55 protein-coding genes (2 of these 55 cut by a window edge) are annotated in these 56229 nt (G+C 71.5%); 24 read left to right on the top strand and 31 right to left on the bottom strand.

Translation table 11 applies throughout. From position 1 onward, the window contains the following. The 3 genes in view from DEJ09_RS04140 to DEJ09_RS04130 are tightly spaced (at most 20 nt apart) and all read right to left on the bottom strand, a layout consistent with a single transcriptional unit that may run on beyond the window. A protein-coding gene (locus DEJ09_RS04140) for a type II secretion system F family protein (protein WP_111087732.1) crosses the window boundary here: on the bottom strand, positions 1-582 show its start. The gene continues 651 nt to the left of window position 1, outside the view; the window shows 582 of its 1233 coding nt (coding positions 1-582); its start codon is at positions 580-582; the stop codon falls past the left edge of the window. Next, entirely contained in the window at positions 582-2186 is a 1605-nt protein-coding gene (locus DEJ09_RS04135; protein WP_309146927.1) for a type IV pilus twitching motility protein PilT, read from the bottom strand. Before DEJ09_RS04135 ends, DEJ09_RS04140 begins: the two co-directional genes overlap by 1 nt. A gap of 20 nt (positions 2187-2206) precedes the next feature. Then, positions 2207-3874 (bottom strand): GspE/PulE family protein, encoded by a 1668-nt coding sequence (locus DEJ09_RS04130; RefSeq protein ID WP_027466747.1) that lies wholly within the window; start codon positions 3872-3874, stop codon positions 2207-2209. A 401-nt stretch (positions 3875-4275) separates the two neighbouring features. Here DEJ09_RS04130 and DEJ09_RS04125 point away from each other — a divergent pair, with 401 nt between their 5' ends. Next, positions 4276-4671 (top strand): VOC family protein, encoded by a 396-nt coding sequence (locus tag DEJ09_RS04125; protein WP_071245506.1) that lies wholly within the window; start codon positions 4276-4278, stop codon positions 4669-4671. Positions 4672-4800: 129 nt separating this feature from the next. Here DEJ09_RS04125 and rpoC read toward each other — a convergent pair whose 3' ends face one another. The 6 genes from rpoC to DEJ09_RS04095 all read right to left on the bottom strand — a co-directional run bounded on the left by rpoC (position 4801) and on the right by DEJ09_RS04095 (position 16005). Further along, the gene (gene rpoC, locus DEJ09_RS04120) at positions 4801-8682 is read right to left on the bottom strand and encodes a DNA-directed RNA polymerase subunit beta' (RefSeq protein WP_110863230.1); all 3882 of its coding nucleotides are present in this window, start codon (positions 8680-8682) and stop codon (positions 4801-4803) included. A gap of 44 nt (positions 8683-8726) precedes the next feature. Next, complete coding sequence (gene rpoB, locus DEJ09_RS04115; RefSeq protein ID WP_071406174.1) at positions 8727-12215, bottom strand: DNA-directed RNA polymerase subunit beta; 3489 nt, start codon at positions 12213-12215, stop codon at positions 8727-8729. A gap of 385 nt (positions 12216-12600) precedes the next feature. Next, positions 12601-13254: a hypothetical protein gene (locus DEJ09_RS04110; RefSeq protein ID WP_111087731.1), complete on the bottom strand. Its 654-nt coding sequence runs from the start codon at positions 13252-13254 to the stop codon at positions 12601-12603. Between the two features lie 332 nt (positions 13255-13586). Further along, positions 13587-14276, bottom strand: a complete 690-nt coding sequence (locus DEJ09_RS04105) for a response regulator transcription factor (RefSeq protein WP_111087730.1) — start codon at positions 14274-14276, stop codon at positions 13587-13589. Further along, positions 14273-15487 (bottom strand): sensor histidine kinase, encoded by a 1215-nt coding sequence (locus tag DEJ09_RS04100; RefSeq protein WP_111087729.1) that lies wholly within the window; start codon positions 15485-15487, stop codon positions 14273-14275. The genes DEJ09_RS04105 and DEJ09_RS04100 overlap by 4 nt, the downstream gene beginning before the upstream one ends. Continuing rightward, the gene (locus DEJ09_RS04095) at positions 15484-16005 is read right to left on the bottom strand and encodes a hypothetical protein (RefSeq protein WP_111046454.1); all 522 of its coding nucleotides are present in this window, start codon (positions 16003-16005) and stop codon (positions 15484-15486) included. Before DEJ09_RS04095 ends, DEJ09_RS04100 begins: the two co-directional genes overlap by 4 nt. 130 nt (positions 16006-16135) lie before the next feature. Here DEJ09_RS04095 and DEJ09_RS04090 point away from each other — a divergent pair, with 130 nt between their 5' ends. The 6 genes from DEJ09_RS04090 (at position 16136) to DEJ09_RS04065 (ending at position 21511) form a co-directional block, all read left to right on the top strand. Next, complete coding sequence (locus tag DEJ09_RS04090) at positions 16136-16978, top strand: spermidine synthase (protein ID WP_110863235.1); 843 nt, start codon at positions 16136-16138, stop codon at positions 16976-16978. A gap of 106 nt (positions 16979-17084) precedes the next feature. Next, positions 17085-17855: a DUF308 domain-containing protein gene (locus DEJ09_RS04085; protein WP_146245665.1), complete on the top strand. Its 771-nt coding sequence runs from the start codon at positions 17085-17087 to the stop codon at positions 17853-17855. A gap of 142 nt (positions 17856-17997) precedes the next feature. Further along, positions 17998-18828, top strand: coding sequence for a hypothetical protein (locus DEJ09_RS04080; protein ID WP_071406181.1), 831 nt, complete (start codon positions 17998-18000; stop codon positions 18826-18828). Then, positions 18825-19316: a SprT-like domain-containing protein gene (locus DEJ09_RS04075; protein WP_111087728.1), complete on the top strand. Its 492-nt coding sequence runs from the start codon at positions 18825-18827 to the stop codon at positions 19314-19316. Before DEJ09_RS04080 ends, DEJ09_RS04075 begins: the two co-directional genes overlap by 4 nt. Positions 19317-19363: 47 nt before the next feature. Continuing rightward, on the top strand, positions 19364-20059 hold the full coding sequence (locus DEJ09_RS04070; protein WP_111087727.1) for a CGNR zinc finger domain-containing protein: 696 nt from the start codon (positions 19364-19366) through the stop codon (positions 20057-20059). 192 nt (positions 20060-20251) lie between these two features. After that, positions 20252-21511, top strand: a complete 1260-nt coding sequence (locus tag DEJ09_RS04065) for an Nramp family divalent metal transporter (RefSeq protein WP_111087726.1) — start codon at positions 20252-20254, stop codon at positions 21509-21511. Between the two features lie 30 nt (positions 21512-21541). Here the strand turns inward: DEJ09_RS04065 and DEJ09_RS04060 are convergent, their stop codons facing one another. Together DEJ09_RS04060 and DEJ09_RS04055 are read right to left on the bottom strand one after the other, a co-directional pair. Continuing rightward, positions 21542-21844: a DUF427 domain-containing protein gene (locus DEJ09_RS04060; protein ID WP_027466755.1), complete on the bottom strand. Its 303-nt coding sequence runs from the start codon at positions 21842-21844 to the stop codon at positions 21542-21544. Between the two features lie 42 nt (positions 21845-21886). Continuing rightward, a complete protein-coding gene (locus DEJ09_RS04055; protein WP_258373781.1) occupies positions 21887-22492 on the bottom strand; it encodes a 2-phosphosulfolactate phosphatase in 606 nt (201 codons plus the stop codon). A gap of 91 nt (positions 22493-22583) precedes the next feature. Here DEJ09_RS04055 and DEJ09_RS04050 point away from each other — a divergent pair, with 91 nt between their 5' ends. From DEJ09_RS04050 to DEJ09_RS04035, 4 genes are all read left to right on the top strand, one after another. Next, positions 22584-23222 carry a GNAT family N-acetyltransferase gene (locus tag DEJ09_RS04050; RefSeq protein ID WP_071406184.1) on the top strand — a complete coding sequence of 213 codons (639 nt, stop codon included), beginning with the start codon at positions 22584-22586 and terminating at the stop codon, positions 23220-23222. Between the two features lie 69 nt (positions 23223-23291). Further along, positions 23292-23774 (top strand): hypothetical protein, encoded by a 483-nt coding sequence (locus DEJ09_RS04045; RefSeq protein ID WP_111087725.1) that lies wholly within the window; start codon positions 23292-23294, stop codon positions 23772-23774. Positions 23775-23906: 132 nt separating this feature from the next. Next, positions 23907-24479, top strand: coding sequence for a DUF1684 domain-containing protein (locus DEJ09_RS04040; RefSeq protein ID WP_051597091.1), 573 nt, complete (start codon positions 23907-23909; stop codon positions 24477-24479). A gap of 10 nt (positions 24480-24489) precedes the next feature. Next, entirely contained in the window at positions 24490-24849 is a 360-nt protein-coding gene (locus DEJ09_RS04035; RefSeq protein ID WP_035809483.1) for a GntR family transcriptional regulator, read from the top strand. Between the two features lie 150 nt (positions 24850-24999). Here DEJ09_RS04035 and DEJ09_RS04030 read toward each other — a convergent pair whose 3' ends face one another. After that, entirely contained in the window at positions 25000-25827 is an 828-nt protein-coding gene (locus DEJ09_RS04030) for an endo alpha-1,4 polygalactosaminidase (protein WP_258366981.1), read from the bottom strand. Between the two features lie 294 nt (positions 25828-26121). On the opposite strand from DEJ09_RS04030, the gene DEJ09_RS04025 reads away from it, so the two are divergent. Further along, positions 26122-27732, top strand: a complete 1611-nt coding sequence (locus DEJ09_RS04025) for a DEAD/DEAH box helicase (RefSeq protein ID WP_111087724.1) — start codon at positions 26122-26124, stop codon at positions 27730-27732. 263 nt (positions 27733-27995) lie between these two features. Next, the gene (locus tag DEJ09_RS04020; protein ID WP_027466762.1) at positions 27996-28199 is read left to right on the top strand and encodes a CsbD family protein; all 204 of its coding nucleotides are present in this window, start codon (positions 27996-27998) and stop codon (positions 28197-28199) included. 88 nt (positions 28200-28287) lie between these two features. Here DEJ09_RS04020 and DEJ09_RS04015 read toward each other — a convergent pair whose 3' ends face one another. Beyond that, complete coding sequence (locus DEJ09_RS04015; RefSeq protein WP_071406188.1) at positions 28288-28830, bottom strand: NUDIX hydrolase family protein; 543 nt, start codon at positions 28828-28830, stop codon at positions 28288-28290. A 73-nt stretch (positions 28831-28903) separates the two neighbouring features. Between DEJ09_RS04015 and DEJ09_RS04010 the strand changes: the two genes are divergently transcribed. Then, positions 28904-29524, top strand: a complete 621-nt coding sequence (locus tag DEJ09_RS04010) for an alpha/beta hydrolase (RefSeq protein WP_111087723.1) — start codon at positions 28904-28906, stop codon at positions 29522-29524. Positions 29525-29595: 71 nt separating this feature from the next. On the opposite strand, the gene DEJ09_RS04005 is transcribed toward DEJ09_RS04010, so the two are convergent. Next, a complete protein-coding gene (locus tag DEJ09_RS04005) occupies positions 29596-30270 on the bottom strand; it encodes a PadR family transcriptional regulator (RefSeq protein ID WP_027466765.1) in 675 nt (224 codons plus the stop codon). A 160-nt stretch (positions 30271-30430) separates the two neighbouring features. Here DEJ09_RS04005 and DEJ09_RS04000 point away from each other — a divergent pair, with 160 nt between their 5' ends. Continuing rightward, positions 30431-35188 (top strand): DEAD/DEAH box helicase, encoded by a 4758-nt coding sequence (locus DEJ09_RS04000; protein WP_111087722.1) that lies wholly within the window; start codon positions 30431-30433, stop codon positions 35186-35188. Between the two features lie 50 nt (positions 35189-35238). Next, positions 35239-36018 carry an Fpg/Nei family DNA glycosylase gene (locus DEJ09_RS03995; protein WP_111087721.1) on the top strand — a complete coding sequence of 260 codons (780 nt, stop codon included), beginning with the start codon at positions 35239-35241 and terminating at the stop codon, positions 36016-36018. On the opposite strand, the gene DEJ09_RS03990 is transcribed toward DEJ09_RS03995, so the two are convergent. Further along, on the bottom strand, positions 36009-36929 hold the full coding sequence (locus DEJ09_RS03990) for a LysR family transcriptional regulator ArgP (RefSeq protein ID WP_111087720.1): 921 nt from the start codon (positions 36927-36929) through the stop codon (positions 36009-36011). The two genes, DEJ09_RS03995 and DEJ09_RS03990, sit on opposite strands and share 10 nt — an antisense overlap. Before the next feature lie 69 nt (positions 36930-36998). On the opposite strand from DEJ09_RS03990, the gene DEJ09_RS03985 reads away from it, so the two are divergent. After that, positions 36999-37718 carry a LysE/ArgO family amino acid transporter gene (locus tag DEJ09_RS03985; RefSeq protein ID WP_220034910.1) on the top strand — a complete coding sequence of 240 codons (720 nt, stop codon included), beginning with the start codon at positions 36999-37001 and terminating at the stop codon, positions 37716-37718. 96 nt (positions 37719-37814) lie between these two features. On the opposite strand, the gene DEJ09_RS03980 is transcribed toward DEJ09_RS03985, so the two are convergent. The 3 genes from DEJ09_RS03980 to DEJ09_RS03970 form a co-directional block, all read right to left on the bottom strand. Beyond that, positions 37815-39290 carry an APC family permease gene (locus DEJ09_RS03980; protein WP_110859459.1) on the bottom strand — a complete coding sequence of 492 codons (1476 nt, stop codon included), beginning with the start codon at positions 39288-39290 and terminating at the stop codon, positions 37815-37817. 176 nt (positions 39291-39466) lie between these two features. Next, on the bottom strand, positions 39467-40339 hold the full coding sequence (locus DEJ09_RS03975) for a hypothetical protein (protein WP_110859458.1): 873 nt from the start codon (positions 40337-40339) through the stop codon (positions 39467-39469). A gap of 18 nt (positions 40340-40357) precedes the next feature. Next, a complete protein-coding gene (locus DEJ09_RS03970) occupies positions 40358-41179 on the bottom strand; it encodes an alpha/beta fold hydrolase (RefSeq protein WP_111087718.1) in 822 nt (273 codons plus the stop codon). A 210-nt stretch (positions 41180-41389) separates the two neighbouring features. On the opposite strand from DEJ09_RS03970, the gene DEJ09_RS03965 reads away from it, so the two are divergent. Together DEJ09_RS03965 and DEJ09_RS03960 are read left to right on the top strand one after the other, a co-directional pair. Then, positions 41390-41956 carry a hypothetical protein gene (locus tag DEJ09_RS03965; RefSeq protein ID WP_111087717.1) on the top strand — a complete coding sequence of 189 codons (567 nt, stop codon included), beginning with the start codon at positions 41390-41392 and terminating at the stop codon, positions 41954-41956. A gap of 9 nt (positions 41957-41965) precedes the next feature. Beyond that, positions 41966-42559, top strand: coding sequence for a TetR/AcrR family transcriptional regulator (locus DEJ09_RS03960; protein WP_111087716.1), 594 nt, complete (start codon positions 41966-41968; stop codon positions 42557-42559). A 4-nt stretch (positions 42560-42563) separates the two neighbouring features. Here the strand turns inward: DEJ09_RS03960 and DEJ09_RS03955 are convergent, their stop codons facing one another. From DEJ09_RS03955 to DEJ09_RS03940, 4 genes are read right to left on the bottom strand one after another with little or no spacing between them, the layout of a single operon-like run. After that, a complete protein-coding gene (locus DEJ09_RS03955; RefSeq protein WP_071250103.1) occupies positions 42564-42824 on the bottom strand; it encodes a type II toxin-antitoxin system RelE/ParE family toxin in 261 nt (86 codons plus the stop codon). Next, the gene (locus DEJ09_RS03950; RefSeq protein ID WP_071250100.1) at positions 42821-43081 is read right to left on the bottom strand and encodes a type II toxin-antitoxin system prevent-host-death family antitoxin; all 261 of its coding nucleotides are present in this window, start codon (positions 43079-43081) and stop codon (positions 42821-42823) included. Before DEJ09_RS03950 ends, DEJ09_RS03955 begins: the two co-directional genes overlap by 4 nt. A 28-nt stretch (positions 43082-43109) precedes the next feature. Next, positions 43110-43622, bottom strand: coding sequence for a methylated-DNA--[protein]-cysteine S-methyltransferase (locus DEJ09_RS03945; protein WP_111028941.1), 513 nt, complete (start codon positions 43620-43622; stop codon positions 43110-43112). After that, a complete protein-coding gene (locus tag DEJ09_RS03940) occupies positions 43619-45211 on the bottom strand; it encodes an AlkA N-terminal domain-containing protein (protein ID WP_111087715.1) in 1593 nt (530 codons plus the stop codon). Before DEJ09_RS03940 ends, DEJ09_RS03945 begins: the two co-directional genes overlap by 4 nt. An 89-nt stretch (positions 45212-45300) precedes the next feature. Between DEJ09_RS03940 and DEJ09_RS03935 the strand changes: the two genes are divergently transcribed. Then, positions 45301-45900 carry a molybdenum cofactor biosysynthesis protein gene (locus tag DEJ09_RS03935; protein ID WP_258373779.1) on the top strand — a complete coding sequence of 200 codons (600 nt, stop codon included), beginning with the start codon at positions 45301-45303 and terminating at the stop codon, positions 45898-45900. 40 nt (positions 45901-45940) lie between these two features. Here DEJ09_RS03935 and DEJ09_RS03930 read toward each other — a convergent pair whose 3' ends face one another. The 5 genes from DEJ09_RS03930 to folE form a co-directional block, all read right to left on the bottom strand. Next, on the bottom strand, positions 45941-46483 hold the full coding sequence (locus tag DEJ09_RS03930; protein WP_071245566.1) for a type 1 glutamine amidotransferase domain-containing protein: 543 nt from the start codon (positions 46481-46483) through the stop codon (positions 45941-45943). A 451-nt stretch (positions 46484-46934) separates the two neighbouring features. After that, positions 46935-47588 carry an HAD-IA family hydrolase gene (locus DEJ09_RS03925; RefSeq protein WP_111087713.1) on the bottom strand — a complete coding sequence of 218 codons (654 nt, stop codon included), beginning with the start codon at positions 47586-47588 and terminating at the stop codon, positions 46935-46937. Between the two features lie 54 nt (positions 47589-47642). Further along, on the bottom strand, positions 47643-48392 hold the full coding sequence (locus DEJ09_RS03920) for a pyrimidine reductase family protein (RefSeq protein WP_258373778.1): 750 nt from the start codon (positions 48390-48392) through the stop codon (positions 47643-47645). After that, a complete protein-coding gene (gene folP, locus DEJ09_RS03915; protein ID WP_111087711.1) occupies positions 48389-49324 on the bottom strand; it encodes a dihydropteroate synthase in 936 nt (311 codons plus the stop codon). Before folP ends, DEJ09_RS03920 begins: the two co-directional genes overlap by 4 nt. Continuing rightward, entirely contained in the window at positions 49321-49932 is a 612-nt protein-coding gene (folE, locus tag DEJ09_RS03910; RefSeq protein WP_111087710.1) for a GTP cyclohydrolase I, read from the bottom strand. Before folE ends, folP begins: the two co-directional genes overlap by 4 nt. A gap of 157 nt (positions 49933-50089) precedes the next feature. On the opposite strand from folE, the gene DEJ09_RS03905 reads away from it, so the two are divergent. Beyond that, positions 50090-51565 (top strand): NCS2 family permease, encoded by a 1476-nt coding sequence (locus DEJ09_RS03905; protein ID WP_027466783.1) that lies wholly within the window; start codon positions 50090-50092, stop codon positions 51563-51565. Between the two features lie 155 nt (positions 51566-51720). Here the strand turns inward: DEJ09_RS03905 and DEJ09_RS03900 are convergent, their stop codons facing one another. Further along, entirely contained in the window at positions 51721-52173 is a 453-nt protein-coding gene (locus tag DEJ09_RS03900) for a hypothetical protein (RefSeq protein ID WP_017887957.1), read from the bottom strand. A gap of 191 nt (positions 52174-52364) precedes the next feature. Then, the gene (locus tag DEJ09_RS03895) at positions 52365-52829 is read right to left on the bottom strand and encodes a hypothetical protein (RefSeq protein ID WP_027466785.1); all 465 of its coding nucleotides are present in this window, start codon (positions 52827-52829) and stop codon (positions 52365-52367) included. A gap of 100 nt (positions 52830-52929) precedes the next feature. Here DEJ09_RS03895 and DEJ09_RS03890 point away from each other — a divergent pair, with 100 nt between their 5' ends. The 3 genes from DEJ09_RS03890 to DEJ09_RS03880 are packed head-to-tail and all read left to right on the top strand — an operon-like array spanning position 52930 to position 54121. Beyond that, positions 52930-53196, top strand: a complete 267-nt coding sequence (locus DEJ09_RS03890; RefSeq protein WP_035809269.1) for a hypothetical protein — start codon at positions 52930-52932, stop codon at positions 53194-53196. 26 nt (positions 53197-53222) lie between these two features. Then, positions 53223-53738 carry a DUF1697 domain-containing protein gene (locus DEJ09_RS03885; RefSeq protein WP_111087763.1) on the top strand — a complete coding sequence of 172 codons (516 nt, stop codon included), beginning with the start codon at positions 53223-53225 and terminating at the stop codon, positions 53736-53738. Beyond that, positions 53735-54121 (top strand): VOC family protein, encoded by a 387-nt coding sequence (locus DEJ09_RS03880; RefSeq protein ID WP_111087709.1) that lies wholly within the window; start codon positions 53735-53737, stop codon positions 54119-54121. Before DEJ09_RS03885 ends, DEJ09_RS03880 begins: the two co-directional genes overlap by 4 nt. A gap of 24 nt (positions 54122-54145) precedes the next feature. Here the strand turns inward: DEJ09_RS03880 and DEJ09_RS03875 are convergent, their stop codons facing one another. Then, complete coding sequence (locus tag DEJ09_RS03875) at positions 54146-54913, bottom strand: SDR family NAD(P)-dependent oxidoreductase (protein ID WP_111087708.1); 768 nt, start codon at positions 54911-54913, stop codon at positions 54146-54148. Between the two features lie 180 nt (positions 54914-55093). Continuing rightward, positions 55094-56229, bottom strand: partial view of a glycoside hydrolase family 65 protein gene (locus DEJ09_RS03870; protein ID WP_071406211.1) — the final stretch only. It continues 1375 nt past the right edge of the window; the window shows 1136 of its 2511 coding nt (coding positions 1376-2511); its start codon lies beyond the right edge, outside the window; it ends in the stop codon at positions 55094-55096.

Genomic DNA, 56229 nt, shown 5'->3' with positions numbered 1-56229 from the left:
GATGAAGATGAGCATGATGGCGACCGCCACCAGTGACATCACGAGCACGACCACCGGGTAGGTCATCGCCGACTTGATCGTCGAGCGGAGCTTGTGCTCCTTCTCGAAGTTCGTCGCGATGGAGTCCATGGCCTGGTCGAGGAACCCGCCGGTCTCCCCCGCACGGATCATGTTGATCATGATCGGCGGGAAGTCGACCGGGTACTTCGCGACGGCGTCGGAGAACGAGACGCCGCGCTCGACGTCGTCACGGACCTTGCCGAGGATGTCCTTGAGCTTCTTGTTCTCGGTCTGGTCGGACAGGATCGTCAGGGTCCGCAGGAGCGAGAGCCCCGAGGTGAGCATCGTCGAGGCCTGCCGCGACATGATCGCGAGGTCCTTGAGGCCGACGCCCTTCTCGAACCCGGGGATCTTGATCTCGGTCTGGAGCCCGGTGCCGGCCTTCGCCTCGGTGACGGCGATCGGTGAGACGCCCATGCCCCGGAGGCGCTGGACGACGGCCCCCTCGGACGCGGCGTCGAGGCGGCCCTTGACGAGCTTGCCGGCGCCGTCACGCCCGCGGTAGTCGAACGCGAGTGACATCAGTAGCCTCCGGAGAACTTGTCGCCGAAGTCGATGCCGCTGGCGGCGATCGCGGCGGCCGAGGAGTCGGACGGGGACTCGACGCGCTGGACGAGCCGGTCGAAGCCCTCTTCGTCGTGCACCTTCTCCATCGCGGCCTTGCGCGAGATGGTGCCGACGTTGACCAGTTCGGCGAGGTCCTGGTCCATGGTGTGCATGCCGAGGTCACGTCCGGCCTGCATGGCGGAGGTGATCTGGTAGGTCTTGCCCTCGCGGATGAGGTTGCCGATGGCCGGGGTGATCGTCATGATCTCGGTGGCGACGACGCGGCCGACGCCGTTGGCCTTCGGGACGAGGGTCTGGCAGACGACGCCCTGCAGGGTGGCCGCGAGCTGGGTGCGGATCTGCCCCTGCTGGTGCGGTGGGAAGACGTCGATGACGCGGTCGATCGTGCCCGGTGCGCTCTGCGTGTGCAGGGTGGCGAACACCAGGTGACCGGTCTCGGCGGCGGTGAGCGCGACGGAGATGGTCTCGAGGTCGCGGAGCTCACCGATCAGGATGACGTCGGGGTCCTGCCGCAGCACGTGCTTGAGCGCCGAGGCGAAGGAGTGGGTGTCGGCGCCGACCTCGCGCTGGTTGATGATCGACCGCTTGTGGTCGTGCATGAACTCGATCGGGTCCTCGACCGTGACGATGTGGTCGGCACGGCTCTCGTTGACCAGGTCGATGAGCGCCGCGAGGGTGGTCGACTTGCCCGAGCCGGTCGGGCCGGTGACGAGGACCAGGCCACGGGGCAGGCCGGCGAAGTCACCGACGTGCGCGGGGATGCCGAGCTGCTTGAGCGTCTTGATCCGGGTGGGGATGATGCGGAACGCGGCGCCCCAGTTGCCGCGCTGCTGGTAGTAGTTCACGCGGAAGCGGTACTCCGGCGACAGCGAGTACGCGAAGTCGAGCTCCTGGTCGTGGTCGAACTGCCCGGCCTGTTCGACGGACAGCAGCGTCCTGAGTGCCGCGATGACCTTGCCACGCGACCACGCGCCTCCGGGCACGGCCGGCCGGAGCGAGCCGTCGACGCGGACGGTGGGCGGGGCGTCGGCCGTGACGTGCAGGTCGGAGGCCCCCTGGTAGACGACCTGCGCAAGTGCGGTGATGAGGTCGGGGTCGGCGACCTCGCGTGCGTGCCGGGCGAAGTCGATGTCACCGGCCGACGCCGCGGCGAGGGCCGGGGTCGGGGTCGGAGCAGGCTCAGCCGGTGTGGCGTGGTGCGCGCCGCTGTAGGCGATGGCCGGCAGCTGCTGGGTCGCCGGCTCGGCGTACCCGTAGGTGGCGGTCGACGACGGCACCGCGGCGGGCGGCGTCGCCGGAGCGGTGGCGGACTGCGCCACGGGCGCAGCGACCGGACCACCCACGGGACCGGCAACGGGACTGGCCACGGCCGTGCCGGTGGGCGTGGGCCACACCGCCGAGTCGTCCGTCAGGTCGTAGACCTGCTCGGGCGGGGTAGCGGCTGCCGCGGCCAGACGCGCGGCACGGCGGGAGCCGACCTCGGCGCCCGGGGTGCCGGGGTGCCATCCGGCGACGGGCTCGTCGCCGGGCATGGTGATGTCGTACACGGAGTCGGTCATCTGCTCGTCCTGTTCCCCGGTCACGCGACGACGCGCAGGATCTCGTCGACGCTCGTCATGCCGAGCTTGACCTTCTCGAAGCCGTCCTGGCGGAGCGTGAGCATGCCCTGCTGCTGGGCGACGCGGCTGATCTCCGCGCTCGAGGCACGACCGACGGCGAGCCGCTCGATCTCCTCGGTCACGGTCATGACCTCGTGCAGGGCGATGCGGCCGCGGTACCCGGTGTTCGAGCAGACGGCGCAGCCGACCGGGGCGAAGAACGCGGGCATCTCGTCGCCGGGGGCCAGGAACCCGAGCGCCCGGAGCTGCTCGATCTCGTACACGGCGGGCGCCTTGCACCGGTCGCACAGCCGGCGGGCGAGTCGCTGGGCGACGACGGAGTCGAGGGCGGACCCGACCAGGAACGGCTCGATGTCCATCTCGGTCAGACGGGTCACGGCCGACGGGGCGTCGTTGGTGTGCAGGGTCGAGAGCACGAGGTGCCCGGTCAGCGACGCCTCGATCGCGATCTGGGCGGTCTCGTGGTCGCGGATCTCACCGAGCAGCACGACGTCGGGGTCGGAGCGGAGGATCGAGCGGAGCGCGGAGGCGAACGTCAGGCCGGCCTTCGGGTTGACCTGCACCTGGTTGATGCCGGCCATCCGGTACTCGACCGGGTCCTCCACCGTGATGACGTTGATCTCGGGCTTCGCCACGGCGTTGAGGGTCGTGTACAGCGTCGTCGACTTGCCCGAACCGGTGGGACCGGTGACCAGGATCATGCCGTACGGCTTCGAGTAGGACCGCTGGTACGCCTGGAAGTTCTGCTCGAGGAGGTTGAGGTCCTTGAGGGTCAGCGAGGTGTTCGTGTTGTCGAGGATCCGCATGACGACCTTCTCGCCCCACACGGTGGGCAGCGTCGCGACGCGGAGGTCGATCTGCCGGCCGCCGTGCCGCACGGACATGCGGCCGTCCTGCGGCTTGCGACGCTCGGCGATGTCGATGTCGCTCATGATCTTCAGGCGGCTGATCACGCCGTTCTGGATGTTCTTCGGCGCGGGCGCCATCTCGTGCAGCACGCCGTCGATGCGGTACCGGATCCGGACCTCGTGCTCGCCGGGCTCGATGTGGATGTCGGACGCGTGGTCCTGGATGGCCTGCGACACCAGCAGGTTCACGAACCGGACGATCGGGACGTCGTCGAGGGCACCGTCGGCGATGTCGACCTGTGCCTTCGAGGTCGTCGACGCTTCTTCCTCGAGCGACGACGTCAGGTCGTTCAGCTCGTCATCGGCGCGCAGGTACCGGTCGAGGGCAGCGACGAGGTCACGCTCCTCCACCTGCAGCGGCTTGATCGCGCGACCGGACGCCGTCCGGGCGTCGTCGATGGCGAGCACGTTCGTGGGGTTCACCATCGCGAGGATGAGCAGGTCGCCCTCGAACCCGACGCCGAGCACACCGTGGCGCCGGCACAGGGCCGCCGGCAGGATCGACACCGCGGTGCCGTCGACGGGGTAGTCGCTCAGCGGGACGGTGCGTGAGTTGTTCGACGCGGCCCGGGCGGTGATGAACTGGGCCTCGCTCACGACGCCCTGGTCGACCAGGCCACGGATGGCGCGCTCGTCGAGGTCCTCGTCACCCGTCATCGCATCGAGGTGCTCGATGGGCAGGGCGCCGTTCAGGATGAGGATCTCGGACAGGGTCGCCATGAGTCCCGTGCCTCCTTGGACTCGCGCACGGCGAGACGTCGTCGGGTGATGCGCCACCAGGGATGTGGCGCCCGACCACGCTACTTCTGGGGCCCTCGCCGACCGCAGTCCCAGAAAGAGGGGGCGGAGGGGGTCCGGCTGCACCCAGAACTGGGGTCCACGACCGGTTCGGCCCCGGTCCGGGGGACGCCTCGGCCGGTTCGCGGTGGCCATCGGAGGGTGCATGTCCGCCAGCCTCCCGGACCCCGCGCCGCTCCCGGAGCCATGGCGAGCAGTCCGTGGAGAACGTCGGCTTCACACGGGGCTGTGGAGGAACGACGCCGCCGTCCGACGCGGGCCGGACAGCGCGGCACCGCGGAATCCCTCTCGACGCGCGCCCCCACCCGGGCACATGATGAGTCATGGACATCACGAGCGTGACCGTGGGGTTGCCCGTCAGCGACATCGAGGCGTCCTGCCTCTGGTACGGCGCGGTCTTCGAGCGCACCGAGCCGGACCTCGAGCCCGAGGACGGCGTCGCCGAGTACGAGGTCGGCGGCATCTGGATCCAGCTCTACGTCGACGAACAGGCCGAGGAGAACCCGGTCAGCGTCCGATTCGGCGTCGACGACGTCGCCGCGCAGCACGCACGCATCGGCGCGCTCGGCATCGACATCGGCCCCGTCGAGTGCGTCGACGGAGCGGTCGACTGGTTCGACGTCCGCGACCCCGACGGCAACGTGCTGAGCCTGTTCTCGCTGGTCGACGAGACCGGACGCGGTTCCGGCCGCGACAACGGCGCGGGCCGCGCGCTCTAGCCGCGACCCCACGGCGGACGGGAGGCCCGTGGCGGCCCCGCACCGCGCCTCCAGGCCGTCACGGGGTGACGACACGACGAAGGCCCCGCCTCCTTGCGGAGACGGGGCCTTCGTGGGATCACATCAGGCTCAGTTGTACGTGCCCGGCGTGAAGTCGTCCGACGAGAAGCTGTCGAAGTCGACGAAGCTCAGGTCGGCGTCCGAGAACGACGAGTCGTCAGCGAAGATGCGGTTGGGGTACCGCTCCGCCTTCGCCTCTTCGGTCGCGTTCACGTCCACGTCACGGTACCGGCTGAGGCCCGTCCCGGCGGGGATGAGCTTACCGATGATGACGTTCTCCTTGAGGCCGACGAGGTGGTCCTGCTTGCCCTCCATGGCCGCCTGCGTGAGCACGCGGGTGGTCTCCTGGAAGGAAGCGGCGGACAGCCACGACTCGGTCGCGAGGGACGCCTTCGTGATGCCCATGACCTCCTGGCGAGCCGAGGCGGTCTTGCGACCCTCCTGCAGCGCCGCACGGTTCAGCGCGTTGTAGCGCGACCGGTCGACGAGCTCACCCGGAAGCAGGTCGGTGTCGCCGTGGTCGACGACGGTGACCTTGCGGAGCATCTGGCGGACGATGACCTCGATGTGCTTGTCGTGGATCGGCACACCCTGCGAGCCGTAGACGTCCTGCACACCGTTGACCAGGTGCTTCTGGACCTCTCGGACACCCTTGACCCGGAGGACTTCCTTCGGGTCGACGGTGCCGGCGATGAACTGCTCGCCGAGCTCGACGTGCTGGTTGTCCTCGATGAGGAGCGTCGCACGCTTGAGCACCGGGTAGATGAACGGCTCGTCGCCGTTGTCCGGCGTGAGGATGATCCGACGACCCTTGTCCGTGTCCTCGACCACGACGCGGCCGGGGGCCTCGGCGATCGGGGACGCGCCCTTGGGGGTACGCGCCTCGAAGAGCTCCGTGACACGCGGCAGACCCTGGGTGATGTCGTCGGCCGAGGCCGAACCACCCGTGTGGAAGGTACGCATCGTCAGCTGGGTACCGGGCTCACCGATGGACTGCGCGGCGATGATGCCGACTGCCTCACCGATGTCGACCAGGTTGCCGGTGGCGAGCGAACGGCCGTAGCACTTCGCGCAGACACCGACGGCCGACTCGCAGGTCAGGACCGAGCGCACCTTGATGCTCTCGACACCGGCTGCCAGCAGCTTCTCGAGGAGCACGTCACCGACGTCCTCGCGAGCCTCTGCCACGACCGTGCCCTGTGCGTCCACGGCCTCGGTGGCCAGGGTGCGGGAGTACACGGTGTTCTCGACGCGCGGGTCGCGGACGAGCTTGCCGTCGGCGTCCACGGTCGCGATCGGCAGCTCGAGGCCACGCGTCGTGCCGCAGTCGTCCTCGCGGATGATGACGTCCTGCGAGACGTCCACGAGACGACGGGTGAGGTACCCGGAGTCCGCGGTACGGAGCGCGGTGTCGGCAAGACCCTTACGAGCACCGTGGGTGGCGATGAAGTACTCCGCCACGGTCAGGCCCTCGCGGTACGAGTTGATGATCGGGCGGGCGATGATCTCGCCCTTCGGGTTGTTCACCAGACCACGCATACCGGCGATGTTTCGGACCTGGAGCCAGTTACCACGAGCACCGGACGACACCATGCGGTTGATGGTGTTGTCGACCGGGAAGTTGTCGCGCATCTCCTGCGCGATCTCGTTCGTGGCCTCGGTCCAGATCTTGATCAGGTCGGCGCGACGCTCGGAGTCGGTGATCAGACCCTTGTCGAACTCGCCCTGCACCTTGGCGGCCTGGATCTCGTAGCCCGCGATGATCTCCTTCTTGCGAGGAGGCGTCACGACGTCCGACAGGGCGACGGTCACACCGGAGCGGGTGCCCCAGTAGAAGCCGGCGTCCTTGATCCGGTCCAGCGCAGCGGCCGTCTCGGTCTTGGAGTAGCGCTCGGCGAGGTCGTTGACGATCGCGGAGAGCACGCCCTTGTCGGTGACCTTCTGGACGAACGGGTAGTTCGCCGGCAGGGTCTCGTTGAAGAGCGCACGGCCCAGGGTCGTCTCGAGCAGCACGGTGTCGCCCTGCTCGTAGCCCTCGGGAGCTTCACCCTCGGCGAAGTGGACACCCGTCATGCGGATCTTCGCCATCGCGTTGAGGTGCAGCGTGTGCTGGTCGTTGGCCAGGATCGCCTCGGCGACCGAGGAGAACGCACGGCCTTCACCGACGGCGCCCTCGCGGACGGTCGTCAGGTGGTGCAGACCGATGATCATGTCCTGTGCGGGCAGGGTCACCGGACGGCCGTCGGACGGCTTCAGGATGTTGTTCGAGGCGAGCATCAGGATGCGGGCCTCGGCCTGGGCCTCGACCGACAGCGGCAGGTGCACGGCCATCTGGTCACCGTCGAAGTCCGCGTTGAACGCAGCACACACGAGCGGGTGGAGCTGGATGGCCTTGCCCTCGACGAGCTGCGGCTCGAACGCCTGGATGCCCAGACGGTGCAGCGTCGGCGCACGGTTCAGCAGGACGGGGCGCTCGCGGATGATCTCCTCGAGCACGTCCCACACCTGCGGACGCGAACGCTCGACCATGCGCTTGGCCGACTTGATGTTCTGCGCGTGCGACAGGTCGATGAGGCGCTTGATCACGAACGGCTTGAAGAGCTCGAGCGCCATCTGCTTGGGCAGACCGCACTGGTGCAGCTTCAGCTGCGGGCCGACGATGATGACCGAACGGCCCGAGTAGTCGACACGCTTGCCGAGCAGGTTCTGGCGGAAACGACCCTGCTTGCCCTTGAGCATGTCGCTCAGGGACTTCAGGGCGCGGTTGCCGGTACCCGTGACCGGACGACCACGACGACCGTTGTCGAACAGCGCGTCAACGGCTTCCTGCAGCATGCGCTTCTCGTTGTTCACGATGATCTCGGGGGCACCGAGGTCGAGCAGGCGGCGGAGACGGTTGTTGCGGTTGATCACACGACGGTAGAGGTCGTTGAGGTCCGACGTGGCGAAACGGCCACCGTCGAGCTGCACCATCGGGCGCAGCTCCGGCGGGATGACCGGCACGACGCCGAGCACCATCGCGGCCGGCGAGTTGCCGGTGGCGAGGAAGGAGCTGACGACGCGCAGACGCTTGATCGCGCGGATCTTCTTCTGGCCCTTGCCCTCGGCGATCTGCAGACGCAGTGCCTCGGCCTCGGCGGCCAGGTCGAACGCCTCGAGCCGGAGCTTGATCGCCTCGGCGCCCATGTAGGCGTCGAAGTAGATCCCGAACCGGTCCTGGAGCTCGTGGAAGACGGCGTCCTCGGGCTTGAGGTCGCCCACCTTGAGGTTGCGGAAGTCCTCCCACACACGCTCGAGACGGGTGATGTCCTCGTCGAACGACTTGCGGACCTGGGACATCTCCTTCTCGGCGGTGTCCTTGGTGCGGCGCTTGACGTCGGCCTTCGCACCCTCTTCCTCAAGGGCTGCGAGGTCGTCCTCGAGCTTCTTGAGGCGGTCAGCGATGATCGAGTCGCGCTGGCCCTCGAGGGTCTTGATCTCGAGACGCATCTCGTTCTCGAGACCCGGCATGTCCGCGTGACGGCCCTCTTCATCGATGTCGATGATCATGTACGCCGCGAAGTAGATGACCTTCTCGAGGTCCTTCGGCGCCATGTCGAGGAGGTACCCGAGGCGCGACGGGACGCCCTTGAAGTACCAGATGTGCGTGACGGGGGCAGCGAGCTCGATGTGGCCCATGCGCTCACGACGGACCGAGGACTTGGTGACCTCGACGCCGCAGCGCTCGCAGACGATGCCCTTGAACCGGACACGCTTGTACTTGCCGCAGGCGCACTCCCAGTCGCGGGAAGGACCGAAGATCTGCTCGCCGAACAGACCGTCCTTCTCGGGCTTCAGGGTGCGGTAGTTGATGGTCTCCGGCTTCTTGACCTCGCCGTACGACCACTGACGGATGTCCTCGGCGGTCGCGAGGCCGATCCGAATGGCGTCAAAGGAAGTTGCTTCGAGCAATGTTCTTCTCTCTTGCTGATTCAGGCTTCGATGTACGGGCGGGATCAGATGTCGTCGACAGAGGACGACTCGAACCGCGAGGAGATGTTGATGCCCAGCTCCTCCGCAGCGCGGAAGACCTCGTCATCGTTGTCGCGCAGGCTGACCGCCTGGCCGTCGGCCGAGAGGACCTCGACGTTCAGGCAGAGCGACTGCATCTCCTTCATGAGGACCTTGAAGGACTCGGGGATGCCGGGTTCCTGGATGTTCTCGCCCTTGACGATCGCCTCGTAGACCTTCACGCGGCCGAGGATGTCGTCGGACTTGATCGTCAGGAGCTCCTGGAGGGCGTAGGCGGCGCCGTACGCTTCGAGCGCCCACACCTCCATCTCACCGAATCGCTGTCCACCGAACTGCGCCTTACCACCCAGCGGCTGCTGCGTGATCATCGAGTACGGACCGGTCGAACGCGCGTGGATCTTGTCGTCGACCAGGTGGTGCAGCTTGAGGATGTACATGTAGCCGACCGAGACGGGCTCCGGGAACGGCTCGCCGGAGCGGCCGTCGAAGAGCTGCGCCTTGCCGGACGAGCCGATCAGGCGCTCGCCGTCGCGGTTCGGGAGGGTCGAGTCGAGGAGGCCCTCGATCTCGCGCTCGTACGCACCGTCGAACACCGGGGTGGCGACCTTGGTGCCGGGCTCGGCGCTGTGCGCTGCCTCCGGCAGGTTCTCGGCCCAGTCCTGGATGCCCTCGACGTTCCAGCCCTGCTTGGCGAGCCACCCGAGGTGGATCTCGAGCACCTGGCCGAAGTTCATGCGGCCGGGGACGCCGAGCGGGTTGAGGACGATGTCGACGGGGGTGCCGTCGGCGAGGAACGGCATGTCCTCGACCGGGAGGATGGTCGAGATGACGCCCTTGTTGCCGTGACGACCGGCGAGCTTGTCACCCGCGGTGATCTTGCGCTTCTGGGCGATGTAGACGACCACGCGCTGGTTGACACCAGAGCCGAGTTCGTCGTCACCGTCCTGCGAGTCGAACACCTTGACGCCGATGATCGTGCCCTCTTCACCGTGGGGCACCTTGAGCGAGGTGTCGCGGACTTCGCGCGACTTCTCGTTGAAGATGGCACGGAGCAGACGCTCCTCGGCGCTCAGCTCGGTCTCGCCCTTCGGCGTGACCTTGCCGACGAGGATGTCGCCGGGGCGGACCTCGGCACCGATGCGGATGATGCCGCGCTCGTCGAGGTCGGCCAGCAGGTCCGGGCTGACGTTGGGGAGGTCACGGGTGATCTCCTCCTTGCCGAGCTTGGTGTCGCGGGCGTCGACCTCGTACTCCTCGATGTGGATCGAGGAGAGCGTGTCGTCCTTGATGAGGTTCTGCGACAGGATCATCGCGTCCTCGTAGTTGTAGCCCTCCCACGGCATGAACGCGACGAGGAGGTTCTTGCCGAGCGCGAGCTCGCCGTTCTCCGTCGCGGGACCGTCGGCGATGACCTCGCCCTGCTCCACGCGCTCGCCTGCGGAGACGATGACGCGGTGGTTGTAGCTCGTGCCCTGGTTGGAGCGGTCGAACTTGCGCAGGTAGTAGGTCTGCGTGCCGCCCTCGTCGAGCTGCAGGGTGACGGCGTCGGCCGAGACCTCGGAGACGACACCGGCCTTGTCGGCGGTGACGACGTCGCCGGCGTCGATGGCCGTGTAGCCCTCCATACCGGTACCGACGAGCGGCGACTCGGAACGGAGCAGCGGGACGGCCTGACGCTGCATGTTCGCACCCATCAGGGCGCGGTTCGCGTCGTCGTGCTCGAGGAACGGGATGAGCGACGTCGCGACCGACACCATCTGGCGCGGGGAGACGTCCATGTAGTCGACCTCGTCCTTGGCGACGAGTTCGACCTCGCCACCCTTCTTGCGGACGAGCACCTTGTCGTCGGCGAAGTGGAAGTCGTTCGTCAGCGGGGCGTTGGCCTGCGCGACGACGAAGTCGTCCTCTTCCGAAGCGGTGAGGTAGTCGATGGTCTTCGTGACCTCGCCGTTGACGACGCGACGGTACGGGGTCTCGATGAAGCCGAAGGAGTTGATCCGACCGAAGGACGCGAGCGAACCGATCAGGCCGATGTTCGGGCCTTCCGGGGTCTCGATCGGGCACATGCGGCCGTAGTGCGACGGGTGGACGTCACGGACCTCGACGCCGGCACGCTCACGGGACAGACCACCCGGGCCGAGGGCCGAGAGACGACGCTTGTGCGTCAGGCCCGCGAGCGGGTTGTTCTGGTCCATGAACTGCGACAGCTGGGACGTTCCGAAGAACTCCTTGATCGCGGCGACGACCGGACGCACGTTGATGAGCGTCTGGGGGGTGATCGCCTCGATGTCCTGCGTGGTCATGCGCTCGCGGACGACGCGCTCCATGCGGGACAGACCCGTGCGGACCTGGTTCTGGATGAGCTCGCCGACGGCGCGGATGCGACGGTTGCCGAAGTGGTCGATGTCGTCCACGTCGAGGCGCAGCTGCACCGGCTCGCCGTCACGGACGCCGTCGATCGTGGTGCGCTCAGCGTGCAGCGACACCAGGTACTTGATCGTCGCGACGATGTCCTTGACGGTGAGCACCGAGTCGGACAGCGGGGCGTCCATGCCGAGCTTGCGGTTGACCTTGTAGCGGCCGACCTTCGCCAGGTCGTAGCGCTTCGGGTTGAAGTAGAAGTTGTCGAGGAGCGCACGCGCGGCCTCGGCAGCGACCTGCTCGCCCGGGCGGAGCTTGCGGTAGATGTCCTTGAGCGCCTCTTCCTTCGTGAGGACGGCGTCCTTCTCGAGGGTCGATTCGATCGACGCGAAGCCCTGGAACTCGTCCATGATCTCTTCGCTCGTCAGGCCGAGGGCCTTGAGGAAGACGGTCACGGACTGCTTGCGCTTGCGGTCGATGCGCACGCCCACCTGGTCGCGCTTGTCGATCTCGAACTCGAGCCAGGCACCACGCGACGGGATGATCCGCGCCGAGTAGATGTCCTTGTCGGAGGTCTTCTCCTGCTGGCGCTCGAAGTACACGCCGGGCGAACGGACGAGCTGCGACACGACGACGCGCTCGGTGCCGTTGATGATGAACGTGCCGCGTTCGGTCATGAGCGGGAAGTCGCCCATGAAGACCGTCTGCGTCTTGATCTCACCCGTCATGTGGTTCATGAACTCGGCGTTGACGTACAGCGGAGCGGCGTAGGTCTTGCCGCGCTCCTTGCAGTCGTCGATCGAGTACTTCGGGTCTTCGAGCTCCGGCGCGGTGAACGAGAGCTGCATGGTCTCGCCGAGGTCCTCGATCGGGGAGATCTCCTCGAAGATCTCCTCGAGCCCCGAGTGCAGTGCGAGGTCGGTACGACCCTGCTCCTGCCCTTCGGCGAGGCGGGCCTTCCAGACGTCGTTGCCGACGAGCCAGTCGAAGCTCTCCGTCTGGAGTGCGAGCAGATCAGGAACCGTGAGGGTGTCCGTGATCTTGGCGAACGAGAGTCGCGAGTGGTTGCGACCGTTCTTGGGGTTGGTGGATGCGTTGGGCGCAGCAGCCAAGGGTGTGACCTCCGGTAGGCCCCGTCGGGCCGACACTGACGAGCAGTGTGTAGGTGAGTGGATTGATCGCTCGGCGAACCCTGAGATGCAAGCCCTGCGACCACGCCGACGCGTGCCTTGACGCGGAACGTCGGTGCACGTGTGGGATGATCTCCGTGAGCGGTACCCGCCGCCATATACGGGTCCGGCTGCACCAGGGCGAGATGAGTTTCTGTCTCAGAACTCTGCGTCGACCGCAATATGACGACACGGATGCCAGGGAGCGCGAACTGTCATCATAGTTCGCTCCGTGGCGCGCTGTCCAGTCCCGGCTTGACCGGATTCGGCAGTGGCGTGTATAAGCCGCCACACGCCGCTTCCATTCCCCTGCTCAGCCGGGCTCTGATCAACCCAGACGCTCGCGCTCGACGCGATCCGCGCCTCCCGGCCCGCCCGGCAGTCCGGCCAGCGCACGGAACGCGTCCTCCGGGCGACGCGTGCGGACGAACGTGACCCGGCCCCGGTCGTCCGTGAGCTCGATCCCGAGCCCCGGCGTGAGGATGAGCGCACGCTCGCCGCGACGGATCCGCAGGCCGACACCGCCGTAGGTGGCAGCGTCCGCCTCGACCAGGCGGACGTCGGTGATCCGCCGGCGCGGGATGCGCCGCGGCGGGAGCGGACGGAAGTGCAGGGTCACGTGCCGCTCGGTGACGGTGAACCCGGCCCGGGCGAGCAGGAGCAGCGACCCGAGGGCGACGGCGAGCAGGGCCGGCACCAGCAGGGCGACCTCCGGCGCGTCCCCAGGCCAGCCGAGCACGGCGGCGGACAGCCCGGCGCCGCCGAGGAGCAGCGCCGTGCCGACGACCCGCATCCAGGTCGGTGCCGTCTCGCGGTCGGCGTGGAACGGCAGAGAGGCGCGGAACGGCAGGGCGGCGCTGGACGGACGGGCGGCACGGGACGGCCGGGAGGCCCGGATCACCCGGGTGGGTCGGCTCCCGGACCGGCGCGTGTCCGGGGTGGCGAGGCGTGCAGTGGGCACGCTCATGGTGTCGGCGGTCATGACGGAGGTCTCCTGCGGCGGATCAGCAGTGGTGCACTCGTCATCGGGTGCGGTGCGTTCGACGGCCAGCGCGCGCGGGTGGCCGGAGGGGTGGCGCGCAGCAGCACGCCGACGGCGCGCACGCTCGAGCGGTGGGGGCGCTCACGGGCACGTCGTGGTCACGGTGTCCGGGCGGACGCGTGGAGTGTGGGGCACACACGCATCGACGCTCTGGCGTCGTGACGACAGACGTCAACGGTACGCAACGAGTCTTGGCGTCCGCTGGTCGTCCATGTGTACGCATTCACGTGTCCGCAGTGCGTCGCCCGGGGACGACGGGGTGCTGCGGGTGGTCAGCGCAGGACGCGGGCGACGGCCTCGGCCCGGGTTCGGACCCCGAGCTTCGCGAACACCTGGTTCACGTACGACTTCACGGTGGGCACCGTCAGGAACAGCTCGGCGGCGATCTGCGGGTTCGTCCGGCCGTCCGCGATCCGCTCGAGGACGTCCACTTCGCGCGGGGTGAGCTCCGGGAACCGCGCACCGAGCGACGGACCGGGATCGGGTGACGCAGGCGCAGGCGCCGCGGAACCAGCAGCGACACCGTTACCTGCACCGGCACCACCGGCGAGGCGCGCCACCAGCCGCGCCCCCACGGTCGCGTCGAAGGTCGACTGCCCGGCGGCCACCGCCCGCACCGCGGTCGCGATCTCCGCCCGTCCGGCGTCCTTCGTCAGGTAGCCGCGAGCTCCCGCCCGCAGCGCGGTGGTGATGGAGTCGTCATCGGCGTAGGTCGTCAGCACCAGGACCGCCACCCCGGGGTGCTCGGCGACGATCCGCGCGGTGGCGGTCGGTCCGTCCACGCCCGGCATCCGCAGGTCCATCAGGACGACGTCGGGCACGTGCCGGTCGACGGCGGCGATCGCCTCGGCACCGTCGGCCGCCTGCCCGACGACCTGCAGGTCGGGCACGAGCGACAGCACCGTCACCAGGCCGTCGCGGACGATGGCCTGGTCGTCGACGACGAGCACCCGGATGGTCACGAGCGGTCGTCCTCGGCGGCGACCGTAGCGTCCGCAGTGTCCGCGTCGCGCGTGCCGTCGACGGGCAGGTGCATGGCGACGACGAACTCGTCGTCGGAACGCTCGGCCTCCACCGTGGCCTCGCTGCCGAGTTCCGCGAACCGCTCGCGCATCCCGAGCACCCCCTGCCCGCCGCTCGGCAGCGGGTTGGCCACGACGACGTCCACGGCGTCGCCGTCCCGGATCACGGACAGGGACACGGGGCGGCCGGGAGCGTGCCTGCGGGCGTTGCTGAGGGCCTCCCGGACGACCTGGACCACGGCGGCACGGTGGGCGTCGTCGAGGACCGCGAGGGTCGCGTCACCCTGCACGACGACCTCGCCGCCGAACGAACGGTGCGCGTCGAGCAGGGCCGTCAGGCCCGACGCGTGGTCGGCGGACGGACTGGAGGCACGGGCCGGCTCCGGCTGGCCGGGCTGCGGTTCGTCGCGGAGCGCGTGCACGGCACGCCGTGCCTCGGCCAGGCCGTCCGCGGCCAGCGCGCGGGCCTCGCCGGCACGGCGGGTGGCCTCGTCGACGCGACCGGCCTCGAGCAGGGCCTCGACCGCGTCGAGCTGCAGGACCAGGCCGCCGAGCGAGTGGGCGAGGACGTCGTGGATGTCCCGGGACGCCCGCGAACGGTCGGCGAGGAGCCGTGCGCGCTGCTGCTGCCGCTCGGTCTCGCGAGCCTGCGCCGTCGTGATCCGGACCTGCCGACGACTGAAGCCGACGAGCACGCCGAGCAGCAGCCCGCCGCTCACGCCGAGGACGAACTGCACCGACGTCTGCGCGAGCGTCGCGGTGACGGCCACCACCACGACGGCGGCGAGCGCGGCGACCGCGGCCGTCCAGACCGGCAGACGCAGGTCCGCGCCGAGGATGACGAGCCCGACGATCACCGGGACCACCAGCAGCGAGTCGGTCGGCACCACGGCGAGCGATCCGGCGGCGATCATCACGCCGGCTGCGGCGACGAGGACGCGGGGCGTGCGCGCCCCTTCGCGGACGGCCCAGGCGGCGAGCGCCACGGCCCCGACGGCCCAGACCCACGCGGGGTGGTGGAGCAGGAGGCCGTTCCGGACGAACCAGAAGGCGACCACGGCGATCCCGACGGCGTTGAGTCCCCAGGAGAGCACCGAGGCGGACCGGACCCCGGCGGGGTCGGTCCGGTCCGGGTCGGTCGGCAGGCTCACCGCACCATCATGCCGCGGCGGGCGGCCGCCGACCGGTCGCCGCCGCGGGGGATGCGCTGGTCGACGACCAGGGCACGGGCTGCACGGTTCAGGGCGAGCACGAGCAGGATCGTGCCGGTCGAGGTGAGCAGGTGCGCACCGAGGTGGCCGCCGAGGACGTCGAGCCCGACGCGGGCGGCGATCAGGACGATCCAGAGCGCGGCGCCGAGCCACCCGGTGCGGGACTGCAGCGTACGGCCCTTGTCGTCCGGCGTCGTGACCGTGCGGAACCGGGTCATGGCCCCCATCGCGAGGCCGACGCCGACGGTGAGCAGGGCCTCGAGGCCGAGGAACACGACGTCGGTGGTGGTGACGGTCGCCGTGGTCTGTGCGAGGACGACCACACCGACGATCGCCATCACGAGCGGTCCCCGCCAGATGCGCGCCGGGTCGAGGGACCGCCAGGTCGCCTGCCGGTAGGCCAGGAGGCCGACGAGGGCGAGGCCGATGAGCACGTTCGCGAGGAGCTGGACCGACATGGTGTGCCTTTCGAGGTGGTCCGGCGGAGTGTTCCGACCGGTGACATCAGCCTCGTTCCGGGCGCTCCGCGGGCACACCAACCAGGGGTGGGGACGCGGGTGGTGATCGCGGTGGTGTTCCATTGACGGCATGGCTGATGCGTTCGACGGGTTCCGGATCGGTGCGGGGTACTCGGTGGTGGAGCCGGACCGGCACCGACCGGGGTCCTTCACCCTGGTGGTGGACGGCACCCCGCAGTCGCACGTGGACCTCGAGGACCCGACCCACCTGGCGTTCGAGTACATCCGGCGGATCGGGCACGCGATCGACCTGCTGCCGGACGGCCCGATCACGGCACTGCACCTGGGCGCCGGCGCCCTCACCCTGCCCCGCTACGTCGCGGTGACCCGTCCGGGTTCGCGGCAGCAGGTGATCGAGCTCGAGCGCGACCTGGTCGAGCACGTGCGCGAAGCACTGCCGTTCCCCCGCGGTGCCTCGATCCGGGTGCGGTACGGCGACGCGCGGGAGGTCCTCGGCAAGCTGCCCGCCGGACTCCGCGGCACCGTGGACCTGGCGGTGGTGGACGTCTTCGGCGGTTCGCAGATCCCCGCCCACGTGACGAGCGTCGAGTTCTACCGTGAGGTCGCCGCGTTCCTGTCGCCGACGGGCATCGTCGCGGTGAACGTGGCCGACGGCGCCGGGTTGGCGTTCGCCCGCGGGCAGGCGTCGACGCTGCAGTCGGTGCTGCCGTCGGTCGCCGCGGTCGCGGACACCGGCATGCTCAAGGGCCGGCGGTTCGGGAACATCGTGCTGCTCGGGTCGCCGACCGACCTGCCGGTGGCGGACATGCCGAGGCGGTACTCGTCCGACCCGATGCCGGCGAAGGTCGTGCACGGTGCGGAGCTCAAGGCGTTCATCGCCGGGGCGCCGATCGTCACCGACCAGACGGCGGTCGCGTCGCCGGAGCCGAACCGGAGCGTGTTCGGGGGCTGATGCCCGCGCGGCACCGCCGGGGACGGACTTCGGGCACTCGGCGGGTCCGGCTGTCAGGATGGTCTGAACGACCGCGCAGGTGCGCGACCGAGCGATGGGAACCCTGATGACGAACGACGACCGGAACGACCAGGACCGGACGGGCGACGGCCAGGCGCCGCGCTGGGGCGACGCCCCGCAGCAGCAGCCCGACGCCGATGCCCCGCGGTACGGCGAGCGGGTGGACCCGGCGCCGACCTCGACCCCGCAGTACGGCGAGCAGTACGGGCAGGGCCAGCAGCAGCAGTACGGGCAGCAGTCCGGGCAGGGTCAGCAGTACGGCCAGCCGAACGGCGAGCAGCAGTACGGCCAGCCGTCGAGCACGCCGAGCTGGAACGACCAGCAGCGCCACGACCAGCACCACGACCAGCAGCCGTACGCCGCCGCGCCCGCGCACGCCGGTGCCCCGGCCTGGCAGAGCCACGACGAGCCGAAGCCCAAGAAGAAGACCCTCGGTGTCGTGGCGTTCTTCCTCGGACTCGCCGCGCTCGTCATCGGCGTCATCGGCGGGTACGTGATGGGGTCGGCGCTCGCCAACAGCGACGCGATCAACAACCTCGTACCGAGCAGCGGTGCCACCCCGGACCAGCAGGAGCTGCAGCGTCAGCTCATGAACGACCCGGCCGTCATCTCGCAGATCGGTGTCGGTGCGGTGATCGCCGGCGTCGCCGCGATCCTCGGGCTCTGGGCGCTCGTGCAGGGCATCATCGCCGCCGTGACCAAGCGTGGTCGCGGCTGGGGCATCTTCGCGATCATCCTGGCCGTCGTGGCCACGATCGCGACGCTGGTCACCTACGTCGGCGTGGCCGCTGCCGCCGCGGTGGCCGCCAACTCCTGATCGACCACTCGGAACGGCCCGTCGTGCTCCGGCACGGCGGGCCGTTCGCCGTCCCGGGCGGCACGCGCGGAACGGCCGCACCCGCGCAACCTGAGCGCGTCGCACCGACCGCTCCCGGGAGACCGCGGCTACCCTCGAACCGATGTCCCTCCCGCCCGACGACCGCCAGCAGCCCGACCTGTCCGACCGTTCCCGTGAACCGCGCCACGCGGCTCCCGTGACGGCCGGAGTCAGCCCGGGCAGCACCTTCGCGCCCATCAGCCTGCGACCCGCGGTCGACGTCGACGCCGTGCACCAGCGGCTCCGTGACCTCGGCCAGAGCCGCAGCACCGACGCCCTCGCCGAACGCGCCGAACTCCTCCGCCTGCTCGGTCGTCTGGACGAGTCGCTCGTCATCGCGGAAGAGGTGTTCCGCCTGGCGATGTTCACCGGGGAGCGCCAGGACAAGGTCGCCGCGCGGATCCGTCGTGCGCACGTCCTGCACGACCTCGGGCGGCACGACCGCGCCGCCACCGAGGCCGCCATGGCCCGCGACACCGCCGCCACCGAGGAGTGGCCCGAACTCGAGGGCGCCGCAGCCGAGATCGAGGGCTGGTCGCTGTTCGAGAACGACCGCTTCGACGAGGCCCGCGCCGCACTCTCGCGGGCGTACCAGGCCTTCCGGCAGGCGGGGGCGCCGTCCGAGCGCACCGACGCGTTGCGCACCGCGGTCGAGGCCGCCATGCGGGCCTCGATCACCAACCCGGCGGAACCGTCCGACAAGCCACGGACCGCCCGCGAGGTCGCCGCCCGCCGCGCCGAGGACGAGGAACCCACCACCCGCGTCGCCGAGCCGGTGAAGCAGGTCCCGCCGATCCGCCGCCGCGTGCTCGGTGCGCCCGACGCCGCACGGACCGAGGCCGACGACATCTGGGGCCGGATCGCGGCCCGGGCAGCGAAGAAGGGCCAGGCCGACCCGCGCGCCGAGCAGTGACCGCGCTCGAGACCGTCCGGCTCCGTGCCGAAGCGCTCATCGCCGAACACCTCGGCGCCGGGACCTGGGCGTTCGGGTTCGACCACGCCAAGACCCGTGCCGGCCAGTGCGACTTCGCACGGAAGCGGATCACGGTGAGCCGGCACCTGGCCACCCGGTTCTCCGACGACGACGTCGAGCAGGTCCTGCTGCACGAGGTCGCGCACGCACTCGCCGGCGCCCGGGCGGCACACGGACCGAAGTGGAAGCGCACGGCCGCGGGGATCGGGTACACCGGCTCCCGGCTGCACGACGGGCCGATCGCCAGCGAGCTCGCCCCCTGGATCGGCACCTGCCCCGCGGGGCACGAGCACTTCCGGTACCGCACGCCCACCCGTCCCCTGGCCTGCGCCCGCTGTTCCCGGCGCTTCGATGCCCGGAACGTCATCACCTGGCGGCGCCGGACCGCGGACGACGACGCGGCCACGATGGCGTCGACTACCGCATGAGGGTCCCGACGCACGGAGGCGCGCCGGTAACCCGTTAGCCTGGGCGGATGCACACGGGGCAGCACATCCGCACGGACGCCGGTTCCTCCTGGTTCTTCGACGCCGGACGGATCGCGCTCGACTTCGCGCACACGGGTGGCTTCGCCGACGACCCCGCCGGACGCCGACCGCGGTCGCAACTCGGGGAGCTGCTCGCGAGCCCGGCCGACCTGGACGAGTGGCTCAGCGAGCACACCGAGCCGATCGACGTCGGTGCCAGCGCCCGCGAGCTGCAGGACGCCCGGGCCCTGCGTGCCGCGATCGCCCGGCTCGCCGTGGCCGCCGCCCCCGCGCCGGCGAGCACCGCCGCGGAACTCACCGCCGTGGCGGCGGGCCTGCGTGCCGGGGCCGGCCGCACGCGCCCCGCGCCCGACGACATCGACACCGTCAACCTGTTCGCCGCCCTGCCGGACGTGCCCCCGAGCCTCCCGGGTGGCCGACGCCGCGCCGGAGCCAACCGGGTCCGCCTGGCGCAGGCCCTGTCGAGCGTCGCGCGCGACGCCGTCGCGCTCTTCACCGAGGTCGGCTTCGACGACGTCGAGGCCGACGGCCGGCCGACGCGGCTGAGCCGGTGCTCGGCCGAGGACTGCGGCCTGGTGTTCTACGACTCGTCGCGCGGTGGGACCCGTCGCTGGTGCTCGATGCAGCGGTGCGGCAACCGGGCGAAGGTCCGGGCACACCGCGCCCGCCGCGCCGCGGAGTGACCACGAGCTGAGCACGAGCGGTCAGGACACCCCGCGCACCTCCGCCGAGCGGTCACCAACCGTCGGCTGGCGGCCTCCCAGCCGACAGGTCGCGACCACCCGACGCACGCACGCGCGCGCGGCGACCGGCGAGCACCACGACCCGTCGAAGAAAAAGATTCGGGACGCCGAATTCTCTGGCAGGATCGGTGCATGACCGACACTGCCAGCCCCCGGCTCGACGAGCACCCAACCGGTGCCCCGCGTCGTCGTGCAGCCGGGCTCACCCTGCTCGGACCGGCCTTCGTCGCGGCCATCGCGTACGTCGACCCGGGCAACGTCGCCGCCAACCTGACCGCCGGAGCCGAGTACGGGTACCTGCTGCTCTGGGTGCTCGTGGCCGCGAACGCCAGCGCCGTGGTGGTGCAGTACCTGTCCGCCAAGCTCGGGGTGGTGACGGGCAAGTCGTTGCCCGAGCACCTCGGCCTGCGGATGCGGCGCGCCCCGCGCCTGCTGTTCTGGGGTCAGGCCGAGATCGTCGCCGCCGCGACCGACATCGCCGAGGTCATCGGCGGCGCGCTGGCGCTCTACCTGCTCTTCGGTCTGCCGCTCGTGGTCGGCGGGATCATCACCGGGCTCGTCTCGATGCTCCTGCTGACCCTGCACAGCCGCCGGGGCACGCGCCTGTTCGAGACCGTGGTGACGGCGATGCTCGCGATCCTGACGGTGGGCTTCTGTGCCGGGCTGCTGTTCGCCCGGGTGTCTCCGGCAGACCTGGTCGCCGGGCTCGTGCCGCGGTTCGAGGGCTCCGGGTCGGTGCTGCTGGCGGCCTCGATGCTCGGCGCGACCGTGATGCCGCACGCGGTGTACCTGCACTCGGCGCTCGCCCGGGACCGCCACGGGGACGTACCCGCCGGGCCGGCGCGTCGCCGGGTGCTCGTCGCGACCCGGTGGGACGTCGGCCTCGCGCTGATCGTCGCGGGCGGGGTGAACATCGCGATGCTCGTCCTCGCGGCAGCCACCCTGCCGGGCGTCGAGGGCACCGACTCCATCCCCGGTGCGCAGCGCGCCATCGCCGAGAACGTCGGCCCGGTCGTCGGGGTGCTCTTCGCCGTGGGCCTGCTCGCGTCCGGCCTGGCCTCGACCTCGGTGGGCTGCATGGCCGGCGCGGAGATCATGAAGGGCCTGCTGCACGTGCGGTTCCCGCTCGTGGCCCGGCGCGCGATCACCCTGGTGCCGGCGATCGTGCTGCTCGCGCTGAACATCGACGCGACGATGCTGCTCGTCGTCAGCCAGGTGGTGCTGAGCTTCGGGATCGCCTTCGCGATCGTGCCCCTGGTGGTCTACACGTCGCGACGGAGCGTGATGGGGACCGACGTGAACGCCGCGACCACCCGCGTGGTGGCGTGGGTGATCGCGGCGGTCATCGTGGCGCTCAACGTCGCGCTGGTCGTGCTCACCCTGACCGGCTGAGTCGCAGCCGGCCAGGGTGACGGGCGGTCGTCACTCGACGACCTGGACGTCCTTCCAGAACGCGACGTAGCCCGAGTAGTCCTTGCCGACGCGGTCGAACGACGACGGGATCGGCGTCGGGTACGACCACGCGCGGTCCTGCAGCGCCTGTCCGTCGACGTTCACCGTGAAGTACTGGGTGTCGCCCTTCCACGGGCAGTGGTACTGGGTGGGGCTCTCGGTGAAGAGCTCGGTCTTCACGCTCGACGGCGGGAAGTACCAGTTGCCCTCGATCTTGATGAGGTCCTCTTCGGGGGCCTCCGCGATCACCGTGTCGCCGACGACTGCCTTCATGGCGTTGCTCCTTCGCTCGCTGGTTCCGTGACGGGGCGAACGCTACGCGCGCTCCCCCGATTCCCGCAGGACGGGCAGGTCCGGCCCCGCGGCGAGCGCCGCGTGCACGTCGTCACGGCTCAGGACGGCGGCTCCCTCGGACGCGCTGACCAGGTGCCGCACGGCACGGCGCAGCCCCGTGTACGCCGCGCAGGCCGCAGCGGCCTCGGGTGAGGTGTGGTCGATGCCGACCTCGGTGAGCGCGTCGACGACGGCTCCGGCGGCGAGCAGGTCCTCGACGGCGAAGTCGGGTGCGTCGGCCACGTCGACGGACTCCCCCGCCGCCTCGGCCGCGTCGTCGAGGACTGCGGAGTGGTGCAGCCCGGCGGCCACGATCGCGACGACGCACCGGTCACCGCGTGCGGCCTGGAGGCCCGTCACGCGTTCCGCGACCGCCGCCGCGTTGCCGAGGTGGCCGAGCACGACCTCCGGACCCTGCGGCAGCTGGGCGGTCACGTTCCGCAGCGCGCGGCGCTGTGCTGCGACGTCGGGGGTCGGCGGCAGGGCGTCGACCCAGACGAGCAGGTGGGTGCCGTGGGCGATCCGTGCCGCACCTCCGGGACCCCACGCGAACCGGACCTGGTACTTCTCCTGGGTGCGTTCTGCCACGTCCGTCACGATAGCCGCCCGGGCGATGCTGTCCTTCTCCACAGGGTCGCCGTCCGACCGGGTTCCACCAGGGTCGCCAACCCTAGGATGCATGGTCATGGAGATCGCCCCCGTACCCACCCTGACCGGCGACCGTGTGACGCTCGAGCCCCTCGGGCAGGAGCACGCGGAAGACCTGCGGGCGGCGGTCGCGGACGGCGATCTGTGGCGCACCTGGTACACCTCCGTGCCCGCCCCGGCACAGGTCGAGGCCGAGATCGACCGGCGGCTCGCCGAGCACGAGGCCGGACGCATGGTGCCCTTCGCCGTGCGGGACCGCCCGACCGGCCGGGTGGTGGGTGCGACGACCTTCATGAACATCGACCCGGGCAACCGCCACGTCGAGATCGGCAGCACGTTCCTGGCCCGGTCCGCGCAGCGCTCGGGGATCAACACCGAGTCGAAGCTGCTCATGCTGTCGCACGCGTTCGAGGCCTGGCAGTGCATCGCGGTCGAGTTCCGCACCCACTGGCACAACCTGCAGTCCCGGGCGGCCATCGCGGGCCTCGGCGCGAAGCAGGACGGCGTGCTCCGGAACCACGCGATCGGCCGTGACGGCACGCTGCGCGACACCGTGGTGTTCTCGGTGATCGCGTCGGAGTGGCCGGCCGTGCGGCTCTCGCTGGCCGAGCGGCTCCGGCGGCACGACCGCGCCGAGGGGTCCCGCCGCCGGTCGGCCCGGCACGCCTGAGTCGTCCCCGCTGCGTCGTCTCGCACCGCCACGATGCACCGTCCAGCCCGCGGGCGTAGCGTCACCGCCATGCACGTCGGCCTCCGGATCGTCCTCGATGCGCCGGTCGACGCCGTGCGCGATGCCCTGCTGTCCCCGTCCGTCATGGTGGCGGTGACGAAGCCGTTCCTGGCGTACCGCTCGCGCGACCCCCGGGGGTTCCCGGAGCGCTGGGAGCCGGGGCACCCGCACCCGATCACCGCGGACGCGTTCGGGCTGGTGCCGAGCGGCGACACGCACGTCGACCTCGACCTGTACGAGGTCGAGGGAGTGCCCGTGCAGCGCGACAACGGAGGCGGCACGTCCGGGTTGTTCGGGCGGATGACGATGTCGCACCGGATGGCCGTCGTCCCCGCACCGGGTGGCCGGACCCTGCTGCTCGACCGCCTGACCTACCGGATGCGACCGGCCGTCCTCGGGCCCGCCCTGTGGCCCGGCATGTGGGTCATCTGGCAGTGGCGGGCGTTCCGGATGCGCGCCCTCGCGCCCACCTGGCGGACCGACGGCGAGTGACGCGACGCGGGTCGGGCCTCCCGTCCACCGCGGAGCGGGCGTAGCCTCGTCCACGTGAGCCAGACGCGCCCCCAGGAGCCGACGACCGACGACCGCGTGCGCAGCACGCTGGCGACGACGGATTGGCGGCGGATGACGTTCGACCTGTACCGCCGTGTCCGCGCCACCCCCGACCCCCAGACGGCGCACGCGCTCTGGCGCGAGACCCGTGACGCGATGTTCGCGGAGCACCCGGCGTCCCCCCTGCTCGACGAGGACGCTCGCGACTTCGAATCGCTGCCGGTGCCGGACTACGACCCGGCGTGGCGGTTCCAGGTCCGCATCGAGGCCACGGAGCCCGCCGAGTTCGACTTCGAGACCGGCACCGACGGCGTCGTCCACTTCGACCGGCTCGGCCTCGTGCGGGTCCCCGGTGTCGGCACGCTCGACGTCTGGAAGCACGGCGGCTACGCGGGCGGGGTGTTCGTCCCCGTCAAGGACGCCAGCGCCGGCAAGGCCCGCGGCACCTACGGCGGCGGGCGCTACCTGCTCGACACCATCAAGGGCTCGGACCTGGGCGGCGACGACCTCGGGTCGCTCGTGCTCGACTTCAACTTCGCCTACAACCCGTCGTGCGCGTACGACCCGGCGTGGGCGTGCCCGCTCGCGCCCCCGGGCAACACCGTGCCGGTCCCGATCCCCGTCGGCGAGCAGTACGACTTCTAGGGTGGAACGCATGACAGGACTCGTCGCCCTCGACGTCGGTGGCCGCGTGCCGCCGTTCGAGCAGGTCCGATCGCAGATCGCCGCACAGATCACCGCCGGGTACCTGGTGGACGGCGAACGGCTGCCGAGCGTGCGTGGGCTGGCGGACGAGCTCGGGCTCGCCGCGGGCACCGTCGCGAAGGCCTACCAGCTGCTCGAGGAGGCCGGGCTCGTGCACACCGCACGGGGCGCCGGTACCCGGGTGGTGCGGCCGGCGGCGGTGCCGGACGCCGTGGCCGAGGCCGCTCGTGCCCTGGCCGCCGCGGCGCGCTCGGCGGGGCTGTCGGCGGACCAGGCGGCGACCGCGTTGCGCGAGGCCTGGCCGGCGTAGCGGGCGCGGGGCTGGCGCTTCCGGGGCTGGCGGGGCTGGCGCTTCCGGGCGTACCTGGTCGTTCCGGGCGTACCCGGTCCGAAGTTCTGACCCGGTACGCCCGATCCGACCAGGCATCGCAGGTGTTCTGGGAAGGAACGTCCCGAGCGCTCAGCAGTGCTCGTACACGTACGCGTCGTCCTTCGGGGTCACCAGGTCGCGGTCGCGCAGGATCGTCATGGCCGGACGGCTCTTCAGCCCGCAGACCGAACCCCACGAGCGCTCGAGGGTGTCCGAGTACTCCACGTCGATGACCCGCCCGCCGTAGGCCTTCGTGTACGCGGCGCACTCCCGGTACTGCACGCACTCCTCGGCGACGACGAAGTCGAACCCGGTCTGCTTCCGGCCGGATGCCCCGAGCTGCGGCGTGTTCTTCTGCCCGACGGCCAGGCCGTGCCGGTGCCCCTTGGCGACGAGCGACTTCGCGAGCGCCAGGTTGCCGGCACGGGTGAGCCGCTTGCCGCTCCGGGTCCACGAGTCGAGGTTGTCGAACTCCACCGCGTCGAACCCGCGGTCACCGCAGCGGGCGACGGTCTTCGCGAGCACCTTCGTGATCAGGGCACGCTTGGCCGCGGTCCGGGTGTCGAGGAGCATCTCGTCCGGCCACCCCGGGTCGGAGACCGGCTTGCCCGCGCGGTCGCGGAGGATCGCCGACGGGTACGACTTCTTCCACGTGCGGGCGGCCTCGGGCTGCGTCTGGAACCCGTTGACGTAGCAGATGTTGTACTTGCCCTTCGCGGGGCGGTCGGTGCTGTCGCGCTCGACGATCGTCACGCCGGAGGGCGGGGTGTACCCGCCGCCGAGCTGGTAGTCCACGCGGCCCGAGGTCGGCAGGTTGCGGTAGCTCCCGGCCGCGCTGGTCGTGGCGGCCTCGGCGCAGCCGGCGGTGCCGAGGACGGCCACCAGGGCCATCGCGGTGGTCAACAGGACGGATCGCATGCGCACCCCGGAATCCTCGCACGCGCACGGCGAACGACCCCGCCCTCGCTGTTCCGGGGATGTGCACGCTATGCTGGTCGTACTCGAGGCGCCGATCGCCTCGTGCGTCGTACGGACGCCCCGAACTCCCGACCACCTGTCTCCGGACTCTGGTCGATGATCGAGCACCTCACGAAGGTGCCCAGGCTTCTCTGCTGCGGCGACTGCGCCAGCCACATCCGTTGGCGCGCATCCCGCCCGCGCGCTGCCTCAGAGCGCGCCCACAGCCGGACTGCTCCGGCTCGAAAGGTCACCATGACCACCGAAGACATCCGTTTCTCCGACCTCGGCGTCCCCGCGCCGATGGTCTCCGTCCTCGCCGACCAGGGCAAGGACATGGCGTTCCCCATCCAGGCGGACACCCTCCCGGACTCCCTGCAGGGCAAGGACGTCCTCGGCCGCGGCCGCACCGGCTCCGGCAAGACCATCGCGTTCGCGATCCCGCTCGTCGCCCGCCTCGCCGCCAGCGGCCGCAAGCGCCGTGCCGGCCGCCCCCGCGCCCTGGTGCTCGCACCGACGCGTGAGCTCGCGACGCAGATCGACGTCGCCCTCGCCCCGCTCGCCAAGGCCATGGGCCTCAACACCACGACCATCTTCGGTGGCGTCGGTCAGGGTCGTCAGGTCGACGCCCTGCGCGGCGGCGTCGACGTCGTGGTCGCCTGCCCGGGTCGCCTCGCCGACCTGATGCAGCAGGGTCACGTGAACCTGGGCGACATCGAGGTCACCGTCCTCGACGAGGCCGACCACATGGCCGACATGGGCTTCCTGCCCGGCGTCACCAAGATCATGCAGGCGACGCCCGAGAACGGGCAGCGACTGCTGTTCTCCGCCACGCTCGACAACGGCGTGGACAAGCTCGTCAAGAAGTTCCTGCACAACCCGGTGATGCACTCCGTCGACGAGGCGAACAGCCCCGTCGAGGCGATGACCCACCACCTGTTCGAGGTCGCCGACGCCGACGCGAAGAAGCACCTCGTGAGCGCCCTCGCCTCGGGCAACGGTCGCCGCATCCTCTTCATGCGCACGAAGCACCACGCCAAGCGCCTCGCCAAGCAGCTCAGCAGCCAGGGGATCCCGGCCGTCGACCTGCAGGGCAACCTGTCGCAGGGCGCCCGTGAGCGCAACCTCGCGAAGTTCTCCTCCGGTGAGGCCCTCGTGCTCGTCGCCACCGACGTCGCCGCCCGCGGTGTGCACGTCGACAACGTCGAGCTCGTCGTGCACGTCGACCCGCCCACCGAGCACAAGGCGTACCTGCACCGCTCGGGCCGCACCGCGCGTGCCGGTTCGTCCGGTGACGTCGTCACGGTGACGATGCCCGCCGAGCGTCGCGACGTCGCGCAGATGATGCGTGCTGCCGCGATCAAGGTCACCCCGCAGCACGTCTCGGCGACCTCCCCGGCCGTCACCGCGCTCGTCGGCGAGGTCGCTCCGATCCGCCACGTGGCCGAGGAGCAGCCCACCCAGCAGCGTCAGCCCAAGCAGCGCTCGGCCGAGTCCGCCGGTGACGGCGGCGGTCGTCGCCGTGGTCGCGGCGGTCGGTCGGGAGGCACGGCGCAGCCCGCGCGCTCCGGCTCGGCTGGCGAGTCCGCCGGTTCGGCCGGGGGCCGTCAGGGCCGTCCGGCCCGTGGCGCACGGACCGAGGGTGCCGGGCGCTCCGGTGCCGCGGCCGCAGGTTCGACCGGTGGTCGCCGCAGCGGCGGCAACCGTCGCTCGGGCAGCAGCGACGTCGTGCGCGGCGGCTCGTCGGCCGTCTGGTCGTCCGAGGGCGGCTACGCCGCGGGTCGGTCCGGCAACGAGTCGGGCGGCAACCGTCGTGGTGGCTCGCGCCGCGCCTCCCGTCCGGCCGGCGCTGCCGACCGCCACTGACCTGCGCGCTTGACCCCCGCGGTCTGACCCGCTCGGCCTGACCCCGTCGGCCTGAGCGCGTCGATGCCCGCAAGACACCGGTGTTCACGTTTCGAACCCCCGCATCCCGGGTGCGATCCGTGAACACCGGTGTTTTGCGTGACTGTGCTGGCGAACCTTGGCGGGGGCTGGGGGTGGGGTACTCCACCGGGCGTACGGTCTGCTTCACCGGATGCCGCGCAAGCGGCTGACGGGGAACACGTCCGCTTCTGGAAGGAGTGCCTATGGCTGGCATCGATGACATCAAGAACGCCGCTGAGAAGGCGGCAGGCAAGGTCAAGGAAGCCGCCGGCAACGCGACCGGTAACGACCGCTTGAAGGCCGAAGGCCAGACCGACCAGGGCAAGGCCTCGGCGAAGCAGGGCGTCACCGACGTCAAGGACGCCGCGCACGGCGTCGCCGACAGCTTCAAGGACGACAAGCACTGAAGCCGGTTCGCAACCGCGCTGCGAAGCCCCCGGATCCGATCGGATCCGGGGGCTTCGTCGTGCGCGGGGCGCGGACGCCCCGGTCGGACTAGTGGAGGGCGCCGACCGATGCCAGGCCGGCGCGGAGCAGTGCGCCACGCCCGCCTTCCATCTCGTCGGCGACGGCGTCGGACGCGGCTTCCATCGGGGTCATCCACGTGAGCTCGAGGGCGTCCTGCCGGGGCTCGCACGTCCCCGTGACGGGGACGACGTACGCCAGCGAGATCGCGTGCTGCCGCTCGTCGGTGTACACCGAGGCGCCGGGCAGCGGGAAGTACTCGGCCACGGTGAACGGCGTCGGACTCGAGGGCAGCTGCGGGAACGCCATCGGCCCGAGGTCCTTCTCCAGGTGGCGGAACAGCGCGGTGCGGATCGACTCGCCGAACATCACCCGGCCGGACACCAGGGTGCGGGCGATCGAACCGCTCGGGGAGACCCGCAGCAGCACGCCGACCTCGGTCACGACGCCGAGGCCGTCGGTGCGGACGGGGACCGCCTCGACGTAGCAGATCGGCAGACGACGGCGGACGTTCGCGAGCTCCTCGTCGGACAGCCAGCCGGAGTCGGGATCGGGGGTGCGCAGCGAGGACATGCACCGTGTCTACCAGGGACGGCGGCGAGTTCGGCGGAAGGCGCGGGAGTTGGGGATGGTTAGCGTTGTCCACATGATCGATGCGGACCTGGTGCAGTGGACCCGGAGTACCTCGGACCGGCGGGGCACACCCCTGCTCGTGGCGATGCACGGGGTCGGGTCGAACGAGCACGACCTGCTCGGCCTCGCCCCCGCACTGCCGCCCGCGTGGACGGTCGCGTCGCTCCGCGCGCCGATGCCGTGGGGGCCCGGCTTCAGCTGGTACCCGCTCGGCACGCCCGGCTCCCCTGCGCCCGAGGCGGCGGACGCCGCGACCGCCGAGGTGCTCGACTGGATCGACTCCGTCGCCGCCGACCACCCGCGGATCGGGCTGCTCGGGTTCTCGCAGGGCGGCTCGATGGCGCTCCAGCTGCTGCGCGCCCGGCCCGCGGCGTTCGCGTTCGCGGTGTCGCTGTCGGGGTTCGTCGTGCCGGGCGTCACGGACTCCCGCGACGAGGCCGTGTCGGCCGTGCGGCCGCGGGTGTTCCTGGGGCACGGTGACCTCGACCCGGTGATCCCGCCCGAGGCCACCGCCCGGACGCAGGCGTGGGCCGCAGCGCACACCGACGTGACCGACCGCGCCTACGCGGGCCTGCCGCACGCCGTGTCGACGGCGGAGCTGGCGGACGTGGCGGCCTTCGTCGGCGCGGTGTAGGCGCACGACGACGGACAGGAGGCCCGGTGCCAGCTGGCACCGGGCCTCCTGTCCGTCATGGGTGACGTCCGTCAGTCGGCGAGGATCTGGAGCAGATCCTTGCGGAGCTGGTCCACCTTGGCCGTGGCGGCCTTGGCCTGTTCCTCGGTCGCGGTGCTGCGGTACATCTGCAGGACGCCCATGGTCTTCCGGAGCGCCTCGAAGAACTCGCGCTGGGCGTCCGGGATCCCCGGGGCCCCGTCGAGTGCCGCAGCGATCTCGTCGGCCTTGGCCTCGGTCTCGGCCTTGCCGGCGTCGGTGAGCTCGAAGAGCGTCTTGCGGCCGTCGCCCGACGAGACCACGAGGTCTTCGTCGACGAGCTGCTGGAGCGTCGGGTAGACCGAACCGGGGCTCGGCTTCCAGGCGCCGCCGGTGCGCTCGGCGATGGTCTTGATCACGGCGTACCCGTTCTGCGGGCCCTCGGCCAGCAGACCGAGGATCGCGAGACGGACGTCACCGCGGCGACGGCGTTCGCGGCCGAAACCGGGCCCGCCGAAACCGGGGCCGAAGCCCATGCCCGGGCCGAAGCCGGGACCGAACCCGCGGCCACCGAAGCCGCGGCCGCCGTGGTCGTGGTCACCGCGGTCACGGCCGGGGAAGCCGGCGCCGTGGTGCTGCCGCGCGCCGCCGAAGCGGGGGCCGCGCGGGCCGAACCCGCGCTGGTCGCGGGGGGACGTGTTGCTGTCGTCGTCATACGAGGGGCGCATGAGGAGTCCTTTCGTCGTGCTGAGTCGGCTCGCGATCGGTCTGACCTGATCGTCTTCGTCGTATCGCGATGTGTTTACGATAGATCGGTAACTATCGCTCTGTCAAGGGGTACGTGCGCTCGGCCTGCTGTCGGTGGTGGCGGGCAGGATGGGACGGACCATGACGGACGTCTTCGAGCGCTTCTCCCCCGCGACCACCGAGTGGTTCCGCGGCGCCTTCGATGCACCGACACCGGCGCAGGCCGGGGCGTGGGACGCCATCTCGACCGGGCAGCACGCACTCGTGATCGCCCCGACCGGCTCCGGCAAGACCCTGGCGTCGTTCCTGTGGTCGATCGACCGGCTCATCAGCGCGACGGACCGTCCACCGGCGAAGCAGCGCACGCGCGTGCTCTACGTCTCGCCGCTCAAGGCCCTCGGCGTCGACGTCGAGCGCAACCTGCGGAGCCCGCTCGTCGGCATCACCCAGACCGCACGCCGCCTCGGCACCGAACCGCCCGACGTCACGGTCGGTGTGCGCAGCGGTGACACCCCGTCGTCCGACCGGCAGAAGCTCCTGCGCCAGCCGCCGGACATCCTCATCACCACGCCCGAGTCGCTCTACCTGATGCTCACCTCGCAGGCGCGCGAGACCCTGGTGAACGTCGACACCGTCATCGTGGACGAGGTCCACGCGGTCGCCTCGACCAAGCGCGGCGCACACCTGGCCGTGTCGCTCGAGCGCCTCGACGACCTGCTCGACAAGCCCGTGCAGCGCATCGGGCTGTCCGCGACCGTCCGCCCACCGGAAGAGGTCGCCCGGTTCCTCGGCGGCCGTGCACCGGTGACGATCATCGCGCCGCCCGCGCAGAAGACCTTCGACCTGCGGGTCGTCGTGCCCGTCGACGACATGACCGAGCTCGGGGCGCCGCCGGTGGGTGCGGACGCGTCCGAGTCGCCGACGAACGGGTCGATCTGGCCGCACGTCGAAGAACGTGTCGTCGACCTGATCGAGGAACACCGCTCGACCATCGTGTTCGCGAACTCGCGGCGGCTGGCCGAACGACTCACGGCTCGGCTCAACGAGATCCACGAGGAACGCGTGCTCGCCGCCGCCGGTGACGGCGTGCTGGTGCCGGCGGGTGCGTCCCCGGACGACGACGGCCTGCCCGTGGCGCAGGGCCGACCGCAGTCACCGGCCCGCACCTCGGCGCACGCCGTCGCACCCCAGGGGGCCAAGCGCCCGCCGGCGCAGCTGATCGGCGTGTCCGGGCAGACCGGCGGCGGGGGCTCGGACGCCTCCGTCCCGGTGCTCGCCCGCGCACACCACGGCTCGGTGTCGAAGGACCAGCGCGCGATCATCGAGGACGACCTGAAGTCCGGTCGGCTGCGGTGCGTCGTCGCGACGAGTTCACTCGAGCTCGGCATCGACATGGGCGAGGTCGACCTGGTCGTCCAGGTCGAGGCGCCGCCCTCGGTCGCGAGCGGCCTGCAGCGCGTCGGTCGTGCCGGCCACCAGGTGGGCGAGATCTCCCGCGGCGTGCTGTTCCCGAAGCACCGCGCCGACCTGGTCAACAGCGCGGTCACGGTCGAGCGGATGGTCACGGGCCAGATCGAGTCGATCTCGGTGCCGGCGAACCCGCTCGACGTCCTGGCGCAGCACACCGTGGCGGCCGGGGCGATCGACACCCTCGACGTCGAGCACTGGTTCGAGCTCGTGCGGCGGAGCGCCCCGTTCAGCGGCCTGCCCCGATCGGCGTTCGAGGCGACGCTCGACCTGGTCACGGGCCGGTACCCGAGCGACGAGTTCGCCGAGCTCCGGCCACGGCTGGTCTGGGACCGCGTGCACGGCACCCTGACCGGGCGCCCCGGTGCGCAGCGACTCGCGGTGACGAGCGGCGGGACGATCCCCGACCGCGGCATGTTCGGCGTCTTCATGGTCGGCGAGAAGGCGTCCCGCGTCGGCGAGCTCGACGAGGAGATGGTCTACGAGTCGCGCGTGGGCGACGTCTTCGCCCTCGGTGCGACGAGCTGGCGGATCGAGGAGATCACCCACGACCGCGTCGTCGTGAGCCCGGCGTTCGGGCAGCCCGGACGCGTGCCGTTCTGGAAGGGCGACGGCATCGGCCGGCCCGCCGAGCTCGGCCGGGCGACCGGTGCGTTCGTGCGCGAGGTCGAGGGCGCGTCGGACGACGACGCCCGCGCCCGCGTCGCCGCCGGTGGACTGGACGAGCGCGCGATCACCAACCTGCTGACCTTCCTGCGCGACCAGCGCGCGGCCACCGGTCACGTGCCGAACGACACCACGCTCGTCATCGAGCGGTTCCGCGACGAGCTCGGGGACTGGCGGCTCATCCTGCACTCGCCCTACGGCATGCAGGTGCACGCGCCGTGGGCCCTGGCCGTCGCCGCACGGCTGCGCGAACGGCACGGCATCGACGGTGACGCGATGGCGGCCGACGACGGCATCGTCGTCCGCATCCCGGAGACCGACGCCGAACCGCCGGGTGCCGACCTGTTCGTGTTCGAGCGCGACGACCTCGAGGCCCTGGTCACCGACGAGGTCGGCGGCTCGGCACTGTTCGCCGCGCGGTTCCGTGAGTGTGCGGCGCGCGCCCTGCTGCTGCCCCGACGGAACCCCGGGCAGCGGTCGCCGCTCTGGCAGCAGCGACAGCGGGCCTCGCAGCTGCTCGAGGTCGCGCAGAAGTACCCGACGTTCCCGATCGTGCTCGAGACCGTGCGCGAGGTGCTGCAGGACGTCTACGACGTGCCCGCGCTGCTCGGGATCGCCGACGACATCGCCGGACGTCGGATCCGCCTGGTCGAGACGGAGACCGAACAGCCGTCGCCGTTCGCCCGCTCGATCCTGTTCGGGTACGTCGCGGCCTTCATGTACGAGGGGGACACCCCGCTCGCCGAACGCCGGGCAGCGGCCCTGTCGCTCGACTCGACCCTGCTCGGCGAGCTGCTCGGCCGTGCGGAGCTGCGCGAGCTGCTCGACCCGGCGGTCATCACCTCGGTGGAGCGCGACCTGCAGCGGCTCTCGCCGGACCGTCGTGCCCGTGACGCCGAGGGACTCGTGGACGTGCTGCGGCTCGTCGGCGCGCTCGACCTCGACGAAGCGGTCGACCGGAGCTGGCTCGCCGACACCGCTGACCGTCCAGCGGCCACCGCCGAACTGCGCAGCACGCTCCAGGTGTTGGAGCGGGACCGCCGAGTGCTGTCGTTCTCGCACGCCGGGGCGACGCGCTGGGCCGTGATCGAGGACGCCGCCCGTCTGCGGGACGCCCTCGGGGTCCCGCTGCCGATCGGTGTGCCCACGGCGTTCATCGAGCCCGTGGCCGATCCCCTCGGTGACCTGATCGGTCGCTACGCCCGGTCGCACGGGCCGTTCTCCGCGCAGGAGGCCGCCGGTCGCCTCGGGCTGGGCATCGCCGTCGTGCAGGACACCCTGCGCCGGCTCGTCGCCGACCGCCGGGTGGTGGAGGGCGAGTTCCGCCCCGACCGCCAGGGTGCCGAGTGGTGCGACGCCGAGGTCCTGCGACGGATCCGCACGAAGTCCCTCGCAGCGCTGCGGCACGAGGTCGAGCCGGTCTCGCCGGACACCCTCGCACGGTTCCTGCCCGCGTGGCAGCACGTGCAGACACCGGGGACCCGCGGCGGGCTCCGCGGCGTCGACGGCGTCCTGCAGGTGATCGACCAGCTCGCCGGGGTCGCCCTGCCCGCCAGCGCCTGGGAGACCCTGGTGCTGCCGTCGCGCGTCACCGACTACTCGACGAGCATGCTCGACGAACTCACCGCCACCGGCGAGGTCCTGTGGTCCGGCGGGGGCACCCTGCCGGGCAACGACGGCTGGGTGCGCCTGCACCTGGCCGACACCGCGGCGACGACGCTCGCCGAGCCCTCCGGTGACGAGACGACCGAGCTGCAGCGGGACGTGCTCGGCGCCCTGGCCGGCGGCGGCGCGTACTTCTTCCGGCAGCTCGGCCAGGCGGTGGGCAGCAGCGACGACCAGGCGCTCACCACCGCGCTGTGGGACCTGGTCTGGGCCGGGCAGATCACGAACGACACGTTCGCCCCGCTGCGCTCGATGCTCGGTGGCAAGGCGAAGAGCTCGAGTGCCCCGCGTGCTCGGGCCTACCGCGGCCGTCGGCGTCCGACGATGCCGACGCAGTCCGGGCCGCCGTCCGTCGGGGGTCGCTGGTCGCTCCTGCCGCTGGCCGAGTCCGACTCGACCGTGCGGGCCGCGGCGACCGCCGAACAGCTGCTCGAACGCTACGGCGTCGTCACCCGCGGTGCTGTGCAGGTCGAAGGTGTCCGCGGCGGCTTCGCCGGGGTGTACCGGGTGCTCTCGCGCTTCGAGGAGTCCGGCCGGGCTCGTCGCGGGTACTTCGTCGAGGGGCTCGGCGCGGCCCAGTTCGCCACCGGCCCGACCGTCGACCGGCTGCGCACCTACGCCCGCGAACTCGGCGACGACGAGCGGGACGACCCGGACCGGAAGCGCGAGGCGCTCACACTCGCCGCGACCGACCCGGCGAACCCGTTCGGGGCCTCGCTGCCGTGGCCGACGGGCGACGCCGACCCCGTTCTCGTGGTCGACGACGGCGGAGCCGCCCCGCCTGAGACCGCGGTCGGCAGCGGCGCGAAGACCGCTCGGGGCCACCGGCCCGGGCGCAAGGCGGGTGCCCTCGTCACGACCGTCGACGGCAAGCTCACCGTGTACGTGGAGCGCGGTGGCAAGTCGGTGCTGACCTTCACCGACGACGCCGCCGACCTCGCTGCCGCGGCGGCCTCGATCGCCGGCATCGTCCGGACCGGGCTGCGGAAGCTCTCGGTCGAGCGGGTCGACGGGGACTTCGTGCTGGAGACGCCGCTCGGCGGCGCGCTCCGGGCCGCGGGGTTCACGGCGACCCCGCAGGGGCTGCGGCTCCGTGTGTGAGGCGAGCCGCGCCTCCCGGCAGTGCAGCGACCACGTGCCGGAGGTGACCCGTGCCTGAAGGCGACACCGTCTACCGGGCTGCCCGCCGTCTGCACACCGCGCTGGCGGGCAAGGTCCTGACGAAGAGTGACTTCCGGGTCCCCGCGTTCGCGACGCTCGACCTGGTCGGCCGCACCGTCGACGAGGTCGTCCCCCGCGGCAAGCACCTGCTGCACCGCATCGGCGACCTGACCGTGCACTCGCACCTGAAGATGGAGGGCCGGTGGGACGTCTACGCGCCCGGTGAGCGCTGGCGACGCCCCGCGCACCAGGCCAGGGCGATCCTGGACGCCGAGGGGGTCTCCACCGTCGGCTTCGCCCTCGGAGTGCTCGAGGTCGTGCCGCGCGACCAGGAGTCCGAGGTCGTCGGACACCTCGGGCCGGACCTGCTCGGCCCCGACTGGGACGCCGACCTCGCGCTCGCCAACCTGACCGAGGACCCCGAACGCCCGGTCGGGCTGGCACTGCTCGACCAGCGGGTGCTCGCCGGACTCGGCAACGTGTACCGGAACGAACTCTGCTTCCTGCGCGGGGTGCTGCCGACGCGTCCGGTCGGGCAGGTGCCGGACCCGGCGCGGACGATCACGCTCGCGAGCCGACTGATCCTGGCGAACCGCGACCGCAGTGCCCGTGTGACCACCGGCGTCGACCGCCCCGGGCGACGGTTCTGGGTCTACGGCCGTGCCGGCAAGCCGTGTCTGCGGTGCGGGACACCGATCCGGCACGGGGAACTCGGTGACTCGGAGCTCACCCTGCGCGACACGTACTGGTGTCCGCGCTGTCAGTCTTGACGCTGACGCGCGGGGTGCAGTCGCGACGACGCGGTCGCACGGACGGCGTCGGTGACCCGTTCGAGCAGGGGTGACGCCAGGTTCCAGCGCTGCCACCACAGCGCCACGTCGGCGTGCCGACCCGGGGCCAGCTCGACCAGGACGCCGCTGTCGATCGCCTTGAGGCACTGTGCCTCGGGCAGCAGCCCCCACCCGAACCCGAGCGTGACCGCACGGGCGAAGTCGGCGGAGGTCGGGACGAAGTGACGCGGGCCACCGGGAGCGTGGCCGAGGACCTGCCGCAGGTACCCCTGCTGCAGGTCGTCGTCGCGGTCGTAGTCGACGAGCGGGACCTCGTCGAGCCGCCGGAGCATCCGCCGCTCGGTGCCGGTGTCGCCGAGGTAGCGGGCGACGAACGCCGGGGACGCCACCGCCCGGTACCGGTCGATGCCGAGCGGCACCGACGAGCAGCCCTGCACCGGATCCGCCTCGGCCGTCACGGCACCCATCACCGTGCCGGCGCGGAGCAGTTCGGCGGTGCGGTCCTGGTCCTCGCGGTGCAGGTCGAAGACCACCTCGGTGTCGGCCCGGACGAGGGCGAGGGCGTCGAGGAACCAGGTGCCGAGCGAGTCGGCGTTCACGGCCAGCGGGATCGACGGCACCACCGACGATCCACCGCCGAGCGCTCGGGAGGTCTCCTCGTCGAGCAGCCGGACCTGCCGTGCGTGCCGGAGCACCACTGCGCCGTCCGCGGTCGGGCGCACCGGGGTGGTGCGCTGGAGCAGGACCCGGCCGACCTGCTGCTCCATCGACTTGATCCGCTGCGAGACCGCCGACGGGGTGATCGCCAGCGCACGGGCCGCCGCGTCGAGCGTGCCGTGGTCGACGGCGGCGAGCAGCGTCTCGAGGTGCTCGCGCTGGAACCGGGTCATGCAGCTGAGCTTACGGCGCTGCAGGAACGTGAGCTGTACTACACCGGCACCCGGCCCTAGCGTCAGATCGTGACCTCGCTCCTGCCCCTGCTCTCCGGCCTCGGCACCGGCCTCGCACTGATCGTCGCGATCGGTGTGCAGAACACGTACCTGCTCCGGCTCGCGGTCAGCGCAGGACTCCGGGTGGTGGCCGCGGCGGTCGTGGTGTGCGCGGTCTCGGATGCGCTGCTCATCGTCGCCGGGGTGCTCGGGGTCGGCGCCGTGGTCGAGCGGTTCCCCGTGGCGCTCCTGGTGATCCGGTTCATCGGTGCCGCGTTCCTGCTCACGTACGGAGTGCTCGCAGCGCGGCGTGCGCTGCGGCCCTCGGGGGACGCGATGCGCGTGGCCGACGAGGCTGCCGACGACGGCGTGGTGGGCGCGGGCGCGGGGGTGGACGCGACCACCGGCACGACGGTGGCGGCGCGGCGGACGCGCACCGCGCCTCCCGGCCAGGTGGTGACCATGCGGACGGCGGTGCTGACCATGCTCGTCTTCACGTGGGCGAACCCGCACGTCTACCTGGACACGCTGGTGTTCCTCGGGTCGGTGGCCAACCAGCAGGGTGCGGACGACCGGTGGCTCTGGACGATCGGTGCCGTCGCAGCGAGCTGCCTGTGGTTCGGTGCGCTCGGGTTCGGCGGACGCCTGCTGCGGCCGCTGTTCGAGAAGCCGCTGACCTGGCGGGTGTTCGACGGGCTGGTCGCTGTCGTGATGCTCGCGTTCGGTGTGCTGCTGCTCGTCGGCGCGTAGCGGCGGCGGCGCGCATGGCGCACCGCGAAACGGACACAGCACCACGCGACCGCATGGTGCTGTGTCCGGAACCTGGTTCCGGCGAGGCGGATCGCCCTACTGCATGCGCTGGCCGACGCGGCTGTGCCGACGGCTGTAGCCGAAGTAGATGACGAAGCCGATGGCCAGCCAGACGACGAACCGGAGCCAGGTCTCGACCTCGAGGTTCAGCATCAGCCAGAAGCACAGCACCGCCGAGATGATCGGGAGCACCGGCGACCACGGCACGCGGAAGGCCCGCGGGGCGTCGGGGCGCGAACGACGCAGCACGACGATGCCGATCGACACCAGGACGAACGCGGACAGCGTGCCGATGTTGATCATGCCCTCGAGCTTGTCGACCGCCGTGAACCCTGCCAGCAGCGCCACGACGACACCGGCGACGACCTGCACGCGCACCGGCGTCTGCGTCTTCGGGTTGGTCTTCGAGAACCAGCGGGGCAGCAGGCCGTCGCGGCTCATCGAGAAGACGATGCGGGACAGGCCGAGCAGCAGCACCATGACGACGGTGGTCAGACCGATCAGGGAGCCGATGGCGATGATGCCGGCGGCCCACGGCAGCCCGACGATGTCGAACGCCGAGGCCAACGACGGCGCCTTCTCCTCCGCCAGGCGCTGGTACGAGACCATGCCGGTGATGACGATGCTGACGCCGACGTAGAGCAGGGTCACGATGCCGAGCCCGATGAAGATGCCGCGCGGCAGGGTCTTCTGCGGGTTCTCGGTCTCCTCGGCACTGGTGGCGACGACGTCGAACCCGATGAAGGCGAAGAACACCAGGGACGCCGCGGCGAGCAGGCCGAAGACGCCGTACTGGGCGGGCTCGGCACCGGTGAACCAGGACACGAGCGACTGGGTCCAGACGCTGCCCTCGGCACCCTTGGCAGGCTCGGCCGGCGGGATGAACGGCGTGAAGTTGGCGGCCTTGACGAAGAACGCACCGGCGACGATGACGAACACGACGATCGCGACCTTGATGACGGTGATGACCGCCGACACCCGCGACGACAGGCGGGTGCCGAAGGCGAGGAGCACCGTGAAGATCCCGACGATGAGCACCGGCCCCCAGGTGAAGGGGATCGGCCCGAGCTGGATCGTGCTCGGCAGGGTGATGCCGAAGACGTCGAACGCGGTGCTGAGGTAGATGCCCCAGTACTTCGCGATCACGGCGCTGGCCGTGAGGGTCTCGAGGATGAGGTCCCAGCCCACGATCCAGGCGAGCAGCTCACCCATCGTGGCGTAGGTGAACGTGTACGCGGAGCCGGCGACGGGGATCGTCGACGCGAACTCGGCGTAGCACATGATCGCCAGGCCGCAGGTGACGGCGGCGAGCAGGAAGGAGATGATGACGCCGGGCCCGGCGAAGTTCGCGGCGGCGTTCGCGCCGACCGAGAAGATGCCGGCGCCGACGGCGACCGCGATCCCCATCGCGGCGATGTCGAACGTCTTCAGGGAGCGTTTCAGGGACCTGCCCTGCTCCTCGGAGTCGGCCAGGGAGGCCTCGATCGACTTGATGCGGAGCTTCGTTGCCATGGGGTGGATCCCGTCATCGGCTGGCGGCGGACCTCGGAAGGGTACTGGTGTACCACTGTGTCACGCAAAGCGTCCGCCCGGACGGTGGTCCGGTCCGGCGACGGCCGGGAGGCGCGGCGGCGGTCCGCCACGCACCGCTCGGCCGGCCGATGGGTGCGTCCAGGGCCGCGGTCGCGTCAGCGGCCCGCGCGCCAGTCCGCGAGGAACCGGGCTCCGGCCTCGTCGTGGATCACGCCGTCGGGCGCGGTGAGCACCGGGTACGGCGTGGCCGGCACCCCGTCGGCGGGACGGACGTCGACGTGCGCGACCTCGTGGCCGTGGGCGTGCAGCCAGTCCGCCATGGCGTAGTCGCTGCGGGAGTCCCCCACGGTGCGCCATGTGACCGGGAGCTCGCCGTCCTGCCCGAGGAGCTCGAGCGAGCGCTCGGCCCCCAGGTCCTTGCCGCTGCGGTCGGACTCGACGTCGGTCGAGATGATCGTCGGGTCGATGCGCCACTGCACGGCACCGTCGGCGTCGGGTCGGACGTCGTCGAGGCGGCGGACACCGAGCCCGCGACGCTCGAGCGCGGCCATGGCCTTCGCGTCGAACTCCGGCTGGCGGGCCAGGTAGGTGGCGTTCGGCACCTCGACGCGCTGCTCGATCGACACCATGGCGCGCTTCGTCTCGTCGAAGAACACCAGGTCGGCGTACTCGTCGCGGACCAGCTCGCGCATCTCGTCGGCGTAGTCCCGCGGCAGCGCGAGGTCCTCGGCGACGGTCAGTTCGCCCATGCCGCCGTCGTACTGCGGACCGATCGAGCACCACACTGCACCCTTCTCGCAGACGGCGTGGACGCGGCCACCCTCGGCGAGGCCCCCGGCGAGCAGGGGGCCGACGACCTCGGAGCGGATGAACGCATCGCTGCGGCCGGTGTTGAAGACGATCGGGATGCCCTCGGCGGCGAGCGCGACGAGGTCCGCGACGATGCTCGGGATCGCGATGGTGCGGGAGACCGGGCTGGCGATGGGCCCGTCGACGTCGAGCAGGAGACCGAGGCGGGGTGCGTTCACCCGCCCATCCTCTCGCAGTCAGCTGCTGGGCGAGACGATCCGACTCCGGACGCGGTCGATCAGGGCTCCGAGGGCCGCCGGGGCGGGGACGTGTCCCTGCCCGGGCACCTCGGCGTACTCCGAGCCCGGGACGGCGTCGACGACGGCGCGGGCCGCACGTCGCATCCACTCGAGTCCGTCGCCACCGGCGCCGACGAGCACCGGCACACCGACCGCGGCGGCGACCCGCTCGGGCACGGCGAGGCCGTTCAGCACTCGGACCTCGCGGCTCAGCACGTGGGCGTCGACGACCAGGGAGCGCCAGAGCGACCCCTTGAGCCGCAGGGCTGTGACCTGGCCCATCGGGACCCCGAGCACCTGGGTCAGGAACCCGCGGACGGCCTGGGCTCGGCGGCCGGCACCGACGTGCTCGTCGAGCAGGTCGGCGAACACGACGTCGTCGGCGTGCGGGTCGACCGAGGCACGGTACGGCGGTTCCCACAGGACGGCGCCGTCGACCGGCAGTCCGGTGGCGAGCCCGTGCAGGACGACACCGGCGCCGACGCAGATGCCGACGGCGGTGGTCGGTGCGCCGATGCTCTCGACGACGGCGCGCAGGTCGTCGACCTCGCGCTCGATGGCCCACGTCGCGGAGTCACCGCTGGCACCACGGCCACGGCGGTCGTAGGTCACCACGCGGTGCGTCGAGCCGAGCTCGGCGACCACGCGGTCGAGGTACGGGGTCCCGCGGTGGTCGAAGGCACCGCCCACGACGACGACCGCCGGCCCGTCCCCTGCCTCGGAGACGGCGATGGTGGTGCCGTCGGAGGAGACGACCGTTCGGTCGACTGGAGGGAGCATGGGGTCCTTTGCGAGCTGTCGACGGCGATGCGTCGGGCCTCGGAGGGGACCGTGCGGATTACCGGTCCTCCGAGTGTCGCAGGCGCGGGAGTCCGTGTCTCCCCCCGCTTCCAGGGGCAGAACCCGGTCGCTCGACACCGTGTGGTCGCCGTGCCATGCTGTTTGAGTACACCTGTACTCAAACGAACACCGGTACCGCAACGGGGAACCATGACACTCATCGCCATCGTCGCCTGCGAGATCGCCTTCTGGGTCGCGATCCTCGGCGGCCTGACCACCCGGTACCTGCTGCGACGGCCACGCACGGGTGCGGCGATGCTCGTCGCGGCACCCGTGATCGACCTCGTGCTGCTCGCGGTCGTCACGGTCGACCTGCTCGGTGGCGGAACCGCGTCGTGGCACCACGGACTCGCGGCGATCTACATCGGCTTCTCGGTCGCGTACGGGCATCGGATGATCGCGTGGGCGGACGTCCGGTTCACGCACCGGTTCGCCGGGGGTCCCGCGCCGGAGCGTCTGAGTGGACGGCGCTACACGGCCCGGTGCTGGGGCGACGTGCTGCGGACCGGGCTCGCCGTGCTGATCGCCGGCGGGATCGTCGGTGCGCTCGTCCTCGTCGTCGGCGACCCGGAGCGCACGGACGAGCTGCAGGGCACGGTCGCACTGCTCGGGGTCGTCCTGGGCGTCGAACTGCTGTGGGCGATCGGTTACACGATCTGGCCGCGCCGAGTCACCACCGCAGCCGCGGACCCGGCCGGAGCTTCGAGCCGGCCGTAGGCTGACCCGGTGCCCCGCCGTGTCGACCTCGAGGAACGGGGATCCCTGGTGGCTGCGGCCTGCCTGCGGATCCTGGAGCGGGACGGCCTCAGCGCGCTGTCCGTGCGGAACGTCGCGGACGAGGCCGGCATCGCCCCGGCGTCACTCCGCCGCGTGTTCCCGACACAGCACGCCCTGCGCGAGCACTGCCTGACGATCATCGAGGAACGGGTCACCGTTCGGCTCGCCGCCCTGCGTTCGACGGGTCGTGCGCTCGCACTGGACGTCCTCGCCCAGGTGCTGCCGCTCGACGCCGAGCGCACGACCGAGATCCTGGCGCAGGTGCAGCTCGGCGTGCTCACGCGCACCGACGACCACCTGGCCACGAGTGCCCGACGCCTGAACGACGGGGTCAGCCGGGTGTGCACCCGGGCGCTGGAGATCCTGCGTGAGGACGGCGGCTTCGGCGACGGTCGCGACCTGACCGACGAGGTCGACCGGCTGCACGCGCTGATCGACGGGCTGGCGGTCGAGCACACGTGGGATCCGGCGGCACGTGCGCCCGAGCGGGTCCTGGCGCTCGTCGAGCTGCACGTGGACAGCCTGCGCGGCGCGATCGCCTGACGCCTCAACGACCCCGGTAGACCTCGCGCCGGTGCCCGGCGCGCACGACGACGACCACGAGCCGCCCATCGTCGATCAGGTAGATCACGCGGTAGTCACCGACCCGGACACGCCATTCCGGGCTGTTGACGAGTCGACGAGCCGCGGGTGGACGTGGCTCGTCAGCCAGGATCGCGAGAACCCCTTCGACGAGTCGTCGGGCATGTGGCGGCAGTTTGCGGATGGCACGCCCCGCACTCGGCTCGAACTCGATGTCGTAGGTCATCCCAGACCGAGTTCGCGCCTGAGGTCCTCCCACTTGACGTTCTCGCCGCCGATGCGCTCGTTCTCGAGTCGGGCCTCTTCCACCGCCTTCAGGTCGTCCAGGTCCTCCGCCGCCTCGAGCAACCGGTCGAGGACGGCCGCGTCGACGACGGCTGCGACGCGCTTGTTGCGCCGGGTCAGGTAGACGGGTTCGTGCCGGGCGTCGTCGATGATCGACGCCAGGCGGCCACGGGCTTCGGAGATCGACACTTCGCTCACCTGTACATTCTAGAGCGTTTTGTACAAGTCAAACGAGTGCCGTGGTGCCGACCGACTCCCGTTCGAGCAGGGACCGCTTGACGTCGAGCCCCCACGCGAAGCCCCCGAGCGTGCCGTCCGAGCGCAGCACGCGGTGGCACGGGACGAAGAGCGCCGGGGCGTTCCGGGCGCACACGCTCGCCGCCGCCCGCACGGCGTCGGGCCGGCCCATCGCAGCCGCGAACCCGGTGTAGGTCAGGGTGCCGCCGGCGGGGATCCGGCGGAGCTGGCGCCACCCCTCGGTGAAGAGCTCGGTGCCGAACTGGCGCACGGGCACCTGCATGGCGTGCTCGACCTCGCCCGAGTAGAAGGCGTCGACCGCGTCGGCCGAGGCGACCACGCCGTCGAGCACCCGGTCGGGGCGGTGGCGGTCGGCCAGACGGGCGAGGATCCGCTCGACGGAGTCGGTCCACCCGGACGCGAGGACCCTGCCCTCGGCGTCTTCGAGCACGGTGAACGCCCCGTCGGGGGTGTCCAGGGTCTGGATGGTTGCGTCGGTCATCGGTCGTCCTTCCGGGGGTCCTCGGGGGCACGGGCTGCACGGGCGCGGGCGGTCGCGGTCATCGCGCGGTCGATGATCGGTCGCCAGCAGTGCATCGTGAGGTAGCTCCGCCAGGGGGCCACCTGCTCCGACCATAGGGAGAGCTCGCGTGCCGTTCCGGGCAGCCCGAGTTCCTGTGCACCGTTCCGCACGGCGAGGTCGCTGTGGAGGAAGATGTCGGGGTGGTGCCGGACCCGCAGCGCGACGTAGTCGGCGGTCCACGGCCCGATGCCCTTCACCGCGAGGAGTCCGTCGCGCAGGTCACCGAGGGACTGCCCACCGTCCACCACCAGGGACCCGTCGGCGAGCGCCGCAGCCACCCGCAGGATCGTGTCGACGCGGGCGGCGGGGCCGCGCAGCACCTCGTGCCCGCGTTCGGCGATCGCGACCGCGGACGGGAACAGCAGCCCGCCGGGCCGGATGGCGTCCGGCACCGTCGCGCCGAGTGCGGCCACGAGCCGGGTCTGCGCCGTGCGCGCTGCGGCCACCGAGACCTGCTGTCCGATCAGGGTGCGGAACACGATCTCGTGCGCGTCCACCGCGCCGGGGAGCCGGAGGCCGGGCACCCGTCCGACGGGTCCGGCGAGCTCGGGCACGGCTCCGAGGACGGCGTCGACGGCGACCGGGTCGGCGTCGAGGTCGAACAGCGCCCGCACCCGCGCCACGAGCGCGGGTAGGTCGGAGAGGTCGGTGACCCGCACGCGCAGGTCGATCCCGGTGCCCCGCCCGGCCACGTCGGGGACGGCTGCCGACGCGCTGAACCAGCCCGGGCCTCCAGGCAGGTCGACCAGCCGCCCGTACGACGTGACCCGGCCCGTGGGGTCGGTGTCCACCTGCTCCGTGCCCGGCAGGGCGTGCAGCGCGTGCCAGTCGAGCAGGCCCTGCGCGTCGAACGGCGCCCGGGCCGGCAGGTGGACGTGCAGTGCGCCGTCGCCGCCGTCCGTGGCACCGTCGCCTCGCCCGGACCGCCGTGCGCGGAGCTCCGTCGGGGTGACGGCGAAGACCTCGCGCACGGTGTCGTTGAACTGTCGGACGCTGGCGAACCCCGCGGCGAACGCGACGTCGGCGACGGGCAGGTCGGACGAGGTGAGCAGGGTCCGCGCGGTCTGCGCCCGGTGCGCCCGGCTGAGCGCCTTCGGCCCGGCGCCCAGCTCGGCCGTCATGATGCGGTTGAGCTGCCGCTCCGAGTAGCCCACGCGCGCGGCGAGCCCGGGGACGCCGTCGCGCTCGACGACACCGTCGAGGACGAGTCGCATCGCCCGGCCGGCGACGTCCTCGCGCAGGTCCCATTCGGGGCTGCCGGGGGTCGCCTCGGGCAGGCAGCGCTTGCAGGCGCGGAAGCCGGCCAGGTGCGCTGCGGCGCTCGTGCGGTAGAAGGTGACGCCGGAGACCCTCGGCGTGCGGGCCGGGCAGCTGGGCCGGCAGTAGATGCCGGTGGAGTGCACGGCGGTGACGAACTGGCCGTCGAAGCGCGCGTCGCGGGAGGCGACGGCGCGGTGCCGCTCGGCGTGCAGCGCGTCAGGCTGCGCGTCGGTGTCCGGGGTGGTCATGGGCTCAGCCTGACATGCGCCGCCGACGTCGACTGGCGGGAATCGGACGGAGCAGCGCACGGCCGGGAGGCCCGGTTAGCGTTGGCCGGGTGACTTCCGCAGACGACGTGGCCGGTCTCGACGACCTGCCGTTCCGGACCGAGGTCGAGGTCGCGCTGCTGCTCGTCTCGCCGCGGCACCGGTACGAGGGACGCCCGGCCGACGGCGCGCTGCCGGTGGGCGCGGACGATCCGGACGAGTCACGCGACCGGATCGAACTGCGGGCCGGGCTGGGCGTCGTCGGCGACCGGTACTTCGCGGCCCGGGCGCACGTGCACGCCTCGGTCACGGTGATCGGCCTGGAGGGGCTCGAAGCCGTCGGTCACGCGATCGGTGCCACGGTCGACCCCGCTGCGACCCGACGGAACGTGTTCCTGCGGGGCGCCGACGTCGAGGCACTGCGGGGCGAGCCGTTCTCGCTGGAGAGCGTGCTTCCCGGTGGTGACGGCGGCGGCGCCCTCGGTCGTGCCGTCCGGTTCCGTGGCTACCGCGCGGCAAACCCCTGCGCCTGGATGGACCACGAGGTGGCACCCGGGGCGTTCCGGGCGATGCGCGGCCGGGGCGGCGTGCGGTGCGACCCGGAGTCCGACGGTGTGCTCACCCTCGGTCCGGCGGTGCTCCGCACGGCCCGCCCCGTGGCGCTCGGCTGACGCCACCGCCGGGCGGGGCGACCGCCCTGCGGCACAGTGCTCAGGCGGTGAGGGCGCTCTCGATCGCGTCGACGAACGCCGGCAGGTCGTCCGGGGTGCGGGACGTGATGAAGCCGCCGTCGACCTGGACCTCCTGGTCGACCCACTCGGCTCCGGCGTTGCGCAGGTCGGTCTGCAGCGACGGGAACGAGGTGACGGTCTTGCCGGACAGCACGCCCGCCTCGACGAGGGTCCACGGGCCGTGGCAGATCGCCGCGACCGGCTTGCTCGCCTCGGCGAAGGCCTGCACGAGCGTCGCCGCGCGGGACTCCTGGCGCAGCGTGTCGGCGTTGATCGTGCCGCCGGGGATCACGAGGGCGTCGAAGTCCTTCGCGTCGACACCCGCGATGGTGGTGTCCGGCTCGAGCGTCTGCCCCGGGTCCTTGTCGCCGACCAGGGTCTGGATCGTGCCGGTCTCCTTCGCCGCCACGGTCACCGAGGCACCGCGCTCACGCAGCTGCTCGGTGGGGACGACGATCTCGTCCTGCTCCACGCCGTAGTTCGTCGTGATGACGAGGATCTTCTTGCCGTCGAGGGTTGCCATGATCCGCTCCTTCCGCGGCCCGGTCGTTCCGGCCGCACACCCGAGGGTCGTCGGGGTCGGCTGGGCAGGCCTCCAGGGGCGGCTCGGGGGTCCGGTCGGGCGGTCGCAACACCCCGCTCACGTCCGCCGGGCGGTCGCGAAGCGTCGGCTGACGGCGGCGCAGCCGACGGTTCCTGACCACTCGCCGCAGGCCGGGCGGGGTGTCCTGACCGGCCGGCGAGGCGCCGTGGACGCGCCCGCAGTCGGCCTGGAGGCACGGTGCGGGCCCGCCACGGGCCTCCAGGCCGCCAGTCGGGCGGTCGCAACACCCCGCTCACGTCCGCCGGGCGGTCGCGAAGCGGCGGCTGGCGGCGGCGCAACCGACGGTTCCTGACCACTCGGCGCAGGCAAGGCGGGGTGTCCTGACCGCGGGGCATGCGGGCGGGCAAGCCGCGCAGGACGGACGCCGAGCTCAGCCGCGGATGCGGAAGGCCTCGCCGTCGCGCTCGACGGTCAGGCCGTCGTACCCGTGGACCCGGTGCAGGCCGGCCGTCACCGGGTGCTCGAGCGGACCGACGACGACCGTGGTCGCGCCGGAGGCGATGGCGGACTCCAGCCCGGCCGGGGCGTCCTCGAACGCCACGCAGTCGGTCGGGTCGAGGCCGAGCAGGGCAGCTCCGCGCAGGTAGCCGTCGGGGTGGGGCTTGCCGTGCTCGACGTCCTCCGAGGGCACGAAGGCCTCGGGCACGGAGAACCCGGCGGCGGCCATCCGGCCCGCGGCGAGGTCACGCGGGGCGCTCGTCACGAGGGCCACCGGGACGCCGAGTTCGACGAGTCGCTGCACGAAGGCGACGGCTCCGGGGATCTCGAGGATGCCCTCGGTGCTCGCGGTCTCCTCGGCGACGAGCTCCGCCGCGATCCGCTGCTGCTCGGCCAGGGGCAGGTCGGGCAGGAAGCGCCGCAGGGTGTCGATCGCCTGCCGTCCGTGCGAGAACGCGAGGATCTCGTCGGGGTCGATGCCGTTCGCGTGGCCGAACCGGGTCCAGGTCGCCTCGACCACCGCGGTCGAGTCGACGAGGGTCCCGTCCATGTCGAAGAGGACCCCGGACGCCACGATGTCGATCACGCGCCCGACCCTAGCCCACGGGGGTCAGCGCGCCCCGGCACCAGCGCGGACGGGTCAGCGCGCCCGGACGTACCGGGTGAGCAGCACGCCGCCAGCGCCGAGCAACACGTGCGCCGGTCGCATCCGCCGGAGTTCCGGCGAGGACCCCCGGGCGATGCGCGGCCCCTCCCCGCCCTCGAGCGACGGGTCGAGCGTCAGGGTCAGCTCGTCGACGGCGTCCGCGGCGATGAGCGCCCCGAGGAACGACGGCCCGCCCTCGCAGTGGATCATCCCGAGGCCACGGTCGGCCAACACGCCTCGGATCCGCCCGGCGTCCACCGAGTCCGGCTCGTCGTCCGCACTGCAGGGCACGACGTCGGCGACCTCGGCGAGCGCCTGGGCCTTCGACGACGCAGCCGCCGTCGCCGACGTCAGGACGATCGGGCGCACCGGCGCCTCGGTGAACACCCGAGACCCCGGGTCGAGCGACAGCGAGCCGGTGACGATCGCGAACACGGGGTGGTCCGGCTTGCCGTGCGCCCGACGCCAGGCGACGTCGGCGTCGTGCAGGACCATCGGCCCGTAGCCCTCGTCACGGACGGTGCCAGCGGCGACGAGCACGACGTCGGCCACCCGCCGGAGCAGGTCGAAGACGCGCAGGTCGTCGTCGCCACCGAGCGACCCGGACACCCCGGCGGCCGAGGCCGAACCGTCCAGCGTCGCGACGAAGTTCACCCGGAGCCAGGGGGCCCCGGCGTCGGCGGTGTAGAGGTCGAGCAGGTCGTCGTCGGACAGGTCCGCGATCGACGGGGGCAGGACGTTCACGTGTTGTGCCTCGATTCCACGGGGGTGCGCCATCCGAGCGTGGCCTCGACCATGCGCATCGCGTCGACGCTCTCGGCGACGTCGTGCATCCGGACGATCCGGGCGCCGAGCATCGCGCTCACGGTCGCGACGGCGAGCGATCCGGAGAGCCGTTCCCCGCGGGGGCGTCCGAGCGACTCCCCCACGAAGTCCTTGTTCGACACCGCGGCGAGGACCGGGTAGCCGAGCGCGACGACCTCGGGCAGCCGACGGGTGAGCTCGAGGGTGTGCACGGTGTTCTTGTGCAGGTCGTGGCCCGGGTCGACGATGATCCGCGACTCGGGGATGCCCGCGGCGAGCGCCCGGTCGACCCGTTCGCGCAGGAACGCGACGACCTCGCCCGCGATGTCGCCGTACTGCGGCGGCGCGGGCAGCGGACGACGGGGTTCCGCGAGGGAGTGCGTGATGACGACGGTGGCCTCGGAGTCGGCTACCACGGCGGCCATCCGCGGGTCGGACAGGCCGGTGGTGTCGTTGACGACGGTCGCCCCGGCTGCGATCGCCGCTGCGGCGACCTCCGGGCGGAAGGTGTCGACGCTGATGACGACGTCGGACTGCTGGGCGAGCTGCTCGACGACGGGCACGACGCGGTCGATCTCGTCGGAGGCGGGCAGTTCCGGACCGGGCGCGAACTTCACGCCGCCGATGTCGACCCAGTCGGCGCCCTGCTCGGCTGCGCGCACCGAGGCCGCGACGGCCCGGTCGAGCTCGAAGGTGGCGCCGCGGTCGTGGAACGAGTCGGGGGTGCGGTTCACGATCGCCATCACGGCGATGCGGTGGTCGAAGTCGATGGTGCGGCGGCCGAACGTCCGGACCGGGTGGCGCAGGTCCGGCACGACCCAGCCGGGTCCGGCCACGTCGGGTCCGGCCGCGCCGTCCAGGAGGCCCGTCATGCGTCCGCCCCGGCACGCTCGTCGTGCCCGGCCTCGGTCCCACGCCCCGCGCCGATGAGCGCGATCGCCTCGGCCCGTCCTGCGGTGTCGGCCAGCGAACCGGTCGCCGCCACCGTCACGGTCGTCGAACCGGTCTGGCGCTCCCCACGCGTCGTGACGCACTGGTGCTGCGCGTCGAGGACCACCAGGACGCCCTCGGCGCCGAGCCCCTCGGCGATGGTCGCGGCGACCTGTTCGCCGAGCCGCTCCTGCAGCTGCGGACGGGAGGCCACCGCGTCGAGTACCCGTGCCAGCGTGCCGAGCCCGATGAGGCGGTCGCCCGGCGCGTACGCCAGGTGCGCGACCCCGAGGAACGGCAGCAGGTGGTGTTCGCAGACGGAGCGGAACTTCACGTCCCGCACGATGACGAGCCGACCGCGTTCGCCGTCCTCGGCGTGCACGGTGCCGTCCCGGGCGATGGCGACCGCGTCGGTGCCGATCCCGGAGAAGAACTCGGCGTACGAGTCGGCGACCCGGGCGGGGGTGCGGGTGAGTTCCCGGCGGTCGGGATCCTCGCCGATGGCGAGCAGCAGCTCGCGGACGGCGGCCTCGACACGGGCGCGGTCCATGGGTGACGTCACCCGCTCATCCAACACCAGCCATGGCCGGAGAACGCGGGCAGACGCCCAGCGCGAGGTGCGCGATCCGCGTGGAACGGGCCTCCCGGCTGTCACAACCTGTGAGACCGGTGTGACACGCCCGAAACCCAGCGTCCTTTAAACTCTCGTGGTGAGCGCCCCGCAGACCGACACCACGCCCCGGAACCGCTTCGCGACCGGCCTCGATCGATTCTTCTCCATCACGCAACGCGGATCGTCGATCCCCCGCGAGGTCCGCGGTGGCCTCGTCTCGTTCGTGACGATGGCGTACATCGTCATCCTGAACCCCCTCATCCTCGGCGGGTTCAGCGCCGACCAGGCCGCCAAGGACGTCAGCGGCGGATGGCTCGAGAACGCTCAGGTGGCCGCGGCGACCGGCCTCGTCGCCGGCGTGATGACCATCGCGATGGGCATCATCGCGAACCTGCCGTTCGGCATCGCCGCGGGGCTCGGGATCAACTCGTTCCTCGCCGTCAGCGTCGTGCACCAGGTCACCTGGGCCGAGGCGATGGGGCTGGTCGTCATCAACGGTGTGATCATCGTGATCCTCGCGTTGACCGGCATCCGGACGATGATCTTCACCGCCGTCCCGGCCCAGCTCAAGGCCGCGATCACCGTCGGCATCGGCCTGTTCATCGCCTTCATCGGGCTCGTCGACTCCGGCTTCGTGCGGTCCTCCGGGCTCGCCTCGCCGCCGCTGCAGCTCGGCGAGGACGGCTCCGTCGGCGCCCTGCCGACCATCGTGTTCCTCATCGGCCTGATCATCATCGGCACGCTCATGGCCCGCCGGGTCAAGGGTGCGCTGCTCATCGGCATCGTCGCGACCACGATCATCGCGATCATCCTGCAGGCGATCTTCCAGGTGCCCACCTCGGTCGACTCGAAGACCGGCTGGAACCTCAACGCCCCCGGCCTGCCGAGCGCACTGTTCGCCGTGCCGGACCTGTCGCTCGTCGGCCACGCCGACGTCTTCGGTGCCTTCACCCGCATCGGCCCGCTCGCCGCGTCGATGCTCGTCTTCACCCTCGTCTTCACGAACTTCTTCGACGCCATGGGCACCATGACCGGTCTGGCCAAGGCCGCCGGTGTCGCGAAGCCCGACGGCACGTTCCCCCGCCTGAAGTCGGCGCTCGTCGTCGAGGGCGTCGGCGCGATCGCCGGTGGCGGCGCGTCGGTGTCGTCGAACACCGTCTTCATCGACTCGGCCTCCGGCATCGGCGAGGGCGCCCGCACGGGCATGGCCTCGGTCGTCACCGGCCTGCTGTTCCTGGCGTCGATGTTCCTCACGCCGCTCACCCAGGTCGTCCCGCTCGAGGTCGCCGCCGCCGGGCTCGTCGTCGTCGGGGCACTCATGGTCGCGCAGGTCGCGGACATCTCGTGGTCGGACTTCGGCTCGGCCCTGCCGGCGTTCCTGACGATCGTCGTCATGCCGCTGACCTACTCGATCGCGAACGGCATCGGCGCCGGCTTCATCAGCTGGGTGCTCATCAAGCTGCTGTCCGGCCGTGGCCGTGAGGTCTCGTGGCTGCTCTACGTCGTGGCCGCGGGCTTCCTGCTGTACTTCGCGCGGGGGCCGCTGGAGGCGCTGCTCGGCGTCGGCTGAGGCGTTCCTGCTGGGCCTTGCTGATCCGGGTCTGGCTGGACCTGGCGCAAGACGCCGTCGTGTCATCGAGACGCCGCCGATTCCGGCGGCGTCTCAACGTTTCCGGGGCGTCTTCCGCAGGACGGCGTCGGCCGCGTCGGCCTGGAGGCCCGTGGTCAGTCCGGCAGGTCGCTCGGCGTGGCCTCGTGGTGGCGCTGGTCCTGGGTGCGACGGTCTTCCTTCATGCCCGCCTCGAACAGGTGGCGGCGGCCCTGCACGAGCTCGTCGCGCGCCGTGCGCTCGAGCTCCTTGGCGAGCGCGTAGTAGCCGTCGTCGTAGTCCTCGACGATCTGGAACGTCCAGCGGCCCGCGATGACGTTGCGGCCCACGAGTTCGGTGTCGATGCGCTCGGCGAGTTCGGTGTGCCCGGCCTTCCGCAGCTGCTCGACCGCCTCACCGAGGTTCAGGTCAGCGGTGCCGGTCAGGCGGTGGAACCCGTAGAGCAGGCCACGGGCGTGCTCGATGACCTCGACCGCGGCGGACAGGCTGCCGAGTGCCTCGACCGTGGCCTCGGACACCCCCTCGGGAACCTGGTGCTGCGCGTCGGGGCCCTGTGCGTCGTTCGTCATGGGTCCCGTCTACACGACGACTGCCGAGGCCGAGCGCAGTCACTTCGTCTGGTTGGGGTGGTGCGACTGCGTTCCGCTGCACCGCCACCACGTCGCGCCACCCCTGTTCCGCGCCACGTGTCCCGAAGACGATCGTGCACTCCGTCGAACGGATCGGCCGCGGGACCCCGCCGCGCCGGCCCGCCACCGCGTCAGGGCTTCTCGACGCGGATCGGCTCGGCGAGGATCTCCGGCTCTCCGGTGTCCCAGCCCGCGGCGATCGCCTCGGCACTGTTGCGCCACGCCTGCATCTCGAGCAGGAGTCTGCGCGGCTGCCGGAGCGAGAACGAGCCACGGGCGACGTCGACGATCTCCCGGGCGAAGCGCTGCTGGTCTGCGGCGCTGAGGAGCTTGATCCACGGGTACGGGATCGCCAGCCGATCGTGGAGTGGCAGTTGCTCGTTGAGCGTCACCGCGGCGATGAGCTGCGCCGCGATGTCGAGCACTGCGTCGTCGTCGTCGGATCGTTCCTTCGTGGTGAGGACGAGGGGCTTCCCGTCGCGACGGGTGACCTCGAGCGGGGCTTCCTCGGCGGCAGCGAACACCTGCTTGGCGTGGCGGGAGAGGTCAGAGGACTGCACCGACCGTCGGGATCGGGGCGGAGCGACGAGCGTCATGGAACGAGCCTATTCAGAACGTGTTCTGATTGCAACGGTCAGTTGCGACGTCGGAGGTCGGCACCTACCATTCGAACACACGTTCGAATGAGGAGACCCGATGATGATCACCGACACGGCCGCCACGGTGTGGTGGGCCGAGGGCACGCCGACGCGGCTCGTGTGGGCCGGACGGCGCTGGCGGGTGAGCGACACCCCCACCCGGCTGACCGTGACGCGCGCCGAGCTGCCCACCGCGATCACCCACGCGCCCGAGCGCACGGTGGGCTGGCGGTTCCAGGCGACCAGCGACGACGACGGTGAGGCCCTGGTGGTCGACATCGTGCCGCAGGGTGCCGGTTGGGGCGTGGCCCGGACGTGGACGTGAGCGGCCCGGACCGCTACCGTCCGGACATGGACAGGTGGGTGGCGCTGCTGCGCGGGGTCAACGTGAACGGCATCACGATCCGGAGCGCTGAACTCGCGGAGCTCTTCCGAGGGCTCGGGTTCGACGACGTCCGCACCGTGCTCGCCTCGGGCAACGTCGTGTTCTCCGCCGACGTGCCCGCCGAGCAGCTCAAGACGTCGATCGAGCAGGGGCTGCGCGACCGGTTCGGCTACGACGCCTGGATCGTGCTCGTCCGGCACGACGCCCTGGCGGCCGTGGTCGACGGGTTCCCCTTCGCGCGTGCCGACGAACGGCACGACTACGTCGTGTTCGGGTCCGACGACGGTGCGCTCGACGCCTTGGTCACGGACCTCGAACTCGACGACTCGGTCGAGCAGGTCGCCCGCGGGAACGGGGTCGTCTACTGGTCCTGCCCGAAGGGCTCGAGCACCGACACCGTGTTCGCCAAGCGGGCCGGCGCCGCACGCGTCAAGCGCACGACGACGACCCGCAACACGAACACCCTGCGGAAGCTCCTGTGACGCTCGGCACGCTGCACCACGTCGAGCTCCGCACCGCCGACCTCGACACCGCCGTCGGCGCCTGGGGCTGGCTGCTCGGCGAACTCGGCTACGAGCCGTTCCAGCAGTGGGACCACGGCCGGAGCTGGCGGCTCGGCCCGTTGTACGTCGTCCTCGAATCGGCACCGCTGGACGGCGATCACGACCGCCGCCGACCGGGGCTCAGCCACCTGGCGTTCCACGCCGGTACTGCCGAGACGGTGGAGCGACTCTGGGCCGAGGCTCCCGGTCACGGCTGGGCACGCCTGTACGAGGACCGACACCCGTTCGCCGGTGGTCCGGAGCACCACGCAGCCTTCCTCGAGGACGCCGAGCGGTTCAAGGTCGAGCTCGTCGCCAGCTGACGGTGCCGCCGGGGCCGGGGTGGCTCAGGCCTGCGGCGGCTGCCCGTTGCTCGCCATCGTGCCGCCGTCCACCGGCAGGACCGCACCCGTGATGAACGAGGCCGCGTCGCTGGCCAGGAACAGGATCGCCTCGGCGACCTCGGCAGAGCGACCTCCGCGGCCGAGGGCGATGCGCTCGGTGAACTTCGACTGCAGGGCCTCGTCCTCCGCCTGCTCCTGGGTCAGGTCGGTCCAGATGAGTCCCGGAGCGACGGCGTTCACGCGCACGCCGAACTGCCCGTTGTCGAGGGCAGCCGCCTTGGTGAAGTTCGTCACCCCGCCCTTCGCCGCGTTGTAGGGGCTCATCCGCCAGTCGGCGTCCTCACCGGAGACCGACGACGTGTTGACGATCGACCCCTTCGTCTCGCGCAGGAACGGCAGGGCCGCCCGGGTGCCGTAGAACACACCGGACAGGTCGGTCTCGATGACCCGGCGCCACTCGGCCGTGCTGATGTCGGTGATGTCGCCCGAGCTGAAGGTCCCGGCGTTGTTCACCAGGACGTCGAGCCGGTCGAAGCGGTCGATCGCCGCCGAGACGACGGTCTCCCAGTCCTCCGGGCTCGCCACGTCGGCGTGCAGGGCGACGACCCGGTGCGTCGGCAGGGAGTCACCCACCACGCGGACCTTCTCCTCGACGCTGTCGGTCAGCACGACCGACGCGCCCTCGTCGATGAACGCCCGCGCCGTCGCCTCACCGATGCCGGACCCTGCGCCCGTGACGATCGCGACCTTGCCCTCGAACCGGTTGCCCATGATGTCTCCTCTCGTTGCACGAACCGTGCCCGGGGAGACGCCATCGACCCGAGGGGCACGGCAGACCACGGTGCCCCGAACCGACTGGACGCGTTCGGAGGCGCCGGCAACGTCCCGGGAACACAGGTCGCCCCGGCTCCGCGAGGCGGAACCGGGGCGACGAGCGGACGTGACGAGGCGTCAGCCGGTCGAGTCGTCGAGGTCGAAGTCGCGCTCCAGGGAGATCGTCGGGATCGACGCGGTGATGACCGAGCCGTCCGCACGCAGCGTGCCCTGGATGTCGCTCGTGGTCGGGGCGTGCCCGGACATGCGCGGCCCGTGGTGCGGCAGCGGCACCACGGTGGGCTCCCCCGCCTCGATGTCCCACTGCTGGTTGTGCACCCACACCGTGAAGCCCGAACCGGTCTCGACCGTGAGCGTCATGGCTTCCTGCTCGAGGTCGACCCGGACCCGCGATCCGCGCACCGTCAGACGGTAGGACAGACGGTCCCAGTGCTTCGGCAGCCGCGGGTTGAAGCTCATCCGGCCGCCGTGGTCGCGCATGCCGCCGAAGCCGTTGACGAGCGCACCCCAGATGCCACCGGTCGACGCGATGTGCACGCCGTCCGAGGTGTTGCCGTGCAGGTCCGCCAGGTCGACGTAGAGCGCGGTCTGGAAGTACTGGTCGGCGAGGTCGTGGTACCCGACCTCGGCCGCCATGATCGACTGCACGACCGCGGACAGCGTCGAGTCACCGGTGGTGAGTGCGTCGTAGTAGTCGAAGTCGCGACGCTTCTCGGCCGCCGTGAACTCGTGCCCCTGCAGGAACAGCGCGAGCACGACGTCGGCCTGCTTCAGCACCTGGAACCGGTAGATCACCAGCGGGTGGTAGTGGAGCAGCAGCGGGCGCTTGGACTCGGGGGTGTTCTCGAGGTCCCAGAGTTCCTTGTCGAGGAACTGGGCGTCCTGCGGGTGGATGCCGCGGTGCGGGTCGAAGGGGATCTCCATCGACTCGGCGGCGTGCTCCCACTCGACGAGCTCGTCCGGCTGCAGACCGGTCCGGCGCACCATGCGGTCGTACTCTTCGGCGTCGTCGGCGGCGAGCTCGCGGCAGGCGTTGACGGCGAACCACAGGTTCGCCCGCGCCATGACGTTCGTGTAGAGGTTGTCGTCGACGACGGTCGTGTACTCGTCCGGCCCGGTGACGCCGTCGATGTGGAACTTCTTGTCGCCGTTGGACCGCCAGAACCCGAGGTCGGCCCAGAGCCGGGCGGTCTCGACGAGCACGTCGATGGCGCCGCGCTTCAGGAACTCGCGGTCGCCCGAGGCCCGCACGT

Source organism: Curtobacterium sp. MCLR17_055 (assembly GCF_003234305.1).
Lineage (GTDB): Bacteria > Actinomycetota > Actinomycetes > Actinomycetales > Microbacteriaceae > Curtobacterium > Curtobacterium flaccumfaciens.
The sequence above is the reverse complement of the archived record's forward strand: the minus strand, read 5'-3'. Positions and strand labels throughout refer to the sequence as shown.

What these genes read in the sequence shown, in the direction of transcription:
- DEJ09_RS03875 (WP_111087708.1), bottom strand. Translation starts at nt 54,913, where the DNA reads ATGGGCAACCGGTTCGAGGGCAAGGTCGCGATCGTCACGGGCGCAGGG.
- DEJ09_RS04020 (WP_027466762.1), top strand. Translation starts at nt 27,996, where the DNA reads ATGGCTGGCATCGATGACATCAAGAACGCCGCTGAGAAGGCGGCAGGC.
- DEJ09_RS04090 (WP_110863235.1), top strand. Translation starts at nt 16,136, where the DNA reads ATGGCTGATGCGTTCGACGGGTTCCGGATCGGTGCGGGGTACTCGGTG.
- DEJ09_RS04030 (WP_258366981.1), bottom strand. Translation starts at nt 25,827, where the DNA reads ATGCGATCCGTCCTGTTGACCACCGCGATGGCCCTGGTGGCCGTCCTC.
- DEJ09_RS04065 (WP_111087726.1), top strand. Translation starts at nt 20,252, where the DNA reads ATGACCGACACTGCCAGCCCCCGGCTCGACGAGCACCCAACCGGTGCC.
- DEJ09_RS04040 (WP_051597091.1), top strand. Translation starts at nt 23,907, where the DNA reads ATGACGTTCGACCTGTACCGCCGTGTCCGCGCCACCCCCGACCCCCAG.
- DEJ09_RS04015 (WP_071406188.1), bottom strand. Translation starts at nt 28,830, where the DNA reads ATGTCCTCGCTGCGCACCCCCGATCCCGACTCCGGCTGGCTGTCCGAC.
- DEJ09_RS03945 (WP_111028941.1), bottom strand. Translation starts at nt 43,622, where the DNA reads ATGACCGACGCAACCATCCAGACCCTGGACACCCCCGACGGGGCGTTC.
- DEJ09_RS03930 (WP_071245566.1), bottom strand. Translation starts at nt 46,483, where the DNA reads ATGGCAACCCTCGACGGCAAGAAGATCCTCGTCATCACGACGAACTAC.
- DEJ09_RS04035 (WP_035809483.1), top strand. Translation starts at nt 24,490, where the DNA reads ATGACAGGACTCGTCGCCCTCGACGTCGGTGGCCGCGTGCCGCCGTTC.
- DEJ09_RS04085 (WP_146245665.1), top strand. Translation starts at nt 17,085, where the DNA reads ATGACGAACGACGACCGGAACGACCAGGACCGGACGGGCGACGGCCAG.
- DEJ09_RS04000 (WP_111087722.1), top strand. Translation starts at nt 30,431, where the DNA reads ATGACGGACGTCTTCGAGCGCTTCTCCCCCGCGACCACCGAGTGGTTC.
- DEJ09_RS04125 (WP_071245506.1), top strand. Translation starts at nt 4,276, where the DNA reads ATGGACATCACGAGCGTGACCGTGGGGTTGCCCGTCAGCGACATCGAG.
- DEJ09_RS04050 (WP_071406184.1), top strand. Translation starts at nt 22,584, where the DNA reads ATGGTCATGGAGATCGCCCCCGTACCCACCCTGACCGGCGACCGTGTG.
- folP (WP_111087711.1), bottom strand. Translation starts at nt 49,324, where the DNA reads ATGACGGGCCTCCTGGACGGCGCGGCCGGACCCGACGTGGCCGGACCC.
- DEJ09_RS04110 (WP_111087731.1), bottom strand. Translation starts at nt 13,254, where the DNA reads ATGACCGCCGACACCATGAGCGTGCCCACTGCACGCCTCGCCACCCCG.
- DEJ09_RS03900 (WP_017887957.1), bottom strand. Translation starts at nt 52,173, where the DNA reads ATGACGAACGACGCACAGGGCCCCGACGCGCAGCACCAGGTTCCCGAG.
- DEJ09_RS03970 (WP_111087718.1), bottom strand. Translation starts at nt 41,179, where the DNA reads ATGCTCCCTCCAGTCGACCGAACGGTCGTCTCCTCCGACGGCACCACC.
- DEJ09_RS03965 (WP_111087717.1), top strand. Translation starts at nt 41,390, where the DNA reads ATGACACTCATCGCCATCGTCGCCTGCGAGATCGCCTTCTGGGTCGCG.
- DEJ09_RS04095 (WP_111046454.1), bottom strand. Translation starts at nt 16,005, where the DNA reads ATGTCGGTCCAGCTCCTCGCGAACGTGCTCATCGGCCTCGCCCTCGTC.
- DEJ09_RS04045 (WP_111087725.1), top strand. Translation starts at nt 23,292, where the DNA reads ATGCACGTCGGCCTCCGGATCGTCCTCGATGCGCCGGTCGACGCCGTG.
- DEJ09_RS04005 (WP_027466765.1), bottom strand. Translation starts at nt 30,270, where the DNA reads ATGCGCCCCTCGTATGACGACGACAGCAACACGTCCCCCCGCGACCAG.
- DEJ09_RS03940 (WP_111087715.1), bottom strand. Translation starts at nt 45,211, where the DNA reads ATGACCACCCCGGACACCGACGCGCAGCCTGACGCGCTGCACGCCGAG.
- DEJ09_RS04025 (WP_111087724.1), top strand. Translation starts at nt 26,122, where the DNA reads ATGACCACCGAAGACATCCGTTTCTCCGACCTCGGCGTCCCCGCGCCG.
- DEJ09_RS03990 (WP_111087720.1), bottom strand. Translation starts at nt 36,929, where the DNA reads ATGACCCGGTTCCAGCGCGAGCACCTCGAGACGCTGCTCGCCGCCGTC.
- DEJ09_RS04135 (WP_309146927.1), bottom strand. Translation starts at nt 2,186, where the DNA reads ATGACCGACTCCGTGTACGACATCACCATGCCCGGCGACGAGCCCGTC.
- DEJ09_RS04070 (WP_111087727.1), top strand. Translation starts at nt 19,364, where the DNA reads ATGCACACGGGGCAGCACATCCGCACGGACGCCGGTTCCTCCTGGTTC.
- DEJ09_RS03895 (WP_027466785.1), bottom strand. Translation starts at nt 52,829, where the DNA reads ATGACGCTCGTCGCTCCGCCCCGATCCCGACGGTCGGTGCAGTCCTCT.
- DEJ09_RS04130 (WP_027466747.1), bottom strand. Translation starts at nt 3,874, where the DNA reads ATGGCGACCCTGTCCGAGATCCTCATCCTGAACGGCGCCCTGCCCATC.
- DEJ09_RS04080 (WP_071406181.1), top strand. Translation starts at nt 17,998, where the DNA reads ATGTCCCTCCCGCCCGACGACCGCCAGCAGCCCGACCTGTCCGACCGT.
- DEJ09_RS03885 (WP_111087763.1), top strand. Translation starts at nt 53,223, where the DNA reads ATGGACAGGTGGGTGGCGCTGCTGCGCGGGGTCAACGTGAACGGCATC.
- DEJ09_RS03890 (WP_035809269.1), top strand. Translation starts at nt 52,930, where the DNA reads ATGATGATCACCGACACGGCCGCCACGGTGTGGTGGGCCGAGGGCACG.
- DEJ09_RS03955 (WP_071250103.1), bottom strand. Translation starts at nt 42,824, where the DNA reads ATGACCTACGACATCGAGTTCGAGCCGAGTGCGGGGCGTGCCATCCGC.
- DEJ09_RS04010 (WP_111087723.1), top strand. Translation starts at nt 28,904, where the DNA reads ATGATCGATGCGGACCTGGTGCAGTGGACCCGGAGTACCTCGGACCGG.
- DEJ09_RS03980 (WP_110859459.1), bottom strand. Translation starts at nt 39,290, where the DNA reads ATGGCAACGAAGCTCCGCATCAAGTCGATCGAGGCCTCCCTGGCCGAC.
- DEJ09_RS04060 (WP_027466755.1), bottom strand. Translation starts at nt 21,844, where the DNA reads ATGAAGGCAGTCGTCGGCGACACGGTGATCGCGGAGGCCCCCGAAGAG.
- folE (WP_111087710.1), bottom strand. Translation starts at nt 49,932, where the DNA reads ATGGACCGCGCCCGTGTCGAGGCCGCCGTCCGCGAGCTGCTGCTCGCC.